Below are 41810 nucleotides of genomic sequence, written 5' to 3'. Positions count from 1 at the left end.
ACCCTGCCGCACACCCTCTGGCCCCCTCCCCAGGTTATTTTTGCGCGCGCCCGGGCCCACGCGTTGGTTGATTATGTCGCCCGCGTTTGCCTCGCCCGGCCCGGGAGAGGCAACCGCGTCGTCCACGGATCGGTGTCAGGAGGTGCGGTGCACCTTGTGCTGCGCCGCCTGCGCCCTGGGCCGCACCACCAGGAGGTCGATGTTCACATGCGGCGGCCGGGTCACCGCCCACGTCACCACGTCGGCGACGTCCTCGGCGACCAGCGGATCGGGGACGCCCGCGTACACGGCGTCGGCCCTGCTCAGATCCCCGCGATAGCGGTTGAGGGAGAACTCCTCGGTGTGCACCATCCCCGGCGCGATCTCGATCACCCGCAGCGGCTCCCCGCACACCTCCAGACGCAGCGTCTCGGCCAGTACATGGGCGCCGTGCTTGGCGGCGCTGTAGCCGCCGCCACCCTCGTAGCAGGTGAACGAGGCCGTCGAGGAAAGGACAACCACCACCCCGTCACCGGAGGCCCTCAGGCTCGGCAGTAGCGCCTGGGTCATGTGCAGTGCGCCGACGACGTTCACCTCGTACATCGACCGCCAGTCGCCGGGATCGGCATTCTCGATGTGCTCCGTCCCGTAAGCGCCGCCCGCGTTGTTGACCAGTACGTCACACGCCGGCAACTGCTCGGCGAAGGCGAGGACCGCATCTCGATCGGTTACGTCCAGTGGGACGACCCGGGCCGCTCCGCCGTCATTCCTGATCTCCTTCGCGACCGACTCCAGGCGGTCGGCCCGGCGTGCGGTCAGGACGACCTCGAAACCGTCGCGAGCCAGTGCTCGCGCGGTTGCCGCACCGATCCCACTGCTGGCTCCTGTGACGACGGCCGTCCTCACAGGCCCCTTCATATCGGCGGTGCGCACGTCTGTCATGCTTCCCCCAGCTAATGATTAGATACACATCTAATCAAGCGATCTTGGCAGGAGGTGGAACCAGTGTCAACATAGATGCATGTCGAAGCTAGCGCAGTTGGCGGCCGCCGCCTCCGCCCCACCTTGCTGCCCGTCTCTCACGGACCGTGAGCTGACCGATGAGGAAGCAGAAGTCACCGCCGCCATGTTCAAGGCATTGGGGGACCCGGTGAGGCTGCGCCTGTTCTCCAAAGTCGCCTCCCACCCCGACCGGGAAGCCTGTGTGTGCGACATCGCCGATGTCGGAGTCTCCCAGCCCACGGTCAGCCACCACTTGAAGAAGCTCCGTGAAGCGGGCCTGCTGCTGTCCGAGCGGCGCGGCACCTGGGTCTACTACCGGGTCGCTCCCGCAGTCCTTTCCGCACTGTCCGGATTCCTCACCGCTCGCGACTGAGGTACGTCCCGGCGCTGTCGAACCTGGCCTCGTGTGCGGCTGAGTCCCGCCGCACCGCATGGGCCCGCGGTGCGCCCGCTGCTCGCTGCTGAGCCGCGCCCGTATGGCGCGAGCTCGAGACGCGGTGGTGTGGCCGACAGCCCGCCCGCGGCGTGCTTGGCGTCCCTGATTTTCCTCCTTCGGCCCGGCCGGCCAAGCAGCGCTCTGCGCCTGCCCTCGTTCATGGCGGCGCTTTGACGTGCCTCGAACGCTCTGCGGGCATCGTCCGCCCCCGCCCTCTGAGGGATTCGACCTCCTTGAGTTCCGAGAAGTGGTTGACACCTGCCGTAGATCGACGCCAAGCTGAGTCTTGATTCGGCAACGGTCGATATAGCGAAGTCGTGATGGCTTCTTGTGGCGTTTCCATGGCCGTCGCGTCACCTGGCGCACCGATGCGCACGGGACCTCCGCCCCACCGATCACTCGGCACGTCGCCACTCTGGCCGTGTCTCCCCACCTCTGTCGGTTCGCCTGTTCACAGCGCCCCTGCGTGAGAGGACTCGCACATGACCAGCACCATCCTCACCACTGCTCAGGCCCACCCCAACCACATCTTGCGGGGTGACGGCAGCCGCCCTGCGGAGCCCAACATCTTCCTGGCAGGCGGGAAGGACATTCCTGAGGACCTGCGGATGCACCGGGTCGAGCACTTCACGGACCGGGTCAAGTTCCATGTCGAGAACCGCTACGAGCATTTCGAGGCAACCACCGAAGTACGACAAGTCGAGGGTCGTTCCCTGCGCGTCTACGGCTGGATATACCGGACCTACATAGCCGAGTAGGCGATTCACCGCATCACAAGCGTGGCGGACCCGCGGCGACGGACCCCATCCTCGGCCGACCCGCCAGCCTCCCTACTTACCTGACGCCCCACGAAAGGCCTTCTCACCATGGCGCGCGAGTCGGGCAGTGTCCGATCCACCGAGAGTGGTCTGCCCATCGAAGCGGTCTACGGGCCGGAGGCTCTCGAGGGCTGGGACCCGGCCGGGAAGCTGGGCGAGCCGGGGACGTACCCCTTCACCCGGGGCGTGTACCCGACGATGTACACGGGCCGGCTCTGGACGATGCGCCAGTACGCCGGTTTCGGCACGGCGACGGAGTCCAACGCCCGCTACAAGCAGCTCATCGCCAACGGCACGATGGGCCTGTCGGTCGCCTTCGACCTGCCCACCCAGATGGGCCACGACCCCGACGCCCCGATCGCGCACGGCGAGGTCGGCAAGGTGGGCGTCGCCATCGACTCGGTGGACGACATGCGGGTGCTGTTCGGCGGCATCCCGCTGGACAAGGTGTCGACGTCGATGACGATCAACGCCCCCGCCGCGCTGCTCCTGCTGCTCTACCAACTGGTCGCCGAGGAGCAGGGCGTTCCGGCCGACAGGCTCACCGGCACGATCCAGAACGACGTGCTGAAGGAGTACATCGCGCGGGGCACGTACATCTTCCCGCCCAAGCCCTCGCTCCGTCTGATCGCCGACATCTTCAAGTACTGCAGGGCCGAGATCCCGAAGTGGAACACGATCTCGATCTCCGGCTACCACATGGCCGAGGCGGGCGCCTCTCCCGCGCAGGAGATCGCGTTCACCCTCGCCGGCATGAGGTGCCGGTAGATCTTGAAGGTCATGTTGATGTTTCTGTGCCCCATCCACTCCGCGACGTCTGTGATGGGTATCCCTCTGGCCAGGCAGTTGGAGGCGAAGAAGTGGCGCAAGGAGTACGTGGTGAGCCTCCTGGCGATATCGGCGGCCGTACGAGCAAGGGACTCCTTCGGATCTCGTGCGCGGGGGCGTTGCCCGCTTGCCTCGCCGACGTCGGCGGCCGGCGGTGATCCGGAGCTCGCCGGGTGCCGAAGACCGCCCGGCCTGCCGCACCGGCCGCGCGCTGTGGTGCCGGTGTCGGGGTCGTCGGGGCGGGTCATCGCGCGAGAGCGGCGAGGGTGGCGTCGAGGTCGGCGGTGTGGGGCTGGTTGTGGGGGAGTTCGGCGAGGATCCTGGCCATGCCGCAGGTGTCGGTCAGGGCGGAGAGGACCAGGCCGCCGGCGACGCCCGCGCAGACCCAGCGGGCCGAACTCCAGCGCTGCCCGGCGAGCAGCCCGGTCAGGACGAGAGATCCGGCGGCGAGGCGGACCTGACGGTCCATGGCCCAAGGGGTGCGGGTGCCGGCGGGGCGGTGGGTGTCGTGGCCGAGCCGGCTCCAGGCGCCGGTGCCGCCGGAGAGGGTGGCGGCGCTGATGCCGTGCTCGGCCAGGCGCTCGCAGGCGGTCGTGGAGCGGGCGCCTGAGGCACACACGACGAGGAGGTCGCCGTGGGCGGCCGCGGACTTGAGGGCGTCGAGCGCGCGATCGAGGTGGTCGAGGGGGATGTTGTGGGCGCCCGGCAGGTGGCCCGAGGCGTACTCGCCGGGGGTGCGCACGTCGATGACGGTCAGCTCGTGGAGCCGGGCGTGGGCCTGGTCCGCGGTGAGTGTGGGTGCCATGGGGATCTTCTCTTCTCTCGGTCGGTGATACCCCCTTCGGTAGGATACCCAAGGGGGTATCTCGAAGGAGTGGACTGTGGAACTGGCGATGGCGGCTGAGGAACTGAAGACGGTGGTCAACCGGCTGCGCCGGGCGCAGGGCCAGATCGCCGGGGTGATCAAGATGATCGAGGAGGGGCGGGACTGCGAGGACGTGGTCACGCAGCTCGCGGCGGCCTCCCGTGCGCTGGACAAGGCGGGTTTCGCCATCATCGCGACCGGTTTGCAGCACTGCCTGACCGATGGGGACACGGCCGCCTCGGAAGACCGGGAGCAGATGCGGGCCCGGCTGGAGAAGCTGTTCCTCTCGCTTGCCTGAACGCGGTGGTCACCGGGTCGGCTTCTCAGGTGAGGGCGTCGATGAGCATGAGGGCGGCCACGGTCAGCAGCGCGAGGGCGAAGGTGCGCCGCAGCCGGGTGCCACCGGCCTTGGCGGCCAGACGTCTGCCGTCCCATGCGCCGAGGATCGCGGCGCCGGTGAAGGGGGCGACGAGTGCCCAGTCGATGCCGGCGGTGGTTGCGCCGCGGGTGGCCAGGGAGGCCAGGGAGTTCGCCGAGATGACCAGCAGGCTGGTCCCGACGGCGGCCTGCATCTCGGTGGCCAGCACGGTGACCAGGGCCGGGACGGTGAGGAAGCCGCCGCCGACTCCGAGCAGCCCGGTCAGGGCGCCCAGTCCCGCGCCGATCCCGGCGGCCTTCGCCGGCCGCACCGCCGATGCCCGGCCGCGGGCCTGGCCGGGGCGCAGCATGTCGACGGCGGCGAGGCCCGCGACGGCGGCGAACGCGCCGGTCAGGACCGGCTGTGGCAGCCGGGCGGAGAGGGCTCCGGCCGCGGCGGCGGGCAGGAGTCCGGCGGCGGCGAACAGGGCGCCGGCCTTCCAGTGGACGTTGCCGGTGCGGGCGTGGGCGTACAGGGCGGTGAGCGAGGTGGCGGTGACGATGATCAGGCCGGCGGTCGTGGCGGCGGCCGGGGTGAAGTCCAGCAGGTAGATGAGCGCCGGCACGGCCAGGACGCTGCCGCCTCCGCCGAGCGCGCCGAGCGCGAGCCCGACCACCGCCCCTGCTGTCAGCGCCAGGATGAGCGCGCTCACGGCATGGCACCGTCGCTGCCGTCCTCCACGGTGACCGGCAGTCCCTCGCGGGCCCAGGCGGTCATGCCGCCGGTGACGTCGGTGGCCCGCACTCCGCGGGCGGCCAGGAGTGCGGCGGCCTGCCGGGAGCGGTGCCCGGAACGGCAGATGGCCACGACCGGCCTGTCCCGGACCTCCTCCGGGAGGGCCGCGCCGGTGACCAGCCGGGTCAGCGGCAGGTGCAGCGCGCCGGGTGCGTGCCCGGCCTTCCACTCCGGACTTTCACGGACGTCCAGCAGTACGGCCTTGCCGTCGCAGGTCTGCTGGTGGGCCCGCTGGGGGGTGAGGCGGGCGGGGCCGCGGCGGAAGAACGAGAACATCAGATGATCACTTTCGTGCGGGTGAAGCGGGGAGGGGTCGGTCGGTGGCGGGGCTGGTGAGGGTCAGGCCCGCTTCGGTGGCGGCGTCGAAGGCGTCGTCGACGGCGACCACGTCGCGGCCGGTGGCGTCGAGCAGGGAGGCGGCGATCGCCGCGCGCATCCCGCCGGCGCAGTGCACCCACACCGCCCCGTGCGGTACCTCGCCGGTACGGCCGTGCAGTTCGTGGATCGGGATGTGGACCGAGCCGTCGATGAAGCCGCCCGCGCGCTCGGAGTCGCGCCGCACATCCAGGACGACCACGTCGTCGCCTCGCTCACGGGCCTCGGCGAGGTCGGCGAAGCGGGCGCGGGGGAAGGAGGCCGGCTGTTCGCCGGCGCTGATCCAGTCGGCCGGGTCACCGGTGGCGGCGGCGGCCGGGCGGTCGATACCCACCCGGACCAGTTCCCGCTGCGCCTTCGCGATCTGCTCCGGGGTGCCGGCGAGCAGGGTGACGGGCTTGCCCCAGGGGATCAGCCAGGCCAGGTAGGTGGCGAGCTTTCCGTCACCCTCGAAGTTGAACGACCCCGCCACATGCCACTCGGCGAAGGCCACGCGGCTGCGCAGGTCCACCACCCACTCACCGGCGGCCAGCCGGCAGGCGATCTCCCCGGCGTCCGCCCGCTTCGGCGGGGTCAGGTCCAGCGGTGCGGGGCCCGCGGCGTTGGCCGGGCCCATCTGCGCGTAGTAGGCGGGCACGTCCTCCAGCCCGGCCAGTATCCGCGCGACGAAGGTGTCCACGTCCCGGGTCAGCGCGTCGTTGGTCTCGCGCTCCTTGCCGATCGTGGTCGTCTCGCCCTCGGCCTGAGCCGAGGAGCAGAAGCTGCCGAACCCGTGGGTGGGCAGCACCTCTACGTCGTCGTCCAGCTCGTCGGCCAGACGGCGGGCCGAGGCGTGCTGGGCCCGGGCCAGCTGCTCGGTCAGCCGCGGCTCGACCAGGTCCGGCCGGCCCACCGTCCCGATCAGCAGGGATCCCCCGGTGAACGCCGCTGCACCACGCCCCTCTTCCTCCAGGGCGTAGGCGGTGTGGTGCGGGGTGTGCCCGGGAGTGGCGATCGCCCGCAGCACCAGGCCCTCGTCCACCCGCACCGTGTGGCCGTCAGCGACCGGTGTGCGGGCGAAGGCGACCGATGCCCCGGCAGGCACCAGGTACTCGGCGCCGCTCACCCGGGCCAGCTCCAGGCCCCCGGTGACGTAGTCGTTGTGCACGTGGGTCTCGACCACGTAGGCGATACGCACGGCGCGCCGGGCGGCGGCGGCGATGACCCGGTCGATGTCGCGGGGCGGGTCGATGACCACCGCGGCATGCCGGCCTCCGGCCAGATAGCTGCGGTTGCCCAGACCCTTGGACTCCAGGGCTTCGACGAAGAACACGACGGGACTCCTCTCCGGCAATGTACCCCGGGGGGTATCTGACGCCCACCATAACAGGAATACCCAGGGGGGTATTCATGGCTCTCTGCCCTCCGGCGGTGTCAGGCACCGGTCCGGGTACCCGGCGGGGTATGGAGGTACCAGTTGCTCCGCCCCGAACCGGGAGTGTCCGTCTCCTGCGGTGTCCGGAGCCGTGCGGCAGGAGCACCGACCGGTCCGCCGTTCAGGGACCCGGCCCGGGGAGTCGGGGCGTGGCGGGTGCTCGCCGATCCGTACGGGTCACGACCGGGCAGGGACCTGTGGCCCTGCCGTCGCTCCGGCCGGGCGGTCATGATGAAACCAGGTCATGGAACCAGGCCGTGGACGCGACCGGAGGGAGCCCGGACCATGTCTCACCATCTGACTGTGGGCGTGGACGGCTCGGCCGAGAGCCTGCGTGCGGCAGAGTGGGCCGCCGACGAGGCGCTGCTTCGCGGGGTGGGTCTGCGCCTCGTGGTCGCCGACCAGTGGCCGGGTTCCGGGCCCGTTCCGCCGGTCGCTCTGGAGCAGCACCGTTGGGCCGGCAAGCTGCTCGCCGATGCCGCGAGCGACGTGTCGCGGCACCGGCCCGGGCTCGAGGTCGCCACGTTGCGCCTGTCCGGCCGCCCCGCACCGGCGCTGGCCGCTCAGGCGGCCGAGGCCGAACTTCTGGTGCTCGGCTCGCGCGGCCTCGGCCGCGTCCGGGGCTTCCTGGTCGGGTCGGTCGGCCTGGCAACGATCGGCGCCACCGAGCATCCGGTCGTGCTCGTACGGGGACCGGAACACCCGGACGACGAGCGAGCGGTACCGTACGACGGCCTCCACCGCGACGTGGTCGTCGGGGTGGACATCCACCACTCCTGCGACGCCCTCCTCGCGTTCGCCTTCGATGAGGCCGCGCGGCGCGGACGCACCCTCCGGGCCCTGTACTGCTGGTCACTGCCACCGGTCGTCCGCGACGCCTGCGCTCTCGCGGCGGCCGAGCGGGAGATGGGCCCGGACATCGCCCGGCGCCTCGCCGGCATGCTGCTGCCCTGGCGTGAGAGGTTCCCGTCGGTCGATGTCGTGGAGTGCACGCCCGTCGGGGGCGCCGCCCAGCGGTTGCTGCACGCGGCAGGTGATGCGGACCTCGTGGTCGTCGGCCGGCGAGTTCGCAAGGCCCCGCTGGGGGCGCACATCGGGTCCGTCGCCCATGCCGTGTTGCACCACTGTCCCGCTCCCGTCGCCGTCATCGCCCACGACTGACGGGGTCCTCATGCTGGTCGCCTCGTCCAGCGTGTCGGAATCGTCCGCGTCCATACCTGCGGCAATGCTCGACCCATGAGTACGGCTGTCGCGGTGGCGGCCGCCCTGCTGGCCGCCATGAGCTTCGGAGTCGGGTCGGTGATCCAGCAGGAGGCGGCGCAGAAGGCACCCGCGCGGGAGTCGCTGCGGCTGCGGCTCGTGCTGGACCTGGGCCGCCGTCCGGCGTGGCTGGCAGGCATGATCCTGGTCGTCTCCTCCTACGCGCTGCTGGGCCTCGCGCTGGCCTTCGGCCCACTGGTCCTGGTGCAGCCGCTCGCGGCCACCGACCTCGTCTTCGCCCTGCCGCTGCTCGCTTGGCGCCGCCGCACGGGGCTGACTCGCCGGGAGCTGGCCGGGATCGCCTGCACGGCGGGCGGCGTGGCGCTGTTCCTGACGGCGCTGCCACCGGCCCCCGAGGGCGCGGCCGTTCCCGCGGCCCGCGACTGGCTGCCCGTGATCCTCGCGATCGGCGGCGCAGTCGTCTTGCTGGCGGAGAGCGGACGCCGGAGCCGCGCGTCGAGGCGCACGGCCCTCTACGCGATCGGCGCGGCCTTGCTGCTCGCCCTGCTCGACAGCCTGACGAAGAGCACGGCGGGACGCTTCCGGACCGACGGGCTCGGGGCTCTGGCCCACTGGGAGCCGTATGCGGTGGTCCTCGTGGGCCTGATGGGTCTGGTCCTGGCGCAGAGCGCCTACCAGGCCGGCTCGCTGGCCATCAGACTCCCGCTCATCGACACCCTGGAACCGATGACCGCCGTGCTGATCGGTGTGGCGGTCTTCGGCGAGAAGCTCGCCTCGTCCCCCTGGGCGCTGACGGTGCAGGCGCTGGGCGCGGCCACAGCCGTGGCCGGCATCGTGCTCCTGGACAGGTCGCCGCTTGCCAGACGATGACCCGGCCCGGCGGCCGAGGCGGCGGCCTCATGCAGCCCTGCGCCATGGGCCAGGGGCGGGCCGGCGTCGCGCGGCTGCCGGTCGTCGACGCGGAAGGCATGCTCGAGGGCATCGTCAGCCGGGCGGACCTGCTCAAGGTCTTCCTGCGGCCGGACGAGGAACTCGCCGACGAGGTGCGTCGCGAAGTCGTGGCGCCCCTTTTCCCTGCCCCCGTCGAGCCCATCCGCGCGGAGGTGGACGACGCAGTCGTCACCCTGACCGGCCGCGTCAGGGACACGTCGTTCGTTCCTGTCGCGGCCCGCCTGTCCGCGCCGTCGAGGGTGTGGTGGACGTCGAGTTCCACCTCACCCCGGGCTCGGCTCGAGACGAACCGCGGTGAGCACGGCCACCTGCGAGGGCGTACCGGCGCGCTCGCGCCCTCCGCGTCAATCCATGGCCACCGTGGTCGTGACGCGTACGACGCACGGCTTCGAGGGGGTCGAACCGAAGCCGAAACGTACAGGGGGCTCCACCCGGGCGAGGGAGCCGAGGTTCTCGCCCTCGTAGGTGGCGGCGGCAGCGGTGATCCCGCGCAGGTCCTGAGCGCCGTACCACTCGCGGCGGCCGTCGCGGGCGCTGCCACGGGTACGCACCCCCATCAGCCGGGCGGCCGGCGCCACGGCCGTGGCCCACGCCGGGCGGGTCGCGAGCGCGGGCGGCACGGCGCCGAGCAGATGCCCGAGGAAGCCACGGCGGCCGGTGACGAACCGCAGGGTCAGCGACGCCGCCGTCACGGTCCACTCACCCCCGGCGACCTGCACCCGCACCGGGACGACCCGCACGTCGTCGAAGACATACGTGGCGGCGACGAACCGCGCGATCTGCGGGGACGGCGCCATCAGGAGCCGCCTGCCGTCCGCCCGTTCGAGCATCACGTCGCTGAAGGGACCGAACGGCGACGCGGGCCAGTGCCCGACCACCACCCGGGTACCGGAGGAGGTGCCGATCCCCGCGATCCAGCCGTCGAAGCGCAGCCGGACCCGGCGGGTGGTCCCCGCCGCCCGCTGAGCCGGTGGCTGATGTCCGTCCATGCGCGACCTCCGGGCCTGTGGCCGGGCGGGTCCGCTCCCGCCGATGCCGAGTGCCGGGTACCCACGTCCTCCCGAGCCGTTCGACAGCCCTGGCGGCCGCTCAGTAGTTCTGCCACTCGTGCCGCGTGTACTCGAGCACCGCGGGATCCATCAGCGTGCTCGCCCGGACGTCCTGCGGGCGGCGGTCGACCGGGAAGACGGAGGCCGCCTCCAGCACGGCGTCGTCCAGGAACCGCAGTCGTGGTGGGGCCTCGGCCAGCCGCAGCGCCGGGGAGGGCCCGTCGGCGCCCGGGGTGGCGAGGACGAACCCCCAGTTGCCGAAGCTGGGTACGTCCACCTGGTACTCGGTGGTGCGGTAGCCGGCCTGCTCGATCGTGGCGGCGATGGACCAGTACGACTTCGGGGCGAAGAACGGGGAGCCCGCCTGCACCACGACCTGGCCGTCCGGGTTTAGCCTGTGCCGCAGCAGGTGGTAGAACTCGACGCTGTACAGCTTGGCCAGCGCCGCGGTGTCCGGGTCCGGAAAGTCGATGACGACCGCGTCGTGGCGCCGTCCGGCGTCCCGCAGCCAGTTGAAGGCGTCGGCGTGCACGACGTCGACGCGGGGGTCGCCGAAGGCGTCGCCGTTGAGCTCGGCGAGCGGCCCGAAGGTGCGCGCGAGCCGGGTCATCGCCGGGTCGAGATCGACCAGCGTGACCTTCTCCACGTCGTCGTAGCGCAGCACCTCGCGCAGGGCGAGCCCGTCACCGCCGCCCAGGATCAGGACCGAGGAGCGCTTTCCCGCCAGCGCCGGATGCACGAGTGCCTCGTGGTAGCGGTACTCGTCCACGGAGGAGAACTGCAGGTCCCCGTTGAGGAACAACCGTGTGTCGGCACTGCCCGTGAACGCGGTGGACCGGGTGACGACGATGTCCTGGTACGGCGTGGTCTCGTCGTGGATGATCGGATCCCGGTACAGCTGCTGACGCGCCGTCACCTCGATGTCGTCCGCCAGCACGTAGACCGTGCCCAGCACGGCGAGCACCGCGGCGGCCCCCGCCAGCAGCGCCAGGCGCACGGCACGCCGGGTCTCCCGGCGGAAGATCCACAGCACGACGACGACTCCGGCCACGGCATTGACCGCGCCCACCACCAGCGCTCCCCGCAACTGCCCGAACGTGGGCAGCAGCAGCAGTGGAAAGCACAGCCCGCCGACCAGCGCCCCCACGTAGTCCGCGGCGAACATGTCGGCGACCGCGCTGCCCGCCTCCTGCCGCCTGATCCGCTGGAGCAGCGTCATCAGCAGCGGAATCTCCGCACCGATGAGCAGCCCGACGGCGAACGACACGGCCACCATCGCCGGCATGTAGATCCGCAGCCAGGCGAACGTGACGTACAGCAGGAGCACGGACAGGCCGCCGACGAGCGCCAGCGCCCCCTCCAGCAGGGCGAAGGCCCCGACGGCGCGCCGCTGCAGGGGCTTGGCGGCCAGCGAGCCGATGCCCATGGCGAAGACCATGACGGAGATGACCACGGAGGTCTGGGTCACGGAGTTGCCGATGAGGTAGCTGCCGAGCGCGGTCAGCGCCAGCTCGTAGACCAGTCCGCAGGCGGCGCACACGAACACGGCGAGCAGGAGCAGGAAACGCGCCGCCCGCGAGTGCCGCGCGGGCGGACGTGCGACGGCCGGATCCGCGCGATCCAAGGCGGTGGTACTCACGGTGCCGGATTCAGGAGACCGCGGCGCCGACCATGAAGGCGGTGCCCAGGTACATGGCGGTCTGGACCCAGGCGGCGGGGTGCGGGTGCCCGTCCTGGTCGTCGAGGACGGTGTGGCCGAGGCGGCCCGGCGTCAGCAGCCCCACCACGCACGCGATCAGGGTCATCACGACGACCCCCGCCAGGCCGTACAGCAGGGTGCTGAACAGCCCGTGTCCGAGGCCCTGTTCGGACTCGCTGGCCCGGATGGACTGGTCGATGACGAGGCCGATGGCGACGGTCTGGCCGGCGAGGAGGACGGCCGCGCCCCGGTTGCGCTCCGTCCAGACCACATGGACCAGCTTGCCGGGGGTGACGAGGTCGAGGGCGATGAACCCGACCGCCATCACCACGAAGCCGACCAGGCCGTAGAGCAGGGCAGTGCCTGCGGACTCGAAGATCTCTGCCACGGGGTGCCTTTCGAGGACTTCGGAGGAGTGGACTGCGGTGGCTTGCGGTGCGTGCGGTGGTGGCGGTCGTCGCGGCGGGTCACTTGCCGGAGCCGGGGCCGCCGCCCCGGAACGAGTCGCTGTCGGGATCGGGCCACACCGAGCTCAGGTGCGACCGCCAGCGGTGGTAGCCGGTGCGGTAGTCGTCCATCTCGATACGGCTGCCGCCCCGGTAGGGGCTGACCGCGACGATGTCGTCCCGGTAGCGCAGGAAGACCATGGAACCGCTGGTGGTGCGGTCCTGTGCGGAGGTGTGCTTCTCGATCTCGCTCGCGACCGTCCTCACCGGGTCGGTCCGGTCGTGGTACCCCCCGCCGACGGCCCGGTACTCGGTGCGGATCCAGTTCCACGGAACGGCGTTGCCGCCGGAGTCTCCGGAACAGGCGGCGAGCGCCGCCGTGGCGAGGAAGAGGACGCCGAAGCGTCGGGCGGTCTTCAACGGACCTCCAGCTGGGTGTGCGTCGCCACGATCGTGCGGCTCTGCGGATACGTGTGCCAGGTACGCCAGCTCGGGCCCGTGCCGCGCCACTCGACGGTCAGCGCGGTGACGGCCTCCGCGGAGCCGGGGAAGATCCCGCACAGCGCGCGGGGGTGTGCCTCCGCCCGGCCCCGTATGCGCGCCACCCGGGAGCGGAACTCGGCCGCGGCGAAGTGCCGGACGTGCGCGCCGAATCGGTACTTCCAGCCGTCGGCCTCGTGCTCCGCCGCCTCCGGCAGGCCCCCGGCCTCGCCGGGCAGACAGGCCACCGTCTCCCGGATCGGACCCGCGAAGACCTGGTGCGAGGCCCCCAGCAGCCTGAGCTGTACGGCGAGCCCTCCGACCGTCAGGTCCCGCACGGCGAGCGCGGTGTACGGGGGATGGCCGAGCGCGAACGACAACTGGTCGGCGTCGGTGTCGAGATACGGCGCCGCCAGGGCTATGCCACTCATCCGGCACAACCCCGGCACATGGCCCACGCCCCCGCGACGGAGCGCGCACAGCGCAGCTTCAACGAAAGATCCCCCGAGTTGGACCATGCAGAATGCCGCCGAGTATGGCACACGGGCGTCGGGCCGCGTGGTGGGGGCGGGGCGTGCGATCCGGTGCCGGCCGGCCCGTCCTCACGGCGCCGGTGACGTAGGCGCGGTCCCCGGCGAAGGCCAGACCGGTGAGGTCGAAGACCGGTTCACCGCGGGTGGCCGAGCCGCTCGACCCAAGGTGATACCGATGCCTGGTCGGCGGCACGGAACGTCCTCGTGAACGGGGGAGTTCCCGACGCCGTACCCGCCTCGGGCAACGCGACGGGCACGCGGACGGCGCCGGTGCGAGGCTCGCCCGCTCGCGGAGCCGGGCGAGCTTCGCCGGGACTGAGGGAACGCTGCGGTGACGCGTCGCCGCTCAGCGGGCTCCGGTCCAGTTGTGCGCCACGTCCACCACGACCCGGTCGCTCAGCACCAGCACCCTGAAGGGCAGCCGTGCCCGCAGTCCGAGCCCCACCTGGGTGTCGCCCTCGAAGCTGCCGGCGAACCGCGCGTCCCGGAAGGTGCGGTATCGGGTGAGGTCCACGCCCGGCAGCGGGCGCCCCGCGCGGGCGGGGTACGTCGGCTCGCCGGTCTCGGGGTCGTACGCCGGTGCGGTGACACGGACCTCGAGGATCGCGCCGCCGCGCACCGGTATCAGGTTGCCCGATCCGTCCTGGCGGAGCTGGTCGACGTAGCCGACCCAGTAGCCGAGTCCGCTGCCCGCGCCGGGGACGTCGACGACCATCCGGTCGTAGCAGGCGTGACGGCCGGTCCTGATGTTCGTGACCGACTCCGTCGTGCTGGTGGTGCGGGTCTCGGCCGTGCTGCCCCAGCCGGTCGGGCACGCCGTCGCCGGCGCGGCGGCGGCCGAGGCGGCGGGTGCGGCGGCCGTCGCCGGTGCGGCCGCCACCGCCGAGGTGGCGCCCATCAGCGCGAGCGCCACCCACACGGTTCGCTTCGCTGTCGTCTTCGTTGCCCTGTTTCGCGCCATTGCGGCCCCCAAGGTGTGCATGTCGGTGATATTCGCTATGACACCCGGAAGGGCGAGAAGGTTGCACCGGCCGATCACCCACTGTCACGTTTGCGACATGCGCAGGCCCCCGAGCGTGCCCGTGCGATCAGGGCACGGGCTCTCGGGGGCCGGGCTGCCCGGGGTCAGGAGGGACCGGGCTTGACGCGGCCGCGCCAGCCTCCGGACTCGCCTCCGCGGTGCTCGATGTAGTCCTTGAAGCGCCGCATGTCGCCCTTGACGCGCCGGTCGATGACACCGGCCATGTCCGCGGTCTTCTCCGCGGCGCCCGAGGGTTCGACATCCATGACCAGCTCCACGCGGGTGTGCGCGTCATCCAAGCGCTCGAAGCGGACGGAGCCCCTCTGGTGGGTGTCACCCGAGGTGGTGCGCCAGGTGATCCGCTCGTCGGGCAGCTGGTCGACGATCTCGGTGTCGAACTCCCGGCGTACCCCGCCGATCTTGGTGGTCCAGTGGTTGTGACGGTCGTCGAGCTGCCTGACCTCCTCGACGCCCTCCATGAACTGGGGGAACTCCTCGAACTGCGTCCACTGGTTGTAGGCGGTGTGCAGAGGGACCTCGACCTCCACGGCTTCCTTGACCGTGCTCATGTCCGACCTCCTTGGCGATCGTGTGCGGCAGGCCTCGGGCCTGCCGTGTGGATCTCGGCACGTGCAGCGAGTACCCGATGAGGGCGGGTTAACAGCACGGAACGGGACATCGCGATGCGGCGGCCTCCCTCAGAACGGCATGCGGCCGCGAGCCCGGCGGCCCGCCGAACCGCTGCGTCCGAGCGCCCGGGAGCTGGACCGGAAGGGCTTGCTGAAGAGCCGGCCCAGCGGCCCTGGCGCCTTCGAACCCGCACGCGACCCGAAACCGAGGGTGCGCTGGGCGCCGTTCTGCGGATGCCTGGACAGGCGGGGGAGGAGGAAAGCGAGGGCGGCGAGCACCACGCAGGCGACTATGATGCCGGCGATCATCATGAGGAACTCCCTGGTCACGAATTTGCGGTCACCACTCCGCGTGCCCCGATCCGGCGTGAACACGCACCGTGCGCGGGGTGTGGGGACCGCGACGCCGGTCTCGCGGGTGCCACCCGGACCGGCGTCTGGCCCCGTGCATCTGGGTGTACGAGGCTGTGTCCGTGAGTGCTCCGCGCCCCTCGCCGGCTCGCCGCCGGCAGCCGCCGCCCCGGGAAGGAACGACCGAATGATCATCTTCGGCACCAAGGGATACCTCTACCAGATCGCGATACTCACGCTGCTGTGCGGCCGCTGCGGCAACCCCGCCGCGCACACGCTGAGGAAGCGCGTCACGGAGTTCGCCCTGTTCTTCGTGCCGCTGTTCCCGTTCTCGACGAAGTACGCGACCCGGTGCACCTTCTGTGGTGCGGAACAGCGGGTGACCAAGGAGCAGGCGGAGCGGTTGCAGGCGCAGGCGGCGGGCGGGCAGGGCGGCCGGCCGTACGGGCAGCCGCAGCAGCAGCCGTACCGGTCCTGAGGCCGGCGCCCTGTCCGCGGACGCCCCGTCCAGGGCGTCCGCCGTGTCAGGTCCCGGCCGCCTCGCGCGCGATGGCGTCGAAGCGGGCGCCCATCGCCTCGGCCAGGGCCTTCGCGGCCGACAGCGGCCGGACCATGACCATGAGTTCCTCGATCTTCCCGGACTCGTCCACGCGCAGGAAGTCACAGCCCCGAAGCTGCTTCCCGCCGACCGTCGCGGTGAACACGAGGGCGTGGTCGCGGGCCCCGGGGGCGCCGATCTCCCGTTCGTAGGTGAAGTCCTCGAAGACCTCGGCGACGGCGCGCAGGATCGCGGCGGTGATGGGCCTGCCGGCGTAGGGCTTGAAGACGACGGGGCTGGTGAAGACGACGTCGTCGGCCAGCAGGGCCTCCACGGCGTCCATGTCCTTGCGTTCGACCGCCTGACGGAAGGGATGCATCGGGCTCACCTCGGGAACGTGGGTAGTCAACGAATTGAATAGGTGGCCGTGAGGCTACGGGGGCGGCGTCCGGCTTGTCCAGGGTCCGCACAGTCAACTCGTTGACTGGTCAACGCGGTGCTAACGTGGCGCGATGGCATTGCGCAACGCGGTGATGGCCGCACTTCTGGAGGGTGAGGCATCCGGATACGACCTCGCGAAGGGGTTCGACGCGTCCGTCGCCAACTTCTGGATGGCCACCCCCCAGCAGCTCTACCGCGAGCTGGACCGCATGGAGAGCGAGGGCCTCGTCGCGGCCCGCGTGGTCGAGCAGGAGCGGCGCCCCAACAAACGGCTCTTCTCCCTCACCGAGGCGGGCCTCGCGGCCGTGCGCGCCTACGTCGCCGAGCCGCCCGCGCGGCCGACCGCGATCCGCGACGAGCTGCTGGTGAAGGTGCAGTGCGCGGATGTCGGTGACACGGAGGCCGTGCGCGCGGCGGTCACCGAGCGCCGGGAGTGGGCCACGGCCAAACTCGCCCGGTACGAGCGGACCCGGCAGCGGTTGCTGGACGGGCGCACGGAGGAGGAGTACTTCGCGCACGCCGAGCGGATCGGCCCGTATCTGACGCTGCTGCGGGGGATGTCCTTCGAGCGGGAGAACCTGCGTTGGTGCGAACTGGCGCTGCGACGGCTGGAGCAGCGCGCGGCTTTGCGCTGACGCCGGGGGCGGTGTCGGCGTGACTCGGGGAGGGGCCCGGTGCCGGGCCGGGTCACGGCACGCCTGCGGGCCTGAGGTTCGGCGCACGCCTGCCCGGTCCGGGGGGAGTGGCGACTGCCAGGTCCGGGTAACCCGCGCGCGGTCCCGGGGTTGGGCGCCGGTGGGCTGGGAACCCGGCCCGCCGGCGCGGTGTGCCGAATGCTCCGGCCGGCGCGGGAAGGTGAGGGGCGCCGGAGCGGTCGGATCGCCGGACCCGGGGTGCCCGAGCGTCGTACGGACGCCGCGTCGGGTGACCGCCCGGTGCTGCGCGGGAACACATGCGCCCGGCCGGGTGCGCCCGGCTACGGTGCCGCGTTTCCCACGGGACGCGCTCGGCGACGCGGTCCGGGACGGAGCGCCGGTGTCGCGGGGTCACGCCTCCGCACCGGCCACCCCTTCCTGCCGCATACGGCGGCACGACGGCGGTGGCCGGCGGGGACGGACGACGGGAAGGGACGGAAGACCGCTGATGAGGATCGGCCTGGCACTGAGCGAACTGCACGACGCCGAGGTGGAGTTGGTGCGCACCCTGCTGCGTACGGCGGAGCACCACAGGTCCGCCCACGACGTCCACCGCCTCGCCCTCGACCTGGCCGCCTGGTCGCGCCGCTCACGGCCACCGGCGCGTACGCCTCCCACGGGCCCGGGGCCGTGGCACGGCCGTCACCCCGGCCGGGCCGCGAACCGGCTGGCCGCCTTCGACCCGGCCATGGCGGCGCCCCGCCCGCCCGCCGCGCCCCGTCTGCGCATGCAGCCGCGCCGGAAGCCTGGAATCCTGAGTCTGGCAGTGCCGCCCAGGCCATCTGACGAACCGACGACCGCCTGACGAACGAACCGCCTGACGAACGACGGTGGTGATCGCCGTGAGGGTGAGCCACGACGAGGCCGGGGAGCCGGCAGGCCGACGCGTGGACCCGGCCGGGCTTCCCTTCCTGCGTACCCGGCTGGCCCCGCCGACCGGTCCTGCCACGTTCCTGCGCCGCAAGCGGCTGCTCCAGCGCCTGGACCAGGCGTCGCCGACGCCGTTGACCATGGTCAACGGGCCGGCCGGTGCGGGGAAGACCCTGCTGGTGGCCGACTGGGCCGCCGCGCAGGAACCACCGGTCGCCTGGCTGACCTGCGACGAGACCGACCGGGCCCCCGGCGTGTTCTGGGCGTACGTACTTCAGGCGCTGCGTGCCGCCGGGGTGCCGGTGCCGTCCGAGGTGGGCGCCCCCGCTGAGGCGAGCCGCGTGGAACCGGGGCTGCTGGCCCGCCTCGCGGTCGGCCTCGACGGCGCCGACCGCCCCGTGGTCCTCGTCCTCGACGAGTACGACCGCGTGACCGCTCCCGAGGTCGCGGAACAGCTGCGCTTCCTGCTCGACCACGCCGGCCGCCGGCTGCGGCTGGTCCTCGTCACCCGCACGGAGCCGCTGCTGCCGCTGCACCGGTACCGGGCGTCGGGCCGGATGACGGAGATCCGCAACGCCGACCTGACCTTCACACCCGAGGAGGCCGCGGAGCTTCTGGCGTCACACGGACTGTCCCTGCCCGCCGGCGCCGTGACGGCGCTGGTGCAGCGCACCCAGGGCTGGGCCGCGGGTCTGCGGCTGTGCGCCCTTGCCGCCCGGCAGAACCCTGACCCGCAGACGTACGTCAAGGAGTTCGAGGCCGGACGCAGTACGGTGGCCGACTTCCTGCTGGCCGAGGTGCTGGACAGGCTCGCGCCCGAGCGGCAGGACCTGCTGCTGCGGGTCAGCGTCCTGGACCGGTTCTGCCCGGACCTCGTCAACGCGTTGACGCTACGTTCCGACGCGGGGCCGACGCTGGCGGCGCTGCACCGGGAGAACGCCTTCCTCCAGCATCTGGGCCGCTCGTGGTACTGCCTGCACCCGCTGTTCGCGGAGATCCTCCGGGCCCATCTGCGAGAGCGCGCGCCCGGCCTGGAGCCCGAAATCCGCCGCCGGGCCGCGCGCTGGCTGCGCCGGTCCGGGACGCTTCCCGAAGCACTCGCCCAGGGTGCCGCCGCGGACGACTGGGAGTTCGCCGCCGGCGCCCTGGTGGACGACTTGGCGATCGGACAGCTCTTCACCGGCCTGTGCACGCAGGATTTCTCCGGCCTGTTCGGGCGGATCAGTCCCGAGGCGGCGGGCCCGGCCACGGACCTCGTCCGCGCGGCCCGCGAGCTGGCCCACAGCGATCTCCGGCACGGTCTGCTCCACCTGGACCGTGCCGGGCGGGCTCTGGCCGGACACGACCTCGACTCGGGGGCTCCCCGGCTCAGCCACGCCCTGCTGGAGACCCTGGCCGCGCGGCTGACCGGTGCGCCGGCCAGGGCGGAGGAGGCGGTGCGGGCGGCGGAGGAAGCCAGGCAGGACGTGCCCGCGCAGCTGCTGGACGCGCATCCGGAACTCACCGCACTGCTGCTGACGCACCTCGGCTCCGCCCGGCTGTGGGCCGGCCGGTTCGATGCCGCGCGTGCCGCCCTGAACGCCGTCGCCGGATGTGCGGGCGGGGCGTCGACGGCACTGGCACGCCTGGAGGCGGTGAGCCACCTCGCGCTGATCGACCATCTCCAGGGCTGGCACGGCCGGGCGGAACGCAAGGCCCAGGCAGCGGCGGCCGAAGCGGAACGCCACGGTCTCGCCCAGGAGGCCGGCTCCGGCGTCGGCCGACTGGTCCTGGCGGCCGTAGCGGTCGACCGCGACGAACTGGACAGGGCCGAGGCGCTCGTCAAGGAGGCCGGCGACCCCGACCACGGGTTGCGCGATCCGGTGACAGCGGCGGTACGGGCCATCGCCCGGGGCCGTCTGCTGCTGGCAAGAGGGGACGCGCGTGCCGCCCTGGAGACGGCCGACCCCGACGTGACGGCCGTCGCGGATTCACCCTGGCTGGAGGATCAGACCGCCCTCATGGCCTCCGCGGCCCACCTCGCGCTGGGCGACCCGGAGCTGGCTCTGCGCGATCTGGAACGCGCCTCGGGTGCCCGGACGGCGTGCGCCGTCCAGGCCGCACGGGCATGGCTGGCGGTGGGCCGGACCGACGAGGCCCGATGCCTGGTCGACCACCTGCCCGGCGACGACCGGCCCGGTCCGGGGGTGACCGTACGGGTCACTCTGGTGCGCGCCCAGGCCGCCCACCGGTCCGGGGACACGTCAGCCGCCCGGCGTCTCGTGGCCCGCGCCCTCCTCGACGCCCGCCGCGAGCAGCTGCGCAGGCCGTTCCTGGAGGCCGGGCCATGGATCCGGCCGCTGCTGGGCACGGATCCGCTGCGGGACCTGACCCACGGCTGGCTCACCCCCGGCCCCGTCGGCGACCCCGCCCGGCCCCCGGGCCTGGTCGTGGAGGACCTGAGCGCACGCGAGCGTGACGTGCTGCTGCGGCTGGCCCGGATGATGTCGACGCAGGAGATCGCCGCGGACCTCCAGGTGTCGGTGAACACGGTGAAGACCCACCTCAAGAGCGCCTACCGCAAGCTCGGGGTCAACCGGCGCGGCGCAGCGGTACGCCGGGCCCGCGACCTGCGACTGCTGTGAACCGGGCCAGCCCGCCGCGGTCTTCCCCACCCCGCCTCGCCCGCGCAGGGTGAGGCGGGGAGCCGCCGTCGGTTGCTGCGATGTACCCGTGAAGCACTGGCGCGCTCTGGTGGTCCTCGGGACGGCACAGTTCCTGATGGTGCTGGACACCTCCGTGATGAACGTGTCCATCAGCCGGCTGGTCGAGGACTTCGACACCGAGGTCACCGCCATCCAGGCCGTCATCACCTTGTACGCCCTGGTCATGGCCGCCTTCATGGTCCTTGGTGGCCGGCTCGGGGACGTCCTGGGCCGTCGCCGCGTCTTCCTCGTCGGGATGGCCGTCTACGGTACGGGCTCGGCCCTCACCGCCGTGGCACCCACCCTGGGGGTCCTGGCGCTGGGCTGGTCCGTGATCGAAGGGATCGGCGCGGCCATGGTGCTGCCGTCCATGGCCGCGCTCGTCGCGGAGTCCTACCGCGGACGAGACCGCCCGATCGCCTACGGAGTCGTCGGGGGCCTCGCCGGTGCGGGGATCGCGGTGGGTCCGCTGCTCGGCGGGTGGGTGACGACATACCTCACGTGGCGCCTGGTCTTCGCCGGCGAGGTCGTCGTCGTGCTGGTGGTGCTGTGCCTGCACCAGGCGATCCCGAGGACCGCCGCCGGCGGTCGGCGGCCTCGGCTGGACCTCGTCGGCGCGGCACTGTCGGCGGCCGGGCTCGGGCTGAGTGTGCTCGGGGTGCTGCAGAGCGGCACCTGGGGATGGGTGCAGCCGCGCAACCCCCCGTTCACGGTCCTGGGCTTCGCACCCACGCTGTTCGTGATCGCCGCCGGGGCGGTCCTCCTCGCCCTCTTCGGTGCCTGGGAGCGGCGCCGGGCCGAGCACGGCGAGGACCCCCTCGTACACCTCTCACTGCTCTCCCGGCCACCGCTCAGATCGGGTCTGACGACCTTGCTGAGCCAGAACCTGATCCTCCTCGGCCTGTTCTTCGCCATTCCGCTGTACTTGCAGGTGGTGCAGGGCTTCGACGCCTTCGAGACAGGACTGCGCCTGCTGCCGGTCTCGGTCACCATGCTGGTGACCTCGCTCGGGGCCGCCCGGCTGGGCCGCAGGTACGGCGCGCGCAGGGTCGTCCGGCTGGCTCTGACGACGCTGCTGGTGGCCGTCGTGTGGTTGCTGGCAGCCATCGACCCCGTCATCGACGATGCCCAGTTCTTCGCGGCCATGGCCGTCCTCGGTGTCGGCATGGGCCTGCTCGCCTCGCAACTCGGCAATGTCGTGCAGTCCGGTGCGGGGGAAGAGGAGCGCAGCGAGGTCGGAGGCCTGCAGTTCACCGCCCAGAACCTCGGTTCGGCGCTCGGCACGGCCCTGATCGGTTCCCTCCTCGTCGGCGCGCTGGCACAGGCCTTCACGACGCAGGTCGAGGACGACCCCCGGCTGTCGGAGCAGGCCCGCCGGCAGACCGGCATCGCCCTGGAGGCCGGCATCAGTTTCGTCCCCGCCGAGGAGGTGCGCACGGCCGCCGAGCGGGCCGGCTTCCCGCCGGCGGAGATCGAGGCGCTCACCGACTCCTACGAGCAGGCGCAACTCGGCGGCCTGCGGGCGGCCATCCTCGCCGCCGGCGGAGTCACCCTGGCGAGCTTCCTGGCCACGCGCCATCTGCCGGGCGCCGCAACCGTGCGCGCCGGCACGGGAACGCCGTCGGAGCCAGGACCGGCCGGACCGGAACGGAAACCTTGATGCCCAGGCCGCGCAGCACGTCCGCCCGGGCCGCGCGCTCGGCCGAGCGGCGGGCGCACGCCGACTACACGGGCGGTGTCTACGGATCGATGCTCGCCACCTCCGTCGTGGTCGGCGCCGGCACTTTCGGCCCGTTCCCACGGGTGGAGCTGGCGGTGCTGCTGCTGCTCACGGGCGTGGTGTTCTGGATCGCGCACATCCATGCCCAGCTGTTCGGGGCGCGCCTGGCGCAGCAGCCGCTGGACAGCCGGGTGATCCGGCACGTCTGCCGTGACGAGTGGCCGATCCTCAAGGCCGCCGTCCCGCCCGCCGCGGCGGTGGCGCTCAGTCCGCTGCTGCGCCTGGACGTGCAGGCCGCGGTGTGGCTGGCGCTGGGTGTCGCCCTGGCCGGGCAGGTGGGCTGGTCGGTGGCCGCCGCCCGCCGGGCCGGCGCGAACACACGCATGGTGGCCGGCGCCGCGGCGGTGAACCTCGTGATCGGCATGCTGATCGTCGCGTTCAAGCTCGTGGTGACCCACTGACGCCGGGAAGACGCCGGGTCACCTGTTCGGGGTGAGGCCACGCGGGCCGGAGAGGCGCAGGATCGCCGGGTGGCCGCAGTCGGCCCGGTGGAAGTCGCCCGCGGGAGAGCAGCCCATGCGCTATGAGATCCGCGTCGACGGGCAGGTGTCGGAGACGCTGACCGCTTCCTTCCCTGAACTGGAGCACGTGGTGATGGCCGGTCAGACGGTCTTCTACGGTCCGGTCGTGGACGAGGCGCACCTGTACGGGCTGCTGGCCCGCTTCCAGGCGCTGGGGCTGACCGTGGTGGAGATGCGCCGGCTCGCGGAGTGAGGGCGCTCAGACCCCTTCGGCCGTGACGCGGCCCGACCGGACGGCGGCCTTGAGCGCCTCGAAGTCCCGCTCGTTGCGGTCGGCGTAGGACTGGGCGAACTCGGTGAGCGCGCGGTCGAAGCGGGCGCTGCCACCCAGGTAGGCGGCGATGGCGACGGGATCCCCCGAGCGCGCGTGGGCGCGGGCGAGCGAACCGCCGCACAGCCCGCCGAACAGCGTCAGCAGGGCCGGGTCCATGGTTTCCGGGCGGGCGATCCCCTTCCAGTCGCGCAGCTGGCGGACGTAGAAGTCACGGTCCCGCCCGTCGAGCCCGACCGCGTGGGTCCAGCCGAGGAAGATGTCGCTGGACGTCTGGATGAGGCGTTGCCCGGCCACGACGCGTCGGCCCTGGTTGTCCCAGGGCTCGCCGCCCGTGCAGGGGGCGAGCACCGACTCCTGGGCCTCCTTCGCCTGAAGCAGCAGGGGGTCGTCGTCGTCCCGGCCGAGCAGCAGGGCGATCCAGCAGCGGGTGCCGACGCTGCCGACACCCACGACCTTGCGGGCGACGTCCACGAGCCGGTAGCGGCGCAGCAGGTGCCGGCGCTCGGAGGAGAGGCTGTGCGCGTAGGCGTCCAGCAGCGCGCCCAGTTCCTGGGCCCGGGCCTCCTCGCCCGTGCCCGGCACCAGGTCGCGCAGCGGTGTGACGAGCGGCGGGTCCGGTGCGATGCGGCGGCCCTGTGCCGTGGCCCGGGTGAGCTGCTCGAAGGCCTGGAGGTGGGTGCGGGTACGGGCCTTCGCGGCCGCCCGGTCGGTGCGCCGCCGGGCCTCCCTGCCCATCGGCGCGTCCAGCAGCGCGCGCAGGTGGCGCACGTCGTCCTGCGCGTACCAGACGTCCAGCGTCCCCATGCCGGCGAACGCGCGCATCCGCTTCCGGTACGCCCGGACGCACGCGTCCACCGCGCGGTTCTGCTCCCCGGTGGAGAAGCCGTTGGCCCGGGCGGCGATCACGAGACTCGCCGCCAGGCGTTTGACATCCCACTCGAAGGGCCCGGCCAGGGTCTCGTCGAAGTCGTTGATGTCGAACACCAGATGCCGCTCGGGAGAGGCCAGCAGCCGGAAGTTCAGCAGGTGGGCGTCCCCGCACAGCTGCACGGTCAGTCCGGTCCCGGGCAGCGGGCCGAGGTCCATCGCCATGATCGCCGCCGCGCCGCGGTAGAAGCGGAACGGGGATTCGATCATGCGGCCGTACCGGACCGGCACCAGCTCCGGGACCCGTGTGGCGGACTGGCGCTCCAGGACGCCGACGGGGTCGGGCCGTCGCGGATCCGCCTCGAACCAGCCGTGGCACGAACGCGAGGCGCGTGCGCGTGCCCGCCGGCCGTACGCGGCCCGCTCGGCCACCGTCAGGGGGTACGCCGGCGCGCTCGGCCACGTCATGGTCGTTCTCCTCCCGCGTCGTCCCTCGCGCGGCCGCGCCGCTGCTGTAGCCCCGCCTGCACCGCGCCCGCCAGCACCCGCGCGGCGACGCCCACCAGCAGCAGCCCTCCGGCCATCTGGAGCATCGTCAGCACACGCCCCGCCTGGGAGCGGGCGGTGATGTCGCCGTACCCCACCGTGCTGAACGTGGTGAGGGCGAAGTACAGGGCGTCCGTCCTGGTCAGCGGCTCGCTGAAGGCCGCGGGAACGGACCGGCCCAGCAGGTAGTAGGCGCTGGCGAAGAGCAGCAGGAACAGCGGAACGGTGGCGGCCAGCGCCTCCACGGCCTTCAGCCGCGGATGGGCGGAGCGAGTGATCGTGCGGACCTCCCAGAAGAAGACCACCATGACCGCCAGCAGGCCGCACACCAGCCATGCCACGCTGTCCGCCGTGACGCCCTCCATGGGCAGCAGGAAGTACGCGGTCACCAGACCGGCCGTGATGGCGGTCGCTCTGACGAACACCAGCAACGCCACCCGGCGGCCGGGACGTGACGGACTGCTCATCTCCGCTCCGTTCCGCCGGCGACCGGTGCACCGCTCCAGCATCACCCTCGGCACCGGGCGCCGCCCGCGGATCACCCGTCCTGGGTGATCCGGAGCCCCGGCGCGCGGGGCGAGGCTGGCCCGGTGGGCGACACCGCCAGGAGGAGCCATGACCGTTCCCCGTGAACACGCATCACCGTCACCAGGATCCTCGGCCTCGACGGGCCGTACGGCCCCAGGAGCCGACCCCGCCGAGACGCTGGCCCGGCTCGGCGGTTCATGGACGTGGCTGCTGGGCTCGGCGCTGGCGACGCTGGTGCCCGGCATCATCCTCCTGGCCTGGCCTGGCCGGACGGCACGCTCCACGTCCTGGCCGTGCTCATCGGGCTGTACCTGCTGGTGATCGGCGGCTTCAGGTTCGTCGCCGTCTTCGCCCAGGAGCGCGGCGAACGGCTGCCGGGGCTGCTGCTCGCGGTGCTCTACGTGCTCGCGGGAGTGCTGTGCCTGCGCAACCCGCTGCAGACGATCGCGGCACTGTCGCTGATCGTGGGCGTCGTCTGGCTCGTCACCGGCATGCTCACCGCCTACGCGGCCCTCGCCGCCGAGGCCCTGCCCCACCGTGGCGTCCTCTTCGGCGCCGGAGCGCTCGGCATCGTCGCGGGCGTCGTCGTACTGGCCCTGCCGGCCGAGTCCGCCGTCGCCCTGACCCGGCTGCTCGGCCTGTGGCTGGTGCTCCTCGGAGTGGTCGAGCTGGCGGTCGCCTTCGCCTGGCGGGCCGCCCTGCGCAGGGCGGCCGCCGACCACGGCGCCGAACCGCCGGCGGCGGCGTGAGGAGGAAGACCCCATGGCCGAGACCCCCGCCTCACCCCCACCCTCCGGCGGCGACGCGGAGAACCGGGTCACCCTGACCGCCGATGAGCAGGCCGAATACCGCCGGCTCCGACGCGCCGCCGCCGTGCGCCACCGCAAAGCCCGCTGCACCGGCGCCTCGGTCCTGCTGCTGATCGCCCTCCTGCTGGCCCCCCTGGCCGTGGTCGCGACCTGGCTGGACCAGGAGGTCGCCGACACCGACAGGTACGTGCAGACCGTGGCGCCGCTGGGTTCGGACCCGGCGGTGCAGTCGGCCGTCACCGGCAGGCTGACCGACCGGGTCGTGGCAGAGGTGAACGTGGAGGCGGTGACCCAGTGGCTTGGGAAGGCGCTCGCCGACGCCGGGGCGCCGCCGGCCGTCGTGGACCGCTCCGACGCGCTCACCGGTCCGCTGCGCGCCGCGGTCAGTGACGTCGTGCACCGGGTCGTCGACCGTGTGGTCACCAGCGACGTCTTCGAGCAGGCATGGGTGGCCGCCAACCGGCGCGCCCACACGGCGATGGTGAACGTCCTGACCGGCAGCCGGAGCGGAGCCGTACGCGCCGAACAGGACAAGGTCGTCCTGGACCTGGGGGCCGTGGTCGACGAGGTGAAGAAGCGGCTCGTCGACGCCGGCTTCGAGAAGGCATCTGCCATTCCCGCGCCGGACCGGCAGATCACCCTGTTCGAGGCCGGCGAACTGCCCCAGGCGCAGGCCGGCATGCGGGTGCTGGACGTCGTCGGCCTGTGGCTGCCCGTGCTGACCGTGCTGCTCGCCGCCCTCGCCGTGTGGATCGCTCCCGCACACCGCGTGATGCTGCTGGTCGCGGCCATGGGCGTCGGCGTGATGATGGTGCTGCTGCTGGTGGCCCTGGCGGTCGTGCGCCGGCTGTATCTGGACGCCGTACCCGCGTCGACGTTGCCGGCCGACGCCGCCCAGGCGATCTACGACACCCTCGTGCGCTTCCTGCGCGACAGCACGCTGACCCTGCTCGTGGTCGCCGTGATCACCGCGCTCGCCGCCTACCTGTACGGTCCGGGCCGCGTGGCCCGCGGTGTGCGCGGCCTGGCGGCGCGCGGCACCACCGCCGCCGGCCACGGGCTGCGGCGTCTGGGGCTGCGCACCGGGGCTGCCGGGCAGTGGCTGGAAACGCGTCGTTCGTGGACCACCGGCATCGTGATCGCGGCCGGCGTCCTCGCCCTGCTGCTGTGGAACTACCCCACGGTCGGGGCCGTCGCACTGGTCCTCGGCCTGGTCCTGCTGGTCCTCGTCGTCCTCGCGGTACTCGCGGCGGCGGGCGGCCCGGGCCGGCCCGCGAGCCGGGCTCCCTAGCCCCGGCGGATCACCCCCGCCGGGTGAGGCCGACCCGCCCCGCCCTGCGCAGTCTGGATCAGCGGGCGACGCCCGCCGGGCCCTGCTCCGAACGGAGACGACAGATGAGCACCCAGATGTATCTCGCCTACGACTATCCCCTGCTCAGCATGTTCTGGACGCTGCTGTGGTTCTTCCTGTGGATCATGTGGTTCATCCTGCTCTTCCGCATCATCGGCGACATCTTCCGCGACGACGGCCTCAGCGGCTGGGGCAAGACGGGCTGGCTGGTGTTCGTCATCGTGCTGCCGTTCCTCGGCGTGTTCATCTACCTCATCGCCCGCGGCAAGGACATGGGCGCCCGAGAGGTGAAGCACGCCCGGGCGCAGCAGCAGGCCTTCGACGACTACGTCCGCCAGACGGCGGGCGGCCCGAGCCGCTCCAGCAGCGCCGACGAACTCGCCAAGCTGTCCGAGATCCGCGCCCGAGGCGACATCACGGACGAGGAGTTCCGCCGCGCCAAGGAGCTCGTCCTGGCCGGCCACGGCCCCTCCACCGGTTCCGGCACCGCCACCTGAGCCGGCCTCTCACCCAGCACAGGACAAGGAAACGAGGCAGAACATGACCGGCACACACACGCCTGGTACGCACACGGCGCGGCAGCAATGGGCCGCGGGAGTGATGGTCTTCGGCGCCGTCCTGCTCCTGCTCGCCGGAATACTCGCCATCTTCCGCGGCATCATGGCGATCGCCCAGGACGACGTCTTCATCACCACGCCGAACTACGTCTTCGCCTTCGACCTCACCGGCTGGGGCTGGATCCACCTCATCCTCGGAGCGGTCGCCGTACTCGTCAGCGTCGGCCTGTTCCAGGCGGCGACCTGGGCGCGGATCGGCGGCGTGACGATCGCCGGGCTCATCATCATCGCCAACTTCCTCTCGCTGCCCTACTCCCCGTTGTGGTCCGTCCTGATGATCGCGTTCTCCGGCTTCGTCATCTGGGCGCTGTGCGTCGCCCGCAAGGACGCCTTCGGCGAACCGCTCGACAGCGCACCGCGTGACGTGTGAGGCGGACGAGAACGCTCACCGGCACGTCCACCGCGAGCCGGCACCATCTGCTGCGGCCGGCGCCGTCCGCAAGGCGCACGCGAGGGGGCGGACGGCGCAGGGACAGGAGCAGGCACCGGGCACGTGTGCGCCCTGTTCCGGCGTTCCGCCCTGCGCCTACAGTGTGGCGCCCCGGTCCGCGCCGGGTTTCGGCACGGCGGAGCCCGCAGCGAAGGGCACCGGCGACCGCCCGCGCGACCGGCATCACCCCGTGAGTTCGCTCGGGCCGCGCGACCGAGTGTGCGCGGCACCCGTGCGCGTCGAGAACCGCTGGAGGTCGCCGTGTCCCGCCCGTGCATCGCCCTGATCACCGACCCCACCTCGCCCGAGGGCTGCGCCGAGTTCCTCGCCCGCGCGGTGGAACTCCTCACCGGCACCGCGCCGGTCCCCATCGACTCCCGGCACTTCGCCACCGGCGGGACCGGGCGCGGCCTCCCCGCCGGGGACGGCTTACGGCTGCACGTCCCCGACGAGCAACTCGACCTGGTGCCCGACGTCATCGTGCTCTACGAGATCCCGCCGCACCGCCGCCACGAACTCGCCGCCTTCCAGCGCCTCCTCGAACACCACGACGTGGTCACCCTCGGCACCGGCGTCGCCGCCTGGCGGACCGCCACCGAGAAGGACCTCACCGTCGAGCGCTTCCGGCGGGACGGCATCGCCCACATGGAGACCGTCGTGCTGTCCCGGCCCGGCGTGAGCGAGGCGCTGGCCGCGTTCGACAAGCTCGGCCGGGACACCTGGGCCAGGCCCGTCGTCGGCACCGGCGGCGGCGACACCTTCCACCTGACCACCGAGGACGGGGTGGAGCGGGCCACCGCCTTCTACGCAGACCGCGGCACCGACTGGCTGCTGTCGCGGGACGCGGGCAACTTCACCGCCGATGGCGCCCGCCACCAGTTCCGCGTCTTCGTCCTCGGCGGCCGCGTCATCCACGCCCGCGAGCACATCCAGCCCGAGACGGACACCCCCTGCAACACCTGCCAGGGCGCCACCGCCGTCCCCATCGCCCCGGCCGACCTGCCGCCGCGCCTGGCCCGTCTGGCCGTCGCCGCCACCGCGTCGGTCGGGCTGCCCTTCGCCGGCGTCGACCTCGCCATCGAGAACGGCGGAGTCGTCTTCGAGGTGAACGTGCAGCCGGCCTTCATCGACGGCGAGGTCGAGACGGCGGCGGTGCCCTACGTCGAGGCCCATCTCAACGCCCTGGCGGCGGCCCGCAGGGCACGCCCGGCACGGCGGCTGCCCGCGTGAGATCCTCACACCTGGGTTACGAAGTGTCCAACCACTGGTATCCGTGGGGTGATGCGGCGACGATGGAGACATGACTCTGGCCCAGCGCGCCCTGGAGCAACTGGAATCCTGGCCCGACCTCACGGCGGGACCGGCCAGTTGCGGCACGGGGCGGGCAGTTCGCTCCGCTCGCAACGAGATCGCACACTTCCACACGGCTCACGACGTGGACCTGCACCTGACCGGCCAGGCCATCGAGCGGTTCGCCCACGAGCTCACCGTCTCCACGGCGGTCCGGCTGGTGCCCGGCTCCCAATGGGTGACCGTGCACCTCGACTGCGACACGGACGTCGACGTACTGCTGAGCCTGGTGAGCGTCGCGCTCCACGCCCACCAGGACCAGCCGCCGGAGCAGCCCGCCTCGCCCGCCGGGTGCAACTTCCACCGGGTCACGGTGCTGCGCCGCGACCCGGCCGGGGTGCCGCAGCCTGCCTGCTAGGGCCTGCCGTCCGGGCCGCGGACACGGGTCCGGCACGCGCGCCCGCCGCGTCACCGCCCGCCGGCCAGGTGTGCCGTCCCCAGGCGCGCTCGCGGCGCGGTTCCCGCTCGTCACCGGCGTGGGCCGTGCCCCGGGACAAGGTGCCGGGGAGAGACTGCTTGCGCACGGTGCCGAGACAGCCGTACCCGGTCTCGGCGAGCCGCCTGCTGCGGGAGGAGCACCGAGGTGACGGGCTGGACCTGGGAGTACGAGGGATACGAGCCGGCCGACGAGCGGTTGCGTGAGTCGCTGTGCACACTCGGCAACGGCTACTTCGCCTCCCGCGGCGCACTGCCGGAGTGCTCCGCGGACGATGTGCACTACCCGGGGACCTATGTGGCCGGCTGCTACAACCGGCTCACCTCCGACGTGGCCGGACGCAGGGTCGAGAACGAGGACATGGTCAACCTGCCCAACTGGCTGCAACTGCGCTTCCGGCTGCGCGGCCGCCCCTGGCTCACCCCGGACACCGCGACCGTCCTCGAACACCGGCTGATCCTGCACCTGTCCTCGGGCGTGCTGGAGCGGCTGACCCGCTTCGCGCTCGGCAACGGGCGAGCCCTGACGGTGCGCCAGCAGCGGCTGGTGCACATGGCCGATCCGCATCTGGCCGCACTGCGCACCGAGTTCACCACCGACGGCTTCTCCGGCGAACTGCACGTCGAGGCCGCCCTCGACGGCGGCGTCCGCAACGCCGGAGTGGCCCGCTACCGGGACCTGGACGGGCTGCACCTCACCCACGAGCACGCGGGAACCGCCGAACACGACACGGTGTGGCTGCGCTGCCGCACCCGCACCTCCGACATCCGCATCGGCATGGCGTCCCGGCTCACCGCCGACGCTCCCGTCACCGCCCGGCACGTCCGCCCCCGCACCACCCAGCGCATCCGGCTGCACCTTGAGCCCGGCCGCACCGCCACGGTCGACAAGACCGTCGCCCTGCACACCTCACGCGACCCGGCGATCAGCGACCCGCTGCACGCTGCCCTCGCCCGCGTGGGACGCGCCCCCGGATTCGACGAGCTGCTGCGCAGTCACCGGACCGCCTGGGCGCAGCTGTGGCGCCGCGCCGACCTCGACGTCGCCGGCGAGGCCGGCGGCATCCTGCGGCTGCACCTGTTCCACGTGCTGCAGACGCTCTCCCCGCACACGGCCGACCTCGACGTCGGCGTACCCGCGCGCGGGCTGCACGGCGAGGCCTACCGCGGGCATGTCTTCTGGGACGAACTGTTCGTCCTGCCCTTCCTCAATCTGCACTTCCCCGAGGTCTCCCGGGCACTGCTGCGCTACCGGCACCGCCGCCTGGAACAGGCCTGCACCGCCGCCCTGAACGCAGGCCGCCGGGGCGCGATGTACCCGTGGCAGAGCGGCAGCGACGGCCGCGAGGAGACCCAGCAGCTGCACCTCAACCCGCGCTCGGGCCGCTGGCTGCCCGACCACTCCCATCTCCAGCACCATGTCGGCTCGGCGATCGCCTACAACGTCTGGCAGTACTGCGAGGCCAGCGGCGACGTCGAGTTCCGGCACACCAAGGCCGCCGAGATGCTGCTGCAGATTGCCCGCTTCTGGGCCGACGCGGCCCGCTACGACAAGACCCTTCGCCGCTACCGCATCCGGGGCGTGGTCGGCCCCGACGAGTACCACGACGCCTATCCGGGCGCCGGGCAGCCCGGCCTGGACGACAACGCCTACACCAACGTCACCGCCTCCTGGGTGCTCATGCGCACCCTGGAGCTGCTGCAGGGCCTGCCCGAGCCACGGCGCCGCGAGCTCGCCGAGCGCACCGGCCTGGACGAAGCCGAACTCGCCGAGTGGGAGGAGGTCTCCCGCGCCCTGCACGTGCCCTTCCACGAGGGCGTCATCAGCCAGTTCGACGGCTACGGCGCCCTCGCCGAGCTCGACTGGCACCGCTACCGCAGGGAGTACGGCGACATCCGCCGGCTGGACCGGATCCTGGAGGCCGAGGGCGACACCGTCAACCGCTACCAGGCCTCCAAGCAGGCCGATGTCCTCATGCTCGGCTACCTGTTCTCGCCGGCCGAGCTGCAAGGCCTGTTCGCCCGGCTGGGGCTGCGGCTCGACGAGGAGACCTGGCGGCGCACCGTCGACTACTACCTCCATCGCACCAGCCACGGCTCCACCCTCAGCGGCCTGGTGCACGGCTGGGTCCTCACCCGGGCCCGGCGGACCGAGGCCTGGCAGTTCGTGCAGGAGGCACTGCGCGGCGACATCGCCGACGTGCAGGGCGGCACCACCGGCGAAGGGATCCACCTCGGGGCGATGGCCGGCACCCTCGACCTCGTCCAGCGCGGCCTCACGGGCCTGGAGACCCGCGAGGGTGCCCTGTGGCTGGACCCGGTCCCGCTGCCGGAGCTGTCCTCCTACGGCTTCTCCCTGCGCTACCAGAACAACTGGGGCGTCCGGCTCCGCCTGCGCCACGGCCGCCTGGAGGTGACCGTGCCGTCGTCCGACGCGACCCCCGTCGACGTCCGCCTGCCGGACCGGGCCGTGCGCCTGGAGCCCGGGGAGAGGGGGCTGCTGGTGCTGCCGGAATGAGCGGCCACCGCCGCCCGGCACCCGGCCGACGGGGTGACCGGGCGCGCGCGACATGACCGTGCGGTGGCATTGTCGGGAACGACCCGAGCAGGGCAGCGATCACCGTACCGACAGGGAAGTCGACGCATGACCGACACACTCACCGTGAGCGTTCTGGGCACCGGCATCATGGGCGCCGCGATGGCGCGGAACCTCGCCGGGGCCGGACACGCCGTCCGAGCCTGGAACCGCAGCCGCGCCAAGGCAGAACCGCTCGCCGCCGTCGGCGCGCATGTCGCCGGCACCCCCGCGGAAGCCGTCGAGGGCGCCGACGTCGTCCTGACCGTGCTGTACGACGGGGCCACCGTCCTGGACGTGATGCGCCAGGCCGCGCCCGCCCTGCGCCCCGGCACGGCGTGGGCGCAGTCGACCACCGCGGGCCTGGAGTCCGCCGCCGAACTGGCAGCCTTCGCCGAGGAACACGGACTCGCCTTCTACGACGCCCCCGTCCTGGGCACCCGCAAGCCCGCCGAGGACGGGCAGCTGCTGGTGCTCGCCGCCGGTCCCGTCCAGGGCCGGGACACGGTCAGGCCGGTCTTCGACGCGGTGGGCAACCGCACGGTGTGGACCGGCGAGGACGGCGCCGCCGGCACGGCGACCCGGCTGAAGCTGGTCGCCAACAGCTGGGTCCTCGCCGCCACCACCGCGGCCGGCGAGACGCTCGCCCTGGCCCAGGCGCTCGGCGTGGACCCGCAGCACTTCTTCGACGCCATCGCGGGCGGCCCCCTCGACATGGGGTACCTGCACGTCAAGAGCGGGCTGATCCTCGACGACCGGCTGTCCCCGCCCCAGTTCGCGGTGACCACGGCCGTCAAGGACGCCCGGCTGATCGTCCAGGCGGGCGAGCGCAACGGCGTACGGCTGGATCTGGCCGCCGCGGGTGCGCGGCGGCTGGCCCGTGCCGAGGAGCAGGGTCATGGCGAGAAGGACATGGCCGCCGCGTACTTCGCCAGCTTCGACGAGACGCCTCCCGCCTGACCGCTACCCCTCCACCCGCACCCGTCCCCGCACCCGCACCCGCACCCGTCCCCGCACCCGCACCCGCAGCCGTCCCCGCACCCGCACCCGCACCCGTCCCCGCACCCGTCCCCGTCCCCGCACCCGCGACAGAGGAGAGAGAGCCCCATGTCCAAGCCACCGCTTCCGCCCGAGGCCGACGCCCTGCTGGCCGCCGCCAACCCCTGCGTGATGGCCACCCTGCGTTCCGACGGCACACCCGTCTCCACACCGACCTGGTACCTCTGGGAGAACGGGCAGGTGCTGATCAACCTGGACGAGGGCCGGGTACGGCTGAGGCATCTGCGGCGCGACCCGAGGGTCACCCTCACCGTGCTGGACAAGGCGGACTGGTACACCCACGTCACCCTGGTCGGGCGCGTCGGCAGGACCTACGAGGACGAGGACCTGGCCGACATCGACCGGCTCGCCCGGCGCTACACCGGTGACACCTACCCGGACCGGGAGCGCGGACGGGTCAGCGCGTGGATCGAGGTCGAGCGCTGGCACGGCTGGGGCGCCCTGAAGGACAGCGGCCAGGCCTCCACCTGAGCCGGGCCCTGACGTAGGCTCCGGGACATGCGGATCTCCGTTTCCTCGGACATCGACGAACCCGTCGCCCGGCTGCTCGTCACAGAGCTGCGGGGCCGTGGGCACGAGGTGCTCACCCACGGCGCGCTGCGCCCCGGCGACGACCCGCAGTGGGCGGCGTGCTCCGCGGCGGCCGCCCGCGACGTGGCCGACGGTACGTCGGCGATGGGCGTCGTGTGCTGCTGGACCGGCACCGGCGCGTCCATCGCCGCGAACAAGGTGCCGGGGGTGCGGGCGGCGCTGTGCACGGACGCCTACACGGCCGGCGGTGCCCGCCGCTGGAACGACGCCAACGTGCTGGCGCTGAGCCTGCGGCTGACCTCGGAGCCGGTCCTGAGGGAGATCCTCGACGCCTGGTTCGCCGCAGAGGCCGGCGAGGACGCCGAGGACCGGGGGAACGTGGCCCGAATCGAACAGCTGGACGACGATCGCGTCGTGCCGTGACATGACGCGGCGGCCGGGAGGTCATATGTCTCCCGGCCGCCGATGGCGCCTTCTAGGGCCGGTCGCCGCGCCGTTCCGGCGTTCCGTGCGGCAGGGGGCCGGACGGCTGCGGCGATGTCGTGGGCGACACCGGGGAGCCGGCGTGGCCCGCCGCGCCCTGCTCAGGGCGCGGGGCCGCCGGATCGCCGGACGTCGGTTCCGCCCCGGCCTTCAGCTGCTCCAGCCGTGCCGTCAGCAGCTCGGTCGCCGGTGCCCGGTCGGCGTGCATGCGCTCGTACGCCAGGAGTTCCTCGATCTCTTCGAGGGTGAGCGACCGGACCCGGGCCTCCAGGCCGCCGATCGGCAGGTGGTCGTAGTCGGGCAGCGGCAGGGCGCTGCGGCCGGCGTCGGCCATGATCGTCCCTTCCCTCGGTGTTCGCACCCCTGGGCGGTCAGTGCGCGCCGAGCCCGCCGCCGCCGAACGAGCCGGTGGTGCCCTTGCTCCAGCGGCGCCGGTCCTTCGAGGTGCTGGGCCGGGTCTGCATGTTGGTCAGCTCGTAGGGCGTGAGGGGGCGGCCGCCCCTGGGTATCACGGGGACGTCGTCCGGCTCCCGGTTCTCCCGGACCTCGTGCACCGCGCCTTCCGGTGGCAGGTGGGGCTGCTCGTCCGGGCGCGGGCGCGGGGGTTCGCTCAACTTGATCCGGTTGCCGAGCCAGAGGCTTCCCGCCAGCACCGCGACGACGGCGATGGCCACCGCGAACAGGGCCAGGCTGAGCAGTCCGCTCGGCGCGGCCAGCTGTATGGGGGCAGCCTGCAGGGATGCAGTGTTCATATCGGACGAATACCCTCAAATTCGACCCTGAATCCGCGCCTGGAGCGGGCGGCGCGGGTCCCTCACCTCGTTCCCCGCCGGTCTCCCGGGGCCTTCCGGGTCGTACGGAGGCGATGGCGGAAAATGGGCCCTAGCCTCCGTCCCGCACGCGTTTGGAGGGGGCCGCCATGGCTACCCGCGCGGTGTGACTTCGACGACTTCGCAGCAGGACGTCTTCCGCTTCCTGGAAGACCGCTTCGCCTGCGCGCAGGCGTGCACGGACTGCGCCCGGGCGTGCGCGCTGCGCGCGAGCCTGGTGGACCCGGACGGCACCGAGAACCAGGAATTCCTGCGCCGCAAAGGGATCATGTGCGCGGAGGTCTGCGACGCGACCTGCCGCATGCTGTCCGAGCAGTCCCTCGTCGACGAGGACGGACTGCGGGTCCAGCTTGAGTGGTGCCGCGGCGTCTGCCTGGAATCGGCACACGCCTTCGACGGTCACCCCGCGGCCGAGGCCGCTGAGGCGTGCCGCGCCTGCGCCCGGGCCTGCACGGAGTTCCTGGGGACGCTGGGCTGAGCGGCGGCGCTTCGGGCGGTGGTCGTGCGGAACCGGTTCCTCCGGGCGGGCCGCCGATCGGACGAGGCTGCCCGGAGGATCCGGCCGGGGTGGACCCCGGCGGTCGTACTGCCGGCCGTGCCGGGGCGCCCGGCGGTCGCACCGCTGAGCCGTGGCGGGGCGCCCGACGGTCGCACCGCTGAGCCGTGGCGGGGCGCCCGACGGCCGCACCGAGCCATGGCGGGATTCCCGGTGGCCGCCCGGCCGCGTCGGGTACGGGTGGGTCCCGGTGCTGCGCGTTTCCGGCGCGTTCCCCTTCCCGACGCCGCCCTTTCCGGCCGCCGTCGCCATTCCCAATTTCTGAAACACGTTCTACGGTGTGCGCCGTCAGTCAGGACCGGCCCCGGGAGCCTGGAGGCGCCGTGCACCTCGAATACACGCCCGACCAGCAGCGGCTGCGCACCGAACTGCGCGGCTACTTCAGTGAGCTCGTGCCGGACGACGCGCGCGGGCGGCACGCCGAGCCCGCCGCCCAGAAGCGCTTCTACCGCGACACCATCCGCCGGCTGGGCACCGACGGCTGGCTCGGTGTGGGCTGGCCGGAGGAGTTCGGCGGACGCGGACTGACCGCCATGGAGCAGTTCATCTTCTTCGACGAGGCAGCCCAGGCCGGCGTACCGCTGCCGCTGATGGCGCTGCACACCGTCGGGCCCACGATCATGCAGTACGGCACCGAGGAGCAGAAGGCGTACTTCCTGCCCCGGATCCTCGCCGGCGACATCGACTTCGCGATCGGCTACGGCGAGCCCGACGCGGGCACCGACCTGGCGGCACTCAAGACCCGCGCGGTGCGTGAGGGCGACGCGTACATGGTCAACGGCCACAAGATCTGGACGACCAACGGTGACACCGCCGACTGGGTCTGGCTGGCCGTGCGCACCGACCCGCAGGCCGCACCGCACCGCGGCATCACCATGCTCCTCGTGCCGACCTCCGACCCCGGCTACTCCTGCACCCTCATCAACACCCTCGCCGGACACGACACCACGGCCGGCTACTACGAGAACATCCGCGTCCCCATCTCCCGCCGGGTCGGCGAGGAGAACCAGGGCTGGCGGCTGATCACCAACCAGCTCAACCACGAACGCGTCACCCTCGCCGCGCACGGCACCATGGCGATCCGCGCCCTGCACGACGTCCGGCGCTGGGCGAGCCGCACCAAGCTCACCGACGGCCGCCGCGTCGTCGACCTGCCCTGGGTGCGCCGCCTGCTCGGCAGGACCCACACCCGACTGGACGCCATGAAACTGATGAACTGGCAGATGGTCAGCGCCGTCCAGCACGGCACACTGACCCCGCAGGACGCCTCCGCGGTCAAGGTCTACGGCTCCGAGGCACGCCGCGACGCCTACGCCTGGCTCATGGAAGTCGTGGGCGCGGCAGGCGCGCTGCAGGAGGGCTCCGCCGGTGCGGTACTGCACGGCGAACTGGAACGGGGCTACCGCTCCGCGGTGATCTTCACCTTCGGCGGCGGCAACAACGAGATCCAGCGCGAGATCATCTCGTGGATCGGCCTGGGCATGCCCCGCGTACGCCGCTGAACCCCCGGACGCTTCGGTGACCGGCAGTGTCCCGCCCCCTCGGCCGGCGAGCGGCTGCCCGCCGTCGATGTCGTAGGACGCGCCGGTCCGGGCCGTGTGCGTGATCAGGTGAACGGCGGGCGCCGCCACCTCGTCCGGCCGGACGACGCGGCCGATCGGCGGCGTGGAGCGCAGCTTCTCGCGGCAGGCCTCGAGCCCCTCGCCGAGCAGCCTGGCCGGCGGCGGTGGGTCCACGAACCCGCGGCGATCAGGCCGGCCCGGACGGGCGCGAGTTCGCGCGCGAGACCGGCGGTGAGCACGGGCGGGGCGGCGGTGACCGCCGGTGTGATCCCGAGGCAGGCTCGGACCCGCCGCGCCCCGGTGCCGCCCAGGAACAGCAGCGTGCAGGGCGACCGCCCCTGCGATCTCCATCGCGCCTCCCTCCTGCCGGCGCCTGCCGGGGCCGGCGGGAGGACCGGGGAAAGTGCTGCGTTTCCTCCCCTGCCGGCCTGCACCGGATGCGCGGCTCCGCATGTGGCACGCCTCGCGCGAACCCGCCCGCGCCGTGCGGTGCCGGAGCTGTCGTACCGGCGCGAGTCGAGGGAGAGTGGGGGAGACGGTCCTGTGACGACGGATTCCGGGCGGGGTGAGCTCGTTGGCCACACAGAAGTGGGGTGGGGGCGACGGACGTCGGGCCCTGGCACCGGAGCCGTCAGGCCGCCCGGCGGCTGATCCGGGACTGTTCACACCCGCTTCCGTGACCTGGCAGATGCACGGCGACCCGATGATGTGGATCGCGGGCATCCGCGCCCTCCACCTCCAGGCGCTGCACCCGCGCGCGGTACGCGGCGTCGTGCAGAACAGCGACTTCCGGCGCGACGCCTGGGGCCGCCTGATGCGCACCGCGAACTTCGTCGGCACCACGACGTACGGCACCACCGACGCCGCCGAGCGCGCGGGCGCCCGCGTCCGGAAGATCCACAGCATGCTGCGCGCCACCGACCCGGAGACCGGCGAGGAGTACCCGGTCGACGCCCCCCGTCTGCTGCTGTGGGTGCACTGCGCCGAGATCGACTCCTACCTGCACGTGCTGCGCCGCTCCGGCTACCCGCTCACCGGCGCCCAGGCCGACCGCTACATACGCGAACAGCGGGTCGGCGCCCGCCTGGTCGGCCTCGACCCCGCCGGCGTACCGGCGGACCGGGCGGAGCTGGCCGCCTACTTCGACGAGGTCCGGCCCGGACTCTCCGCCGGACCCGAGGCCAGGGACGTCGACGCCTTCCTGCGCCGCCCGCCGGTACCCCCCGCCCTGGCACCCTTGCGCGAGCTGGTGTGGAGCCGGGTCGCCGGGCTGGCGTACGCCTCGCTGCCGCCGTACGCCCACGAGCTGTACGGCCGTCCGGCCCCCGCACCCGACGTCGTCACCCGGCGCCTGCGCCGGGCCGGCACCCTGCTGCGCGCCGTCCCCGCCCATGTGCGCTGGCAACTGCCGCCCCGGCACATCCTGCGCGCCATGGCCCGGCTGGGCCCGGCCGCCCGCCCGGCGCCGCACAAACTCGAACCGTAGGCGGCCATACTGGACGGGCCAGGGGAGGGCGAGGCTCACAGCGACGGGGGCGACGGCACGCGATGGGGGAGACCAGGCTGATCCAGGGCCGGTACCGGCTGCTGGATCCGATAGGCCGCGGCGGCATGGGCGAGGTGTGGCGGGCACGTGACGAGTCGCTCGGCCGGCACGTCGCCGTGAAGTGCCTCAGGCCCCTCGGCCCGCACCACGACCAGTCGTTCGTCCGAGTGCTGCGGGAGAGGTTCCGCCGCGAGGCCCGCGTGGCCGCCGCGCTCCAGCACCGCGGGGTGACCGTCGTCCACGACTTCGGCGAGTCCGACGGCGTGCTGTACCTGGTGATGGAGCTGCTCCAGGGCCGCAATCTCAGCCAGGTGCTGGAGGACAACAAGCGCCATCCGCTGCCGGTCCCCGACATCGTCGACATCGCCGGGCAGGTCTCCGCGGCCCTCGCCTACACCCACCGGCAGGGCATCGTGCACCGCGACCTGAAGCCCGCCAACATGGTGCGGCTCACCGACGGCACGGTGAAGATCTGCGACTTCGGCATCGCCCGCCTGGGCGCGGACATCGGGTTCACCTCCCGCCTGACCGGCACCGGCGTCGCCATGGGCACCCCGCACTACATGTCGCCGGAGCAGATCAGCGGGGACGAGGTGGACCAGCGCAGCGACCTGTACTCCCTGGGCTGCGTGCTGTACGAACTCGCCACCGGCGTGCCGCCGTTCGACCTGGGCGACGCATGGGCGATCCTCGTCGGCCACCGCGACACCCCGCCCGAGCCGCCGCGCGCCCACCGCGCCGATCTGCCCGGCGATCTGGAGCAGATCATCCTGAGCCTGCTCGCCAAGCTGCCCGGACAACGGCCGCGCGACGCCACCGAGCTGGGCCGGAGAATCAGCGCGGCCCGGGGCGTCCCGGCGTACGCCCCGACCGTGATCTCCGTCGAGCCCGCCGCCCGCGAGGCGCGGCTGCCGTCCTGGACGCGCGGCATGACCACCGGCCACAAGGCCGCCGGCGCGGCACTGCGCGTCCCGCAGGCGGACGCAGGCGACGGACTCACCGGCGAGTGGATCGCCCGCCCCGTCACCGGCCCCACCCCCCGCCCGGTGCCGCAGACCCCTCCCGAGCCGTCCCGGGAGGCGCTCACGACCCTGGCCGGACGCCACAACGCGGGCCTCAGCCTGGCCCGGCTCGGCCGCTGGTCGGAGGCGGGCGAGGTGCACCGCGCGGTCTCAGCCGAGCGCGAGCACCTCCTCGGCGCCGACCACCCCGACACCCTCGCCAGCCGCTACGAGGTCGCCTTCACCCTCAGCCGCACCGGCCGCGCGGCAGACGCCCTGCGTGAGTACACGCACGTGGCCCGCGCCCGTGAGCGGGTGCTCGGAGCCGAGCACCCGGACACCCTCGCCGCCCGGCAGGAAATGGCGTACGTACTCGGCCAGTTGGGTCGGCCCCTGGAGGCGCACCAGGGGTACACGTCCGTGCTCGCCGCGCGGGAGCGCACCGTGGGCGCCGACCACCCCGACACGCTGCGCTGCCGCCACAACCTCGCCTTCAACCTGAGCAGACTCGGCCGTCTGGAGGACTCGTACCGGCTGGCCTGCGAGGTGGCCCGCGATCGCGCCCGGGTGCTCGGCGCCGGCCATCCCGACACGCTGGTGACACGCTTCGAAGTGGCTTACGTCCTGGGCCAGTTGGGGCGCTGGCCGGAGGCCCTGGACACCTACCGCGAGGTCGCCGGGGCCCGTGGCCGGGCGCTCGGCCCCGACCATCCCGACACTCTCGCCGCACGCCATGAGATCGGCATCAGCCTGGGCCGCCTGGGCCGCGGCGCCGAGGCCCTCGAGCTGTACCGCGAGCTGGCCGGCGACCGCACCCGCGTCCACGGACCCGACCACTTCGAGACCCTGCGCGCCCGGCACGGCCTCGGCGTCAGCCTCGGCCGCCTCGGCCGCTGGGAAGAGGCCCTCGCCGAGTCCCGGGACGTGCGCGCGATCCGGGACCGTGTCCTCGGCCCCGACCACCCCGACAGCCTGATCAGCCGCCGCGAGGTCGCCGTCGGTCTCGGCCGGCTGCGCCGCTGGGCCGACGCGCTCGCCGAGTACCGCGCTGTCGCCGACGCCCGCGAACGCGTCCTGGGCCCCGTGCACCCCGACACGCTCGCCGCCCGCAACGACGAGGCCCACTGCCTGGAGCAGCTCGGCCGGGGGCAGGAGGCGGCGGAGCTGTACCGCAGGGTGGCGGAACTGCGCCGGCAGCGGGACCCCCGCGAGACCTGACCGGGCCGGACCCGCTCTGGCCGGGCGGGATCATCGCGTGTTACCAAGAAACATGCCTGCACACGAGGGATCCCGCGCGTACGACGCCGTCATCGTCGGCGGTGGCCACAACGGCCTGGTCGCCGCCGCCTACCTGGCCCGCGCCGGGCGGTCGGTACTGGTGCTGGAACGGCTCGACCACACCGGCGGTGCCGCCGTCTCCACCCGCCCGTTCCCCGGCGTCGAGGCCCGCCTGTCCTGCTACTCCTACCTGGTCAGCCTGCTCCCGCGGAAGATCGTGCGGGACCTCGGCCTGGACTTCCGGCTGCGCACCCGCACCATCTCCTCGTACACCCCCGCCGAACGCGACGGCCGGCCGACGGGGCTGCTGATCGGGGGTGGCGAGGACCGGACCCGGGAGGCCTTCGCGCGGCTGACGGGCGGCGACCGCGAGTACGAGTCCTGGCAGCGCTTCTACGGCATG

General features: G+C 72.8%; 44 protein-coding genes and 4 pseudogenes (1 of these 48 running past the window's edge). 29 read left to right on the top strand and 19 right to left on the bottom strand.

Annotated features, from left to right (window positions below; all coding sequences use genetic code 11):
* Positions 1 to 135 precede the first annotated feature (135 nt).
* Positions 136 to 897, bottom strand: coding sequence for an SDR family oxidoreductase (locus tag ACGF8A_RS23730; protein WP_393111295.1), 762 nt, complete (start codon positions 895 to 897; stop codon positions 136 to 138).
* A gap of 103 nt (positions 898 to 1000) precedes the next feature.
* Between ACGF8A_RS23730 and ACGF8A_RS23725 the strand changes: the two genes are divergently transcribed.
* From ACGF8A_RS23725 to ACGF8A_RS23715, 3 genes and pseudogenes are all read left to right on the top strand, one after another.
* The gene (locus tag ACGF8A_RS23725) at positions 1001 to 1354 is read left to right on the top strand and encodes a metalloregulator ArsR/SmtB family transcription factor (protein WP_024886020.1); all 354 of its coding nucleotides are present in this window, start codon (positions 1001 to 1003) and stop codon (positions 1352 to 1354) included.
* Positions 1355 to 1899: 545 nt separating this feature from the next.
* Complete coding sequence (locus tag ACGF8A_RS23720; RefSeq protein ID WP_393111269.1) at positions 1900 to 2175, top strand: DUF5988 family protein; 276 nt, start codon at positions 1900 to 1902, stop codon at positions 2173 to 2175.
* 108 nt (positions 2176 to 2283) lie between these two features.
* A pseudogene (locus ACGF8A_RS23715) lies at positions 2284 to 2985 on the top strand (methylmalonyl-CoA mutase family protein); the annotation flags it as partial.
* Here ACGF8A_RS23715 and ACGF8A_RS23710 read toward each other — a convergent pair.
* Positions 2928 to 3110: pseudogene (locus ACGF8A_RS23710) on the bottom strand (tyrosine-type recombinase/integrase); the annotation flags it as partial. The pseudogenes ACGF8A_RS23715 and ACGF8A_RS23710 sit on opposite strands and share 58 nt — an antisense overlap.
* Before the next feature lie 197 nt (positions 3111 to 3307).
* Positions 3308 to 3868 (bottom strand): rhodanese-like domain-containing protein, encoded by a 561-nt coding sequence (locus ACGF8A_RS23705; protein WP_393111267.1) that lies wholly within the window; start codon positions 3866 to 3868, stop codon positions 3308 to 3310.
* 76 nt (positions 3869 to 3944) lie between these two features.
* On the opposite strand from ACGF8A_RS23705, the gene ACGF8A_RS23700 reads away from it, so the two are divergent.
* Entirely contained in the window at positions 3945 to 4226 is a 282-nt protein-coding gene (locus ACGF8A_RS23700; protein WP_393111265.1) for a metal-sensitive transcriptional regulator, read from the top strand.
* A 25-nt stretch (positions 4227 to 4251) separates the two neighbouring features.
* Here the strand turns inward: ACGF8A_RS23700 and ACGF8A_RS23695 are convergent, their stop codons facing one another.
* From ACGF8A_RS23695 to ACGF8A_RS23685, 3 genes are read right to left on the bottom strand one after another with little or no spacing between them, the layout of a single operon-like run.
* Positions 4252 to 4998 carry a sulfite exporter TauE/SafE family protein gene (locus tag ACGF8A_RS23695; RefSeq protein WP_393111263.1) on the bottom strand — a complete coding sequence of 249 codons (747 nt, stop codon included), beginning with the start codon at positions 4996 to 4998 and terminating at the stop codon, positions 4252 to 4254.
* Positions 4995 to 5357, bottom strand: a complete 363-nt coding sequence (locus ACGF8A_RS23690) for a rhodanese-like domain-containing protein (RefSeq protein ID WP_393111261.1) — start codon at positions 5355 to 5357, stop codon at positions 4995 to 4997. The genes ACGF8A_RS23695 and ACGF8A_RS23690 overlap by 4 nt, the downstream gene beginning before the upstream one ends.
* 7 nt (positions 5358 to 5364) lie before the next feature.
* Positions 5365 to 6768, bottom strand: coding sequence for a rhodanese-like domain-containing protein (locus ACGF8A_RS23685; RefSeq protein WP_393111259.1), 1404 nt, complete (start codon positions 6766 to 6768; stop codon positions 5365 to 5367).
* A gap of 387 nt (positions 6769 to 7155) precedes the next feature.
* Between ACGF8A_RS23685 and ACGF8A_RS23680 the strand changes: the two genes are divergently transcribed.
* The 3 genes and pseudogenes from ACGF8A_RS23680 to ACGF8A_RS23670 form a co-directional block, all read left to right on the top strand.
* Positions 7156 to 8031 (top strand): universal stress protein, encoded by an 876-nt coding sequence (locus ACGF8A_RS23680; RefSeq protein ID WP_393111257.1) that lies wholly within the window; start codon positions 7156 to 7158, stop codon positions 8029 to 8031.
* A 75-nt stretch (positions 8032 to 8106) separates the two neighbouring features.
* Entirely contained in the window at positions 8107 to 8961 is an 855-nt protein-coding gene (locus ACGF8A_RS23675; RefSeq protein WP_393111255.1) for a DMT family transporter, read from the top strand.
* A 59-nt stretch (positions 8962 to 9020) separates the two neighbouring features.
* Positions 9021 to 9340: pseudogene (locus ACGF8A_RS23670) on the top strand (BON domain-containing protein); the annotation flags it as partial.
* Between the two features lie 46 nt (positions 9341 to 9386).
* Here ACGF8A_RS23670 and ACGF8A_RS23665 read toward each other — a convergent pair.
* The 8 genes from ACGF8A_RS23665 to ACGF8A_RS23630 form a co-directional block, all read right to left on the bottom strand.
* Positions 9387 to 10031 (bottom strand): hypothetical protein, encoded by a 645-nt coding sequence (locus ACGF8A_RS23665; RefSeq protein ID WP_393111253.1) that lies wholly within the window; start codon positions 10029 to 10031, stop codon positions 9387 to 9389.
* A 100-nt stretch (positions 10032 to 10131) separates the two neighbouring features.
* Entirely contained in the window at positions 10132 to 11730 is a 1599-nt protein-coding gene (locus tag ACGF8A_RS23660) for a polyamine aminopropyltransferase (RefSeq protein WP_393111251.1), read from the bottom strand.
* A gap of 10 nt (positions 11731 to 11740) precedes the next feature.
* Complete coding sequence (locus tag ACGF8A_RS23655; RefSeq protein WP_393111249.1) at positions 11741 to 12178, bottom strand: DUF350 domain-containing protein; 438 nt, start codon at positions 12176 to 12178, stop codon at positions 11741 to 11743.
* Positions 12179 to 12257: 79 nt separating this feature from the next.
* The gene (locus ACGF8A_RS23650; protein WP_393111247.1) at positions 12258 to 12656 is read right to left on the bottom strand and encodes a DUF4247 domain-containing protein; all 399 of its coding nucleotides are present in this window, start codon (positions 12654 to 12656) and stop codon (positions 12258 to 12260) included.
* Positions 12653 to 13147, bottom strand: a complete 495-nt coding sequence (locus ACGF8A_RS23645; RefSeq protein ID WP_393111245.1) for a DUF2617 family protein — start codon at positions 13145 to 13147, stop codon at positions 12653 to 12655. Before ACGF8A_RS23645 ends, ACGF8A_RS23650 begins: the two co-directional genes overlap by 4 nt.
* A gap of 448 nt (positions 13148 to 13595) precedes the next feature.
* Complete coding sequence (locus tag ACGF8A_RS23640) at positions 13596 to 14147, bottom strand: hypothetical protein (RefSeq protein WP_393111293.1); 552 nt, start codon at positions 14145 to 14147, stop codon at positions 13596 to 13598.
* A 227-nt stretch (positions 14148 to 14374) separates the two neighbouring features.
* On the bottom strand, positions 14375 to 14839 hold the full coding sequence (locus ACGF8A_RS23635) for an SRPBCC family protein (RefSeq protein ID WP_393111243.1): 465 nt from the start codon (positions 14837 to 14839) through the stop codon (positions 14375 to 14377).
* 129 nt (positions 14840 to 14968) lie between these two features.
* Positions 14969 to 15211, bottom strand: a complete 243-nt coding sequence (locus tag ACGF8A_RS23630; protein WP_393111291.1) for a DUF6411 family protein — start codon at positions 15209 to 15211, stop codon at positions 14969 to 14971.
* 226 nt (positions 15212 to 15437) lie between these two features.
* Here ACGF8A_RS23630 and ACGF8A_RS23625 point away from each other — a divergent pair, with 226 nt between their 5' ends.
* On the top strand, positions 15438 to 15728 hold the full coding sequence (locus ACGF8A_RS23625) for a zinc-ribbon domain-containing protein (RefSeq protein WP_393111241.1): 291 nt from the start codon (positions 15438 to 15440) through the stop codon (positions 15726 to 15728).
* A gap of 46 nt (positions 15729 to 15774) precedes the next feature.
* On the opposite strand, the gene ACGF8A_RS23620 is transcribed toward ACGF8A_RS23625, so the two are convergent.
* Positions 15775 to 16167 (bottom strand): nuclear transport factor 2 family protein, encoded by a 393-nt coding sequence (locus ACGF8A_RS23620; RefSeq protein ID WP_393111239.1) that lies wholly within the window; start codon positions 16165 to 16167, stop codon positions 15775 to 15777.
* 133 nt (positions 16168 to 16300) lie between these two features.
* Here ACGF8A_RS23620 and ACGF8A_RS23615 point away from each other — a divergent pair, with 133 nt between their 5' ends.
* The 6 genes from ACGF8A_RS23615 to ACGF8A_RS23590 all read left to right on the top strand — a co-directional run bounded on the left by ACGF8A_RS23615 (position 16301) and on the right by ACGF8A_RS23590 (position 22972).
* The gene (locus tag ACGF8A_RS23615) at positions 16301 to 16864 is read left to right on the top strand and encodes a PadR family transcriptional regulator (RefSeq protein ID WP_393111237.1); all 564 of its coding nucleotides are present in this window, start codon (positions 16301 to 16303) and stop codon (positions 16862 to 16864) included.
* A 508-nt stretch (positions 16865 to 17372) separates the two neighbouring features.
* Complete coding sequence (locus ACGF8A_RS23610) at positions 17373 to 17729, top strand: hypothetical protein (protein ID WP_393111235.1); 357 nt, start codon at positions 17373 to 17375, stop codon at positions 17727 to 17729.
* A gap of 37 nt (positions 17730 to 17766) precedes the next feature.
* On the top strand, positions 17767 to 20418 hold the full coding sequence (locus tag ACGF8A_RS23605; RefSeq protein WP_393111233.1) for a LuxR C-terminal-related transcriptional regulator: 2652 nt from the start codon (positions 17767 to 17769) through the stop codon (positions 20416 to 20418).
* 88 nt (positions 20419 to 20506) lie between these two features.
* On the top strand, positions 20507 to 22138 hold the full coding sequence (locus ACGF8A_RS23600) for an MFS transporter (RefSeq protein WP_393111231.1): 1632 nt from the start codon (positions 20507 to 20509) through the stop codon (positions 22136 to 22138).
* Entirely contained in the window at positions 22138 to 22659 is a 522-nt protein-coding gene (locus tag ACGF8A_RS23595; RefSeq protein WP_393111229.1) for a hypothetical protein, read from the top strand. Before ACGF8A_RS23600 ends, ACGF8A_RS23595 begins: the two co-directional genes overlap by 1 nt.
* Before the next feature lie 115 nt (positions 22660 to 22774).
* Positions 22775 to 22972, top strand: coding sequence for a hypothetical protein (locus ACGF8A_RS23590; RefSeq protein ID WP_393111227.1), 198 nt, complete (start codon positions 22775 to 22777; stop codon positions 22970 to 22972).
* Between the two features lie 6 nt (positions 22973 to 22978).
* Here ACGF8A_RS23590 and ACGF8A_RS23585 read toward each other — a convergent pair whose 3' ends face one another.
* Both ACGF8A_RS23585 and ACGF8A_RS23580 read right to left on the bottom strand, forming a co-directional pair.
* Complete coding sequence (locus ACGF8A_RS23585) at positions 22979 to 24388, bottom strand: DUF2252 domain-containing protein (RefSeq protein ID WP_393111225.1); 1410 nt, start codon at positions 24386 to 24388, stop codon at positions 22979 to 22981.
* A complete protein-coding gene (locus tag ACGF8A_RS23580) occupies positions 24385 to 24933 on the bottom strand; it encodes a potassium channel family protein (RefSeq protein ID WP_393111223.1) in 549 nt (182 codons plus the stop codon). The genes ACGF8A_RS23585 and ACGF8A_RS23580 overlap by 4 nt, the downstream gene beginning before the upstream one ends.
* Positions 24934 to 25081: 148 nt before the next feature.
* Here ACGF8A_RS23580 and ACGF8A_RS23575 point away from each other — a divergent pair.
* From ACGF8A_RS23575 to ACGF8A_RS23530, 10 genes and pseudogenes are all read left to right on the top strand, one after another.
* Positions 25082 to 25743, top strand: a pseudogene (locus tag ACGF8A_RS23575) (HdeD family acid-resistance protein).
* A gap of 13 nt (positions 25744 to 25756) precedes the next feature.
* A complete protein-coding gene (locus ACGF8A_RS23570) occupies positions 25757 to 27094 on the top strand; it encodes a hypothetical protein (RefSeq protein WP_393111221.1) in 1338 nt (445 codons plus the stop codon).
* 104 nt (positions 27095 to 27198) lie between these two features.
* On the top strand, positions 27199 to 27651 hold the full coding sequence (locus tag ACGF8A_RS23565; RefSeq protein WP_393111219.1) for an SHOCT domain-containing protein: 453 nt from the start codon (positions 27199 to 27201) through the stop codon (positions 27649 to 27651).
* Between the two features lie 43 nt (positions 27652 to 27694).
* Positions 27695 to 28141: a hypothetical protein gene (locus ACGF8A_RS23560; protein WP_393111217.1), complete on the top strand. Its 447-nt coding sequence runs from the start codon at positions 27695 to 27697 to the stop codon at positions 28139 to 28141.
* A gap of 321 nt (positions 28142 to 28462) precedes the next feature.
* Complete coding sequence (locus ACGF8A_RS23555; protein WP_393111215.1) at positions 28463 to 29431, top strand: RimK family alpha-L-glutamate ligase; 969 nt, start codon at positions 28463 to 28465, stop codon at positions 29429 to 29431.
* Positions 29432 to 29501: 70 nt separating this feature from the next.
* Entirely contained in the window at positions 29502 to 29909 is a 408-nt protein-coding gene (locus tag ACGF8A_RS23550) for a luciferase family protein (protein ID WP_393111213.1), read from the top strand.
* A gap of 225 nt (positions 29910 to 30134) precedes the next feature.
* The gene (locus tag ACGF8A_RS23545; RefSeq protein WP_393111211.1) at positions 30135 to 32504 is read left to right on the top strand and encodes a glycoside hydrolase family 65 protein; all 2370 of its coding nucleotides are present in this window, start codon (positions 30135 to 30137) and stop codon (positions 32502 to 32504) included.
* A gap of 69 nt (positions 32505 to 32573) precedes the next feature.
* Positions 32574 to 33521, top strand: coding sequence for an NAD(P)-dependent oxidoreductase (locus tag ACGF8A_RS23540; RefSeq protein ID WP_393111289.1), 948 nt, complete (start codon positions 32574 to 32576; stop codon positions 33519 to 33521).
* A 147-nt stretch (positions 33522 to 33668) separates the two neighbouring features.
* Entirely contained in the window at positions 33669 to 34091 is a 423-nt protein-coding gene (locus ACGF8A_RS23535; RefSeq protein ID WP_393111209.1) for a PPOX class F420-dependent oxidoreductase, read from the top strand.
* 27 nt (positions 34092 to 34118) lie between these two features.
* Positions 34119 to 34574 (top strand): RpiB/LacA/LacB family sugar-phosphate isomerase, encoded by a 456-nt coding sequence (locus ACGF8A_RS23530; RefSeq protein ID WP_393111207.1) that lies wholly within the window; start codon positions 34119 to 34121, stop codon positions 34572 to 34574.
* Positions 34575 to 34626: 52 nt separating this feature from the next.
* Here ACGF8A_RS23530 and ACGF8A_RS23525 read toward each other — a convergent pair whose 3' ends face one another.
* Together ACGF8A_RS23525 and ACGF8A_RS23520 are read right to left on the bottom strand one after the other, a co-directional pair.
* Positions 34627 to 34968, bottom strand: a complete 342-nt coding sequence (locus ACGF8A_RS23525; protein ID WP_393111205.1) for a hypothetical protein — start codon at positions 34966 to 34968, stop codon at positions 34627 to 34629.
* A 37-nt stretch (positions 34969 to 35005) separates the two neighbouring features.
* On the bottom strand, positions 35006 to 35386 hold the full coding sequence (locus ACGF8A_RS23520; protein WP_393111203.1) for a DUF6479 family protein: 381 nt from the start codon (positions 35384 to 35386) through the stop codon (positions 35006 to 35008).
* A 184-nt stretch (positions 35387 to 35570) separates the two neighbouring features.
* On the opposite strand from ACGF8A_RS23520, the gene ACGF8A_RS23515 reads away from it, so the two are divergent.
* The 5 genes from ACGF8A_RS23515 to ACGF8A_RS23495 form a co-directional block, all read left to right on the top strand.
* Positions 35571 to 35942 (top strand): ferredoxin, encoded by a 372-nt coding sequence (locus ACGF8A_RS23515; RefSeq protein ID WP_393111201.1) that lies wholly within the window; start codon positions 35571 to 35573, stop codon positions 35940 to 35942.
* 401 nt (positions 35943 to 36343) lie between these two features.
* Positions 36344 to 37522, top strand: coding sequence for an acyl-CoA dehydrogenase family protein (locus ACGF8A_RS23510; RefSeq protein WP_393111199.1), 1179 nt, complete (start codon positions 36344 to 36346; stop codon positions 37520 to 37522).
* 748 nt (positions 37523 to 38270) lie between these two features.
* The gene (locus ACGF8A_RS23505) at positions 38271 to 39068 is read left to right on the top strand and encodes an oxygenase MpaB family protein (RefSeq protein WP_393111287.1); all 798 of its coding nucleotides are present in this window, start codon (positions 38271 to 38273) and stop codon (positions 39066 to 39068) included.
* A 62-nt stretch (positions 39069 to 39130) separates the two neighbouring features.
* Positions 39131 to 41347 (top strand): tetratricopeptide repeat protein, encoded by a 2217-nt coding sequence (locus ACGF8A_RS23500; RefSeq protein ID WP_393111197.1) that lies wholly within the window; start codon positions 39131 to 39133, stop codon positions 41345 to 41347.
* A 52-nt stretch (positions 41348 to 41399) separates the two neighbouring features.
* Positions 41400 to 41810 carry the beginning of a phytoene desaturase family protein gene (locus ACGF8A_RS23495; protein ID WP_393111195.1) on the top strand. The gene runs 1167 nt beyond the window's last position, so the window shows 411 of its 1578 coding nt (coding positions 1–411); it begins with the start codon at positions 41400 to 41402; the stop codon falls past the right edge of the window.

The sequence above is a fragment of the Streptomyces sp. NPDC047706 genome (assembly GCF_043204795.1).
In the GTDB taxonomy this organism is placed as follows: Bacteria; Actinomycetota; Actinomycetes; order Streptomycetales; family Streptomycetaceae; genus Streptomyces.
Note: the sequence above shows the minus strand (reverse complement) of the source record. Positions and strands in the feature narration are given on the sequence as shown.

Coding starts and splice junctions, on each gene's coding strand:
- ACGF8A_RS23730 (WP_393111295.1), bottom strand. CDS start 897: ATGAAGGGGCCTGTGAGGACGGCCGTCGTCACAGGAGCCAGCAGTGGG.
- ACGF8A_RS23725 (WP_024886020.1), top strand. CDS start 1,001: ATGTCGAAGCTAGCGCAGTTGGCGGCCGCCGCCTCCGCCCCACCTTGC.
- ACGF8A_RS23720 (WP_393111269.1), top strand. CDS start 1,900: ATGACCAGCACCATCCTCACCACTGCTCAGGCCCACCCCAACCACATC.
- ACGF8A_RS23705 (WP_393111267.1), bottom strand. CDS start 3,868: ATGGCACCCACACTCACCGCGGACCAGGCCCACGCCCGGCTCCACGAG.
- ACGF8A_RS23690 (WP_393111261.1), bottom strand. CDS start 5,357: ATGTTCTCGTTCTTCCGCCGCGGCCCCGCCCGCCTCACCCCCCAGCGG.
- ACGF8A_RS23680 (WP_393111257.1), top strand. CDS start 7,156: ATGTCTCACCATCTGACTGTGGGCGTGGACGGCTCGGCCGAGAGCCTG.
- ACGF8A_RS23675 (WP_393111255.1), top strand. CDS start 8,107: ATGAGTACGGCTGTCGCGGTGGCGGCCGCCCTGCTGGCCGCCATGAGC.
- ACGF8A_RS23665 (WP_393111253.1), bottom strand. CDS start 10,031: ATGGACGGACATCAGCCACCGGCTCAGCGGGCGGCGGGGACCACCCGC.
- ACGF8A_RS23645 (WP_393111245.1), bottom strand. CDS start 13,147: ATGAGTGGCATAGCCCTGGCGGCGCCGTATCTCGACACCGACGCCGAC.
- ACGF8A_RS23640 (WP_393111293.1), bottom strand. CDS start 14,147: ATGGGCGCCACCTCGGCGGTGGCGGCCGCACCGGCGACGGCCGCCGCA.
- ACGF8A_RS23635 (WP_393111243.1), bottom strand. CDS start 14,839: ATGAGCACGGTCAAGGAAGCCGTGGAGGTCGAGGTCCCTCTGCACACC.
- ACGF8A_RS23630 (WP_393111291.1), bottom strand. CDS start 15,211: ATGATGATCGCCGGCATCATAGTCGCCTGCGTGGTGCTCGCCGCCCTC.
- ACGF8A_RS23625 (WP_393111241.1), top strand. CDS start 15,438: ATGATCATCTTCGGCACCAAGGGATACCTCTACCAGATCGCGATACTC.
- ACGF8A_RS23620 (WP_393111239.1), bottom strand. CDS start 16,167: ATGCATCCCTTCCGTCAGGCGGTCGAACGCAAGGACATGGACGCCGTG.
- ACGF8A_RS23615 (WP_393111237.1), top strand. CDS start 16,301: ATGGCATTGCGCAACGCGGTGATGGCCGCACTTCTGGAGGGTGAGGCA.
- ACGF8A_RS23610 (WP_393111235.1), top strand. CDS start 17,373: ATGAGGATCGGCCTGGCACTGAGCGAACTGCACGACGCCGAGGTGGAG.
- ACGF8A_RS23595 (WP_393111229.1), top strand. CDS start 22,138: ATGCCCAGGCCGCGCAGCACGTCCGCCCGGGCCGCGCGCTCGGCCGAG.
- ACGF8A_RS23590 (WP_393111227.1), top strand. CDS start 22,775: ATGCGCTATGAGATCCGCGTCGACGGGCAGGTGTCGGAGACGCTGACC.
- ACGF8A_RS23585 (WP_393111225.1), bottom strand. CDS start 24,388: ATGACGTGGCCGAGCGCGCCGGCGTACCCCCTGACGGTGGCCGAGCGG.
- ACGF8A_RS23580 (WP_393111223.1), bottom strand. CDS start 24,933: ATGAGCAGTCCGTCACGTCCCGGCCGCCGGGTGGCGTTGCTGGTGTTC.
- ACGF8A_RS23570 (WP_393111221.1), top strand. CDS start 25,757: ATGGCCGAGACCCCCGCCTCACCCCCACCCTCCGGCGGCGACGCGGAG.
- ACGF8A_RS23565 (WP_393111219.1), top strand. CDS start 27,199: ATGAGCACCCAGATGTATCTCGCCTACGACTATCCCCTGCTCAGCATG.
- ACGF8A_RS23560 (WP_393111217.1), top strand. CDS start 27,695: ATGACCGGCACACACACGCCTGGTACGCACACGGCGCGGCAGCAATGG.
- ACGF8A_RS23550 (WP_393111213.1), top strand. CDS start 29,502: ATGACTCTGGCCCAGCGCGCCCTGGAGCAACTGGAATCCTGGCCCGAC.
- ACGF8A_RS23535 (WP_393111209.1), top strand. CDS start 33,669: ATGTCCAAGCCACCGCTTCCGCCCGAGGCCGACGCCCTGCTGGCCGCC.
- ACGF8A_RS23530 (WP_393111207.1), top strand. CDS start 34,119: ATGCGGATCTCCGTTTCCTCGGACATCGACGAACCCGTCGCCCGGCTG.
- ACGF8A_RS23525 (WP_393111205.1), bottom strand. CDS start 34,968: ATGGCCGACGCCGGCCGCAGCGCCCTGCCGCTGCCCGACTACGACCAC.
- ACGF8A_RS23520 (WP_393111203.1), bottom strand. CDS start 35,386: ATGAACACTGCATCCCTGCAGGCTGCCCCCATACAGCTGGCCGCGCCG.
- ACGF8A_RS23505 (WP_393111287.1), top strand. CDS start 38,271: ATGCACGGCGACCCGATGATGTGGATCGCGGGCATCCGCGCCCTCCAC.
- ACGF8A_RS23500 (WP_393111197.1), top strand. CDS start 39,131: ATGGGGGAGACCAGGCTGATCCAGGGCCGGTACCGGCTGCTGGATCCG.